The organism is Vibrio sp. A37 (assembly GCF_059777565.1).
Genome location: NZ_JBLNLI010000006.1, coordinates 230,687 through 288,357 on the forward strand (window position 1 = coordinate 230,687; position 57,671 = coordinate 288,357).

Genomic DNA, 57,671 nt, shown 5'->3' on the forward strand with positions numbered 1-57,671 from the left:
GAGCTGGCGGGTATTTTTGGATGGGATATCGACTTCGCACTCGATATTCGCAAAGATGATGCCTTTAAAATACTGTATGAAGAAAAAGTGGTGGAAGGCGAAGTGATTGGCCGAGGTAAGATAATCGCCGCCGTATTCACCAACCAAGGCGATACCTTTACCGCAATATTAGATGATGTAACTGGCCATTATTATGATGAGAATGGCCGTGCGATGCGTAAAGACTTCTTACGTTCACCGCTCGATTTTCGCCGTGTAAGTTCAAACTTCAACCCACGAAGGCTTCACCCTGTGACTGGGCGAGTTCGGCCACATAATGGCACCGATTACGTGGCGCCTGTCGGTACACCTATCTGGGCAGCTGGTGATGGTGTTGTCACTAAATCCAGTTACGGTCAATACAATGGCAATTACGTGTTTATCAAACATAGCAATACCTATGTGACCAAATACCTACACCTAAAAAGCCGTAAAGTAAAAACTGGCCAACGAGTAAAACAAGGGCAAGTCATCGGTACTCTAGGCGCAACAGGACGTGTAACAGGTGCTCACCTGCACTATGAGTTCTTGGTTCATGGCGTGCACAAAAACGCCCGAACAGTAAAGCTGCCGCAGTCTAAATCTCTAACTGGTAAAGCAAAAGCAACGTTTGTTGCCAGCGCGAAAGAACGCATTGCCAAGCTTGACCAATACAGTAACTTGCTATTTTCAAGCAATTGACCGCCAATATCATTGCTACTTAATGACAAAAGTAGCAGTGATTTTAGGCAAACCTTCGTAACTGCTCCCAAATCCAAATTAACAGTCAATTTGACTATAATTTGAGCCAAAAGCTCTTTGCAATACGAAGTACCATATTTGCTTCGACTCATTTTGGCCAAGAGCAAACGGACATGCCAGTTACGATCAATGCGAATGGATTGAGTGTCGTCCACCAAGATTCTGAAGGTGTCGCAAAATCCACTCAACCCGATGTGTGTTGGACAACCATCGGTCCAGTTGTCGTGCCACTCCCTTACGATAACGTCGCAAAATCAAAACACTTAGCTGATGGCAGCGCTACCGTCTTCGCTGACGGTGGCAATAGCATCGCTATTGATGGCTGTAAGTTTGCCAAAAGTAAAGGCGATGAAGACGGAGATTCTAAAGGCGTTGACTCCGATACCATAAAAGCAAAGGCCGAGTTTATTAGTTGGTCGCCTACCGTCCGCATTGAAGGACAAGGTGTGTGTCGTTTATCTGATCAAATGAAGATGAACAAAGGCAATACCATGTGTATGGGCGGAGTACAGAATCCATCCATTGACATTGAACTTCCACCGGAAGAGCTGTTTACTCTAGAAATCCGTTGCCGCTACCCTGATGGAGAGCCACTGGTCAGCGCTCCTTTTGAAATGAAATCAAATCGTGGTGAGTGGCTCGCATCAGGCGTACTCGACGCGCAAGGTTATGTCAAAGTCCGTCAGCTACCCGACAGCCAAGCTATCATCGAATTTAAAGAGGATGCACGATCCTATTCTGTAAACGTAGCCCCACAACAAAACCCTCATCAAGACCCCCTTGAGAACGACGCCTTTTTTAAACTATGCGCTAAGTCTAAACGACTGTTCTGGAAACCTAGTCGAATAAAAGAACCTCACAATAGCTGGGGGCAATTTACTTTACCCGCGAGTAAAGATGAACAATTTATTCATATGCTTGCCCTTGAATGGCAGTCAATGCTTCCTTTGCGAGTGAGTAAGCAAGACTGCGAAACACTAACCAACCGACTATTGGCCTTATTCGACATACAACAAGAGAAAAGTGAAACCACAGAAGAAAAGCGCTTACATTTAACCATGGGATTGATGCACCAGCTTGCCTCGTTGGTTAGTCCAGAAGGACTAATTTTAGCTATATATACCGAAGTCGATAGCGAAGAATCTTACAACACCTTGATGGCCGTTTTGCGAGATAAAGGCTATGGCAACCCCGTCGATTACACCGAACAATTTGATTGGCAAACTGAGCGTTTAAAAGTCACGCGCCACCTTGATACACTGCTTGAACAATTACAAACAAGGCTAGCAGATCTACAATCTCGCGCTTGCGCCATGAAATACAAAGTCTTAGAAGACAGATACCAGCAAATCGTTAATCAGCTGAAAGATTTAAAAATTCAACTTCCCGATTGGATCAAACAAGCCAGTGATGACATCGAGCAAAAAATTGACTCAATCAAACAAGCTGATCCCACAGTGCATGTCACAGCTCCCTTCTCTGCTGGTTTTGCCACACCGGCTGGTTCTACTCAACAAATCGTTTATACCGCCAAGCAATACAAAAAGATCACCTTTGATGATCCATCGGAAAAGATCTTACGTATCGGCGTGTTCTTCGATGGAACTGGGCATAATAACCGTAATGATGAATATAAGGAAAAGCGAGGGAATAAATCGCGCTCTAATATTGCGAGGTTGTTTGAGGCATATCCTGTGGAGGCTGGGAAAAGCGACAGAATTTACGTATCTGGCGTTGGTACTGTAGATGGTGCTTATCTTAATCCGAAAACCATTGACGACGGAGAAGACGAAATAAAGCTAGTACAAGGCTTTGGCGTCTCTTTGGAAGACATATTGATACCAGATCTAGATATGCTAGAGAAAACTGGGGCGTTTTATAAATGGCAATCTTTAATCAAACAGCTGAATATTATAGCAAAACGAGAAGAAACAAACTATGACATCATTACAAAAGTAGAATTCGATGTATTTGGTTTTAGTCGAGGAGCTGCATTAGCAAGACATTTTGTCAACGCGGCTTTAGTTGGACTACCAGACTATGACAAAATAAGAAAAGGTCCCGATGGTTTAGATATCACACCCAACTTACTCGGCACTAATACCTCTAAACGATTTAATTCAAGAGTTGGTTTTGAAATTGATACCAAGCGGAAAGTCAGCATTCGATTTGTGGGGCTATTTGATACCGTTGGCTCATTTTATTGGCCGGGAAATGATAATGAAGGGGATTTTCAGCTTGAGCTAAAAGAAGGCTGTGCGAAAACGGTTGTTCACCTCTGCGCTCATCATGAATATCGAAAAAACTTCCCTTTAACTTCACTCAAAATCAACGGCCAGTTACCCCAAAACTTTTTTGAAGAAGTCTTTCCTGGCTCTCACTCAGACGTTGGTGGTGGATATGCTTCAATAGAGCAATACAACCGAGAAGATCTTCCTGATAGATATAAAATACCAACTGTGGAAACCTACAATCGAGAGCTAGTAAGAACCACCTCTTACAAAGAAGAATATGAAGAAATACAAAGCAAAGAGCACAAAAAAGCGAATGGAAAATTAAGAGCCGATCGATTTATGCAGCATACCCGCAACGAAATGGAGCATCACTGGAATAAGGAATGTTTAAAACAACACGAACAATATGGCCAAGTAAAGTGTAAAGGGCACAATCTGCACTTCTACCGTTTACAACCTATCAGCAACGCACTTTCAGGTTTATCACAAGAAAGAATGAAACAGCAAGCTGCATTGAGTGGGGTTCGCTGGCAAGAAAAGTTTTATTTTCAATCTGTTGATTTTTCCAATGATAAAACGTTATTTCTTTTTTCTATCGAGTTAAACAAAAAAGCTTTGGGAGTAATCTCTGAAAAGCATTGGACGCCAATAATCAAGCCTCAAAAAAAATTACTCGTCCATCGTCCTCATGAAGCACTTATTAGCCCTGGATATGAATCTGTATTTGAGCTTATGGTTAATCGGCCCACCTACGGGGCGAATGAAGAATTAAGAAGGCAGGTATTTGATAATGCATAACTTTAAATCATACATCGCTTTTTCTACTGCTTTGCTTTTGACTTTTGGATGTTCTAGCTCGGATAAACAAGCAGATATTTTTCATAAAACAGTAGCGACTATAGGTAATTCAGGCAGCACTACTGGACCACATGGAGTGCTCAATATGTGGCTAGAGGACACCAGAGGTGGAGCTGCTGGTTTTGGTTATGGAGCCATCAATGGCTACCCAAGCGCCAGTGCTGGCATTAGTATTAGTGTGCCAAAACATATAGAGGGGTTTTGGGCCAAACTAGATCCAGAAAATAGAGAAATAGTTGGCTACTATAAAATCTCAGTGCCTATTGACAGCCAGCTTGCAGCAAAAAAAATTGAAGCTCTGAACCGATATTATAAAAACTTTAAACGCCAAGACGGCACTATGCAGGTAATAGTCGATAGCTCTAGAGTAAGAGTATATTTAACCAAAAATTGCTACCCAAGATGGGATGACTGCACTGCCAATGAAAACGCAGACCCAAATGGCTATGTTGAGCGCTCTCCAACCAATAGCACTGATGTCGTAAAACTGTTTGATGGCATTGGGGAATCATCCAAAATTCCATTTCCAAACTCCCCATTTGATCAAAGGATAATCAATAGAAAACTTGAACTAGGCCGATCTGCTGATCGGTTAATCATCCATGATGGTCAAGGTAACGCTGAAACCTACGGTTCAGGAATCGCGAATCCAACTCATATTACCGCCTTCTGGAGATCGTTTGGACGTGATAATGACTTTAAATTCAACGATATAGATACATATTATCGCCTCGATACTTCATTAGATGGCGACGAAACGGAAGCTATCATTCAAACCATGCGAAATTACTACCGTAATTTCAACGGTGCACAAGGCGGAATTTATGTGACCACTGATAAAGACACACTCTCAGTTATCTATTCAAATTTTTGCTTTGACGGTGTTAAAGACTGCACACCCAAAACTGGTGCAGATCCCAACCATCTCGTCAAATACTCAGACATCCTACAAACAAACTATGTGATTATTTATCAGGGAAAAGCAGAGATATCAGAAACCCCTTTCCCAGACGGACCTGATTACAGTGAAGCTAAGCTTTCTTATTAAGTAGGCTTCTATAATAAAAAACTCACCGCGCTTATTTTAAGAGTAGATCAAGTTGATCTACTCCTGCTCAACCACCTTCTTCTCCCTTCCCAACATCAATAAACATGGCGTTAAGACAAGAGTTAACAAGGTCGCAAAAGCCAAGCCACCAGCAACAGCCGTCGCGAGTTGCGACCACCACTGAGTGCTCGGTGCGCCAAATTCGACTTTTTGATTAATGAGATCGATATTCATCTCCAGCACCATTGGTAGCAAGCCTAAAATGGTGGTGATTGTGGTGAGCAATACTGGCCGTAAACGTTGCACTCCTGTTCGCAAAATTGCATCTCGCTTGGCTAGTCCTCGCTTAATTAGCTGGTTGTAGGTGTCTATCAATACGATATTGTTATTGACCACAATACCTGCCAGAGCGATGACCCCTATTCCAGACATGATAACGCCAAATGGCTTTTGGAAAATGAGCAACCCTGCAAATACCCCAACGGTAGAAAAAACTACCGCACTTAAAATCAAAAATGCTTGGTAGAAGCTGTTGAACTGAGTAATCAAGATTAGGCCCATTACGGCCAACGCAATAAGAAACGCTTTTTGTAAAAACTCGGACGAATTTTGTTGTTCTTCATTTTGGCCTCGAATATTAAATGCCACACCTGTTGGCAAGTCTAACTTCGACAAAGCCTGCTTAATTTTTGGCAGCTCTAGGGCTAAGTTGTAACCGTCTTTCATATCGGCAACAATTTTAAGAACTCTTTGCCCATCACGACGTTTAATCGTTTGTTGCTTAGGCTTGGGAACTATCTGAGCAAAGTTAGTTATAGGAACCATACCCGCAGGCGTTTTAATTCGTAGCTGATCAAATCGGCCAATATCCCGTTTGTGCTCTGGATAGCGCACAAGAATATCCACTTCTTCATTCGCATCATCAGGCAAATAGTCGCCAAGCCGTAAACCATTAGTCACAAACTGAACCGTATTGCCAACTAAAGTTGCATCAGCAGCAAATCTAGAGGCGTTGTCTCGGCGAATATCCACTTGCCAATCTATCCCACCTTTATTTGATGTATCACTAATGTTAGTAAATGCTGGATTCCCATCAGCCCATTGTCTAACCATCTTTGCCGCGCGATCTAAATTCTCAGGTACTGTTGAAGTCAGTTCGATTTCCAAATCGTTCTCAACCGGTGGACCCGCATCTGGGAACTTGTATTCTATTTCAACCCCAGCAAATGTATCAGTCGTCTGTTTTAGCTCTTCAATAATCTCTCGCACTTTGCGGCGATATTGCCAATCAACTGGCGTAATTTGGATTTGCCCGATACCATCATCACCACCTGTTTTTGTGTAGACACTCTCAAACTCTTTGTGGTGAAACATGACCTGCTCAATATCACGCATGATTTTGTCTTTCTCATTGATGGATAAATCTCCATGCGAACGCACTTTTACTGTGAAAAATGGAGGATCAACTTCTGGGAAAAACTCTGCGCCTAATCCAGCCTTTACGTAAGTGACTCCCACTCCAATAGCGAGCAAAATTGCTGCCAGTAATATTTTCCACGGATGATCAACTGCAATGGAGAGTATTCGATAGTATACGCGTGTGATACCTGTAGCCTGAGAAAAGTCGCCTTCGTGCAGAGCCACCATCTTAATTCGGTTAGCTTCTGTCACATTTTGCGGCCGGCCGATGATACTGCCGAGGACAGGAACAAACAGCAACGCCATCATCAAAGAAGCAGCCAAGGTTGCGATTAGGGTTATCGGCAAGTATTTCATAAACTCACCGGTAGTATCTGGCCAAAACATCAATGGCGCAAAGGCAGCTAACGTCGTAGCCGTTGAAGCGGTGATCGGCCAAGCCATTCGCTTCGCTGCATCAAGATAAGCTTGCTTCCTGTCTATGCCTTCTTGCATACGCCGATCAGCGAACTCTGTCACCACTATGGCCCCATCAACAAGCATACCGACAGCCATAATCAATGAAAACAATACGACAATATTGACAGTTAGCCCAAATATAGAGAGGACAAGTAGGCCCGTTAAAAAAGAGCCTGGAATAGAGATACCCACAAGTACGGCAGTGCGAACACCTAAGATAGCAATGATAACGATGACAACCAGAATAATGGCAGACAAAACATTATTTTGCAGATCATTGAGCATGGTTTTCACTTCTTTCGACTGATCCCAAGTGTATTTCACCTGCAAGTTACTTGGCCAATCTGGTCTTGTTTGTGCTGCAGCGAGAACCTGCTTCACTAAATCGACGGTTTCAATAATGTTCTCGCCTGCTCGCTTTTTCACATCAAGGACAATCGCTGAATTGCCATCCATTCGAGCATAGCTATCAGGATCGCGAAAAGAGCGGCGCACAGAAGCAACGTCAGAAAACTTGACCACTTGCTTGCCGTCAATTTTAACGGGTAAATCAAGCAAATCAGTGAGCGAGTCAAATACCGAAGGAACTTTTACGGAAAAACGGCCATAGCCAGTATCGACATACCCCGCTGGTACCACTCTGTTATTGAGTGAGATTAAATTGAAGATATCAGCTTGATCTAATCCGTAGCTTTCCATCAATAGTGGCTCGACCAACACTTCGAGAATATCTTCTCTATCCCCAGCAATATCTACTTCGAGAACCTGTCGGTAGCTTTCCAATTTATCTCGAAGCTTACGAGCGATTTGAACGATGGTTCGCTCAGGTACGGTTCCGTAAAGCACCACAGACAATACGGGTTCAGCGGACGCTAAAGTAATTTCGTTTACGGTGGGCTCATCTGTATCGTCTGGCAATTTAGGTTTCGCTAGATCGACTGCATCTTTCACATCTGACATCGCCTCAGCAAGGTCAACGCCAACGCTAAATTCTAACGTAATCGACGCGTGCCCTTCAGCAGCGCTGGCTGTCATCTCTTTTACGCCTTCAACCGAGCGCAACTCTTGCTCAATGGGACGAACTAACAGCCTTTCAGCATCTTCTGGTGATATACCTTGGTGAGTGACGGAAACATAAATAATCGGAATAGTAATATCTGGGCTAGATTCTTTTGGGATAGTGATATACGTAACGATACCAGCGATGAGAATCATGACTAACAAGGTAAGCATCGTTCGTGTGCGAGATAAAGCAGCTTCAATAAGTGAGTACATACTATCTCTCCTTGCTAGGGCTTAACGCTATCCGATTTAACCGCAATGACAGCGTCGCCATCACGTACAAAGCCCTGACCCACAGTGATAATGTCAGCACTATCGCCTAACCCTGCCAACCAAACCCCGTCTTGTTCCGCTTTGACGAGATCAATTGGCACAAACTGAACATGATTATTTTTTAGAGTTTTAACGCCTAGGTTGCCATCTTTATCGAGTGCGAGCATGGCTGGCGTAATTTTTATTGCCGGAGTTTGCGCTAAATTTAACTCGACTTCCGAACTCACGCCCGCTGGGATGTTTTGCGCTTGATTGTTTACTTCGATATCGATAGGAAATGTATTGGTGGACGTGGACGAAACTTTCGATACATATCGAACATGGCCAGTTATTTTGGTGCCATCGATAAACGTAACTTTCGCTTGCTGCTTGGGTTGAATAAACTGAATATAGCGTTCACTAACATCGGCTTCGATTACAAGTGGAGTGATATCAATCAAGTGCGCCACTGGATCCCCTATTGCAACGTAATCGCCTAACTCGATGGGCAAATTGTCCACAATACCTTCAAAAGGTGCACGAACTTCAGTATTGATTAAATTTCTTTTCGCACTTTCTACATCTGCTTTGGCATCCACCAGCTCGGCTTCAGCAGTAAAAAAAGCCACTTCTCCCTGCAGGCCTCTATTACGGAGAGACTTTGATGCATTGAACTCTTTTTCTCTTACTTTCAACATCGCCTGAGCTTTAGCGAGTTGTATCGCTAGATCTGCCTGATCGATTTTTGCGATTATTTGCCCCTTCTTAACCGAATCGCCTTTTTTAACTTTTAATTCAACGATGGTTCCGGGGTATTCTGCAGCTAGGTTCGCTTGTTTATTGGGAGCGGTTCGGCCATAGAGCTCAAGAACTTTGAAAGTAGGCTCGGCTTGAAAAGTTTGATAGGCCACTTTGGCAAGTGGTGCCTTGTTTGAAGCTGACTGAGATTGTGTGGGGATTTCTTCTGACTTCAGGCTTCCTAGACCTAACCACAAGCCAAGAAGCACGACAATAACAATGGATACGAGCCACGGTCGAGAAGAGAATAGGCCACCAATTCGTGACAAAAACATAAGCAATCCCTCGAGTTGCGTTGACAGCTGTGGCTCTCTCGTCAATGCACTCTGCATGACATCCTAATATGCAGGGTTTTGTCTTTTCTTCTTTTTTGGTTTAAATATTTTTAAACGCTAAAGGAAGCTCCACAGCCGCAAGTTGTGGTCGCATTAGGATTGTCTACAAAGAATCTTGCCCCTTCGAGGCCTTCAGTATAATCCACTTTACCACCGACTAAATATTGCAGGCTCATTGGATCTACGACCAATGTTACTCCGCTATTTTCAATCGTCGTGTCACCATCATTTACTTTTTCATCGAAGGTAAAACCGTACTGGAACCCACTACAGCCACCACCAGTAATGTACACACGTAACATCAATGCTGGGTTTTCTTCTTCTGCGATCAACGTTTTAACTCGTGATGCTGCAGCATCTGAAAAAGACAAAGGGATATTTACTTCGCTCACGACGACCTCTCTCATTCGTGCAATTCTACCACTTACTAATATTTATTCGTGGTTGTTCAGCTCAATTCTAGTTCTGAAGATTATCTTATATGTTACTAAATCGTTCAAGTATTCGGATTGTGTTCGCTGTTTTGTACAGGTATCAAGTATCAATTTTGCACCATTTATGAGGATAAATCGTTTTTCGAACAGCAATTGAAAGGTACAATGCTGGGCCTATTGGTCCGAACAATCAACAGAAGGATAATTCCATGACCAAATCATCAGAGCTATATCAAAAGGCCCAACAAAGAATTCCTGGTGGCGTTAACTCCCCAGTTCGTGCTTTCAATGGCGTGGGCGGCTCACCTATTTTTGTCGAGCGTGCAGATGGCCCTTTGATTTTTGATGCCGATGGTAAAGCATATATCGATTATGTAGGTTCTTGGGGGCCGATGATTTTAGGCCATAACCACGCAGCTATCCGTGATGCGGTCATCGCAGCAGCACAACGTGGATTAAGCTTTGGCGCACCGACGGAAGTAGAAATTCAAATGGCTGAGCTTGTATCTGAGCTTGTCCCTTCTATGGAACAACTCCGTATGGTAAGTTCTGGTACAGAAGCCACCATGAGTGCAATTCGTCTGGCTCGTGGCTACACTGGCCGAGACAAAATTCTTAAGTTTGAAGGTTGTTACCACGGACACGCAGACAGCTTGCTGGTTAAAGCTGGCTCTGGTGCTCTAACACTTGGTCAGCCAAGTTCTCCCGGCGTTCCTGCTGACTTTGCTAAACACACGTTAACCGCGACATTTAACGACTTGGAATCTGTGCGCGAATTGTTTGAAGCAAATAAAGATCAAATCGCTTGTATTATCGTCGAGCCTGTTGCTGGCAACATGAACTGTATTCCTCCAGTTGAAGGCTTCTTGCAAGGGCTACGTTCGATCTGTGACGAGCAAGGTGCCCTACTAATTTTCGATGAAGTAATGACAGGTTTTCGTGTTGCATTAGGTGGTGCTCAAGCACATTACGATGTTCACCCAGATCTGACTACTTTAGGCAAAGTTATTGGCGGCGGCATGCCTGTCGGCGCTTTTGGCGGCCGTAAAGAAGTAATGCAACATATCGCTCCAACTGGGCCAGTCTACCAAGCGGGAACCCTATCAGGTAACCCAGTAGCAATGGCAGCTGGCTTAGCGTGCTTAAACGTCTTGAAAGACGAAGGCAACCACAAGCGCCTAGCAAGCAAGACAAAGCAACTTGCTGATGGCTTTAAATCACTTGCCGACAAACACGGTGTGCCGATGACAGTAAGTCAAGTTGGTGGAATGTTTGGCTTTTTCTTCACTGAGCAAGAAAAAGTGACATGCTATGAAGAAGTGGCTAAGTGCGATGTTGAGCGCTTCAAACGTTTCTTCCACTTAATGCTTGACCATGGTGTTTATCTAGCGCCGTCTGCGTTTGAAGCGAGTTTTACTTCTCTAGCTCACAGTTCAAAAGAGATTGAAGCGACGCTAGAAGCCGCGGATCAATGTTTAGCGATTATCGCTTCTGAAGCTTAATTTTAAATACCTTGACTCTAAGGGCTGAGTTCTCAGCCCTTCTTCCCGCCAACAGACCTTTTAGGTCGTTGTGAGCCTCAGGTCAGTTTTTCACACCATTTTTCCTGTTTTGACATTTTTTTGTTATTCACATAGCTCATCAATAGCTTGTGCATTGATATATCGCGAGTTACCAGCCATGATACATCTGGTCACTAAGACTTCACGATGGACTGCCTAATGCCAAAAAAGGTCATTATTTCTCCTAGCCAATGGGTGATTATCATTGGCTTGCTTGCTGCTGCATTTGCTTGTTATTTGCTAGTCAAGCCCTATATCAACGCAATTGTGATGGCGTTTATCATTTCATTACTGATATCGCCTATCCATGCTTGGCTGGAAGGCAAATTGCCTACTCATAAAAACTTATCTGCATTTCTGAGCTGCACTATTTTAACGTTTATTATTGTGCTGCCACTGACTTTGGTATTCGTCTCTATCGTCAATCAAGGAGCCGTTTTTTCACAAAACGTCTATAAATGGGGAACGCACGGCGGGATTGAATCCGTAATCAATCATCCGCTGGTATTAAAAGTGGTATCGCTAATCAATAGCTACTTGCCATTCGACAAAATAAACCCACAGAATATCGCTCAAAAGCTGGGGCAGTTAGCGACAACGCTTGGAACCGATCTCGTTGGTATCAGCGCAAAAGTGCTTGGTGATGCGACCAACTTCTTAGTGAACTTTTTCTTAATGCTGTTTGTCTTGTTCTTCTTGCTAAGAGATCACGATAAGATCATTTATGCGCTTCGCCACGTTGTACCACTCTCTCGCTCTCAAGAAGACAAACTGCTTGATGAAATTGAAGAGGTTTCAAAGTCTGCTGTAATGGGTTCGTTCTTGACGGCTCTAGCTCAAGGTGTCGCTGGAGGCCTTGGAATGTGGGCAGCTGGATTCCCTGGGCTATTTTGGGGAACAATGCTCGCGTTTGCCTCATTTATTCCCGTTGTTGGTACTGCACTAATCTGGATCCCTGCATCGATATATCTTTATTTCACTGGTGATACTGGCTGGGCAATTTTCTTGGTGATATGGAGTGTTGCTGTTGTGGGTTCCATTGATAACTTGCTACGGCCATTCCTAATGCAAGGTAATTCTGGAATGAATACCTTACTGATGTTCTTCTCTCTTCTTGGAGGGCTGCAGTTTTTTGGTTTGATCGGGCTGATTTATGGGCCAATCATTTTTGCTGTCACTATGGTGATGTTTAAGATTTATGAAGAAACCTTTCAAAATTTCTTGGACGATCAAGACAATAGTTAGCCTCCGAAATAATGACTTCAAGCAATGCGTGGTTTGTGCGAGAATCACGCCTCTTTCATTGAACCACTCCTGATTACGAGAACGGCCATCACTTATGTCTGCTTATACTGCTCCTAGCCAAATAGCCCAACGTCAACTTGAATACTTTAACGGTAAGCACGTGCTTGTGGCTGGCGAAGCTGAAGATATGTTTCCAATCGAGCTATCACAGCATTGTGAGTCCGTGTCTATTTTTACTACCCATTACGGTTATTACCGCAAACTTCAGTCCCACTCTTCTGTTCAATGCTATTTTGGTGCCGACTTTACTGAGCAAACCAAGAACGAGCGAACTCAAGCTGATATGGTTCTGCTTTACTGGCCAAAAGCCAAAGCCGAGGCAGAGTTTTTACTGGCAATGTTAATGGATAAGTTGGGCAAAGAGACCGAAATCGTCGTCGTAGGAGAAAACCGATCTGGCATTAAAAGTATCGAAAAGATGTTTAAGCCTTATGGGATAATTAAAAAGTACGACTCTGCGCGTCGCTGCTCATTCTACTGGGGTGTTTGTTCTGAGAAAGCGGCACCTTTTGATCTAAGCAAGTGGTTTAAAAGCTATCAAGTCCAATATAAGAACACTGAAATTGAGATTAAAAGTTTACCTGGGGTGTTCAGCCACGGTGAGTTTGATATAGGCAGTCGCCTACTTCTAGACAATTTACAAGAGCTGCAGGGAAAAGTGCTCGACTTCGGCTGTGGCGCAGGGGTGATAGGCTCAGTAATTGCTAAGCTAAACCCAAGTGTTGAGATAAACATGTGTGATATTAGCGCTCTCGCCATTGAATCCAGTAAAGCGACGCTGGCAGCGAATGGCTTAACTGGCAATGTCTTTGCGTCTGATGTTTATTCCGATACAGATGATGATTACCAATTCATTATCAGCAACCCACCATTCCACTCAGGGCTCGAGACCAGCTACCAAGCAACAGAGACCTTACTTGCCCAAGCACCTAAACACTTAGCTACGGCAGGTGAGCTTTATATCGTTGCCAATAGTTTTCTAAAATATCCACCGATTATTGAGCAAGCTTTTGGGCACTGTGAAACAACAGATAAAACCTCTAAATTTGCAATTTACTACGCCAAGAAATAGTGATTTAAAAAGCTAACGCTCCGGTGGCATCAACATGAATCGAAACGCCTTGCCCGATACTTAATACTTCGGCTGAATTAGCTAATAACTTACTACTTTTAGTCTCAATCACATAGCGGCAGTGATCGCCCATGAACTGTTGCTCAATGACTTTACTTTCGACCGGATTTCCGTTCAATTTAGCCACTGGCTGTACTTGGATATGCTGCGGCCGAATTAATAATTCACACTGACTGTCTATCGCAATATCACGCTGTGCTTGAGCCTGAATTAGCCCCAGCTCTGTTTCAAACCCTTGTTCTGAAATTCGCTTCGCTAATAAATAGTTTCCACCACCAAGAAAATTGGCAACAAATCGGCTAGAAGGTCGATAATAAAGCTCTGCTGCTTTACCAAATTGCTCTATCACACCGTTATTCATTACGGCCAACTTATCAGAAAAAGCGAACGCCTCTTCGCGGCTGTGAGTAACGAAAATCGCGGTAATGCCTTGTTGTTTAAATAGCCTGCGGATCTCTATGATCAGTTGGTGACGAACCTGAGTATCAATATTTGAGAAAGGCTCATCTAACAGGAGCAAATCTGGCTTATATGCCATAGAACGAGCAATTGCGACTCTTTGTTGCTGTCCACCCGACAATTGGTGAGGATAACGCCTTCGATATTCGGACAGATGCACCAGCTTTAGCATTTCATCAACACGAATTTGTTTTTCCGTAGAAGAAAAATCACGCAAACCAAACGCAATATTCTGTTCAACGGTTAAGTGCGGAAATAGAGCATAATCTTGAAAAATCATACCGATATTACGTTTTTCAGGAACTAGGCAGGTCGCACCATCGTCTACGACACTGCCCTTCAGAGACATTGAACCTGAGTGCAAAGGCAGCAAACCTGCAATCGCCTTAAGTAGAGTGGTTTTACCGCAGCCACTCGCACCCAACAAACAAATAATTTCTCCCGGCTCAACAGACAAGGATAACGACTTCAAAATATCGATTTTGTCATACTGACAACGAACATCATTAATGGTGAGTAACTGCTGCATTAGTGAGTTTGCTCCAAAGTTCGATTAACGATTATCAAGGGCAATAAACCCACTAAAACCAATAGTACTGCGGGCATCGCTGCAAGCTCCAGTTGTTCATCAGAAGCAAAGTTAAATACATAAGTTGCGAGAGTTTCAAAATTAAATGGCCTGAGTAAAAGCGACGCATTCAGCTCTTTCATTGATTCAATAAAGACTAATAAACCGGCAATCAATATCCCTCTTTTTATCAAAGGTAAATGGATCTGTCTGAGCATTTGATTCGAGCTACACCCAAGAGTTCGAGAAGCCATATCTAGTGAAGGAGGTATTTTTTTCATGCTACTTTCAACGCTCCCAATAGCAACGGCAGAAAAACGTACAACCATCGCGAATACCAGTGCAAAGATAGTCCCAGAGAAAAGTAAACCGGGTCGTGCCCAATTCATACTTGCGGCCAAGTCATTCAGCCAATGATCCAACGTTAGCACAAATATCATCACACCAATGGCTAAAACGGTACCGGGGACCGCATACCCCATTGAGGCTGTTTTCTTGGTAACTTCACCTGAAGTTCCCGGCAACAACCGATAACGAAAATTCACTACCAACGCGACCACAACAGCAATCACGGCAGCAGAAAAAGACACTTTTAAGCTATTCATCGAATAGATTGCAAATTGTTCAGTCCAGCTTTGCTCTATGTACAAATAGGCATAATAAAGTAATTGCGCTAACGGAAAAATAAAGCCAGCACTGACTAGTCCCCAACACCAAATAATAGCGATCCACTTTTTACCACCACTCAACGAAATTTTATGTGCTTCTTCTTGAACCATCTTAGTTTGAAACAGCTTTTGCTTTCTTCGGCTGTACCCTTCTAGTCCAATAAAGAAAACAATAAAAAACAGCATAATCATGGAGATCTTCGCTGCAGCGTTGAGGCTCGAATAGCCAAGCCACGTATCATAAACCGCGGTTGTGAGCGTGTTCACTGCAAAGTAACTCACTGTGCCATAATCGCCAATGGCCTCCATCGCAACAAGGGATAGGCTGACCGCGATGGCAGGGCGAGCAAGAGGAAGGCTTATACTAAGAAAGCTCTGCCAAGCATTACACTTAAGTAATCTAGCAGACTGAAGAAGTGAACTGCTTTGCTCGATAAAAGCTGCGCGGCACAACAGATAAACGTACGGATAAAGAACCAAAGCTAAAACAATGATAGCCCCGTAGATGGAGCGTATATCGGGAAACCAGTACTCTCTTGCTCCCCATCCTGTTAGATCTCGAAATGCTGTTTGTATTGGCCCAGCAAAATCAAACCAATCAGTAAATATATAGGCAACAATATAACCAGGCATCGCCAGCGGCAAAACCAATAGCCATTGCAATATTTTATCTGAAGGAAAATGGCACCTTGCCATCAGCCAAGCACTTGGTAAACCAAAAGCAAAAGACAGCGCCATAACCCCGAGGGCTAAAACCACTGTGTTCCATACATAGGTTGGCATAACGGTAGACAATAAATGTGAAAATATGTCGTCAGTGCTTCCAATTGAGGTGTAGGCTATCGCAACAATTGGCAAAAAAAGAGCAGCGGCGACCGCCGTACTGCTCAATTTCCAAGAAAGGGTATTTCCTATTAGCTTCATACTACTTAGACCAACGGAAGATTTAGCGAAGTGCTATTCAGCGTTATAGGTCAAATTTCACTTCATCAAGCAATTTAACGGCTTGCTGATGATGAGCTGCGATTTCACTCAACGAAATTTTATCTGCCTTGAAATCTCCCCAAGAGGCGACAAGCTCAGAGCGCTCTACTCCCGGTTTTACTGGATATTCATAATTAATTTCGGCATACATTTTTTGTGCTTTGTCGCCAGACAAGTATTCCATTAACCTGAGAGCATTCGCTTGATTTGGCGAGTACTTAGCCATAGCCATGCCACTGACATTGACGTGCGTACCATCAGCATTCTGCCCAGGGAAGTTAATGTAGACTGATTCTGCCCACGCTTTTTGGTTGTCATCATTCACCATTTTACCAAGATAATAGCTATTCCCTAGTGACACATCACATAGACCTTCTTTGATTGCTTTAACTTGAGCACGATCGTTGCCTTGAGGCTTACGAGCTAAATTTGCTTTCACACCTTCAAGCCACTCTTTCGTTGCTCGCTCTCCTTTGTGAGCAATCATGGCTGAAACGAGTGATACGTTGTATGGATGCTTACCACTTCGCGTACAGATCTTACCGTTGAACTCTGGGCGAGCAAGATCTTCATAGGTGAATTCTTGACCTAGCTTACCCACACGCTCACGAGACGAGTAAACAGAACGAGTGCGAGTCGTTAGAGCAAACCATTGGTTTTCTGAGTCTTGATATTGGCTAGGGATATTTTCTTCTAGAACTTTACTGTTAACTGATTGAACTAAACCTCTATTGGTTAGCTCGCTTAACCGGCTAATATCTACGGTTAACACCACATCTGCAGGGCTATATTGGCCTTCTTGGCTCAGCTTTTCCGCAATACCAGTTTTAGCAAAAATGACGTTTACTTTAATTCCTGTATCTTTTGTAAACTCATTGAGCATAGGCTCAACTAAGAAAGGTTGACGGTAGCTATATACGTTCACTTCTTCGGCTGCAAATGTTGGAAGAATAAAAGAGTTGGCAGCCAAAAGGCCCAAAATCCATTTTTTCATGGTTACAATCCTAAACATTAATGATAATACTTATCAGTTAGATTTATTATAATCATGATGAATGATTTATCAATAACACGTATAAAAAAACCTGCTGTGTTCAGCAGGTTTTTTTCAGGTTATTTGTAAAGATTTGCTACTTGAGAGAAACAAACTCTGGGTATGCACCAACACCACAGTCGTGCATATCCATACCTTCTAACTCCTCATCTTCAGAAACTCGAATTCCGACAGTTGCTTTCAGAATTGCCCAAACCACTAAGCTCGCACCGAATACCCAAGCGAAGATAACTGCAGCACCTAACAACTGAGCACCAAAGGTTGCGTCAGGGTTGGTCAGCGGTACAACCATCAATCCAAACAAGCCACACACACCGTGCACTGAAATCGCACCAACCGGATCATCAATCTTAATTTTATCTAGACCGATGATGCTAAATACCACGATGACACCCGATACTGCCCCAATCGCGACCGAGTATAAAGGAGATGGAGAAAGAGGATCAGCGGTGATTGCAACTAAGCCAGCTAAAGCGCCATTTAAAATCATGGTTAAGTCAGCTTTACCCCAAGTGGTTTTACACACAAACAGAGCGGCAATGGCACCTGCGGCGGCGGCGGCATTAGTATTTAAGAAGATTTCACCTACAGCCGTCGCATTTTCAAAGTCTGAAATCATTAGCTGAGAGCCGCCATTGAAACCAAACCAACCGAACCAAAGAATGAACGTACCTAAAGTGGCTAAAGGCATATTTGAGCCAGGAATCGGATGCACTTCTCCGTTAGGGCCATATTTACCCTTGCGAGCACCAAGCAAAAGTACACCAGCAAGTGCAGCTGAAGCGCCAGCCATATGTACAATACCCGAGCCAGCAAAATCACTAAAGCCCGCTTCAGATAGGAAACCACCACCCCAAGTCCAATAACCTTCCATTGGGTAGATGAACGCCGTCAACACTGCTGAAAAGATAAGGAAAGACCAAAGTTTCATACGCTCAGCAACAGCACCAGATACCACTGACATTGCGGTTGCAACGAACACAACTTGGAAGAAGAAATCAGAAGCTAAGGAATGATCTGCACCTTCCGCTTGAGTGCCAATTAAAGTACCAAATGAAGGCAACCAACCACCTTCACCGTTGCCAACATACATAATGTTGTAGCCAACAATTAGGTACATGGTGCAAGCAATACAATATAAGCAGAAGTTTTTAGTCAGTATTTCTGTTGTATTTTTCGACCGAACTAGACCGGCCTCTAACATTGCAAACCCTGCCGCCATCCACATTACCAATGCGCCAGAAATAAGAAAGAAAAACGTATCTAGTGCGTAACGTAAATCTATTACTGTTTTCGTTAATTCCAATTCCATATATTTACTCCCCCCAATCCTTTCAACAACCGTTACAGTGCTTCAGCATCCATTTCGCCAGTGCGAATTCTCACTGCTTGGTTCAAATCATAAACAAAAATTTTACCGTCACCGATTTTTCCAGTATGAGCAGCTTTACTCACTGCCTCGATTACACGGTCCACATTTTCCGCCTGCGTTGCTATTTCTAATTTTACTTTTGGTAGAAAATCCACCTGATATTCGGCACCGCGATAAAGTTCTGTGTGCCCTTTCTGACGGCCGAACCCTTTCACTTCTGAGACCGTCATCCCTTCGATACCAACGTCCGCAAGCGCTTCACGCACATCGTCTAATTTGAAGGGTTTAATAATCGCATTAATTAATTTCATTGCTTCCTCTCTGCAGCCAATTCCCGCATAGAGAGTAATCCAAGGGACATGCCAAGTTTTTATCTGTTTGAGTAAAAAGGATTTTTCTATTATTGAGAGGAGATTTATAAGGTTGAGGCACAAATTTAGTGCATTACATTCACTAAAATAATGCAAAGAATACATAAATTCACCGTATCAGTGCACCATGCAATACATTCACTTAACTAATAAATTCACACCAACTATTGAGGAAGTTTTCGAAATCGACTAAACCACAATTGGATTCACTTTCACTTTCATATACGCTGAAGTCTTGTTCGAGATCCTCATTGTAGCCAACTCCATTTTCTTGAATGAGGACTTCACTATTTTCAAACGTTACACTAATTTCCTGTCCAATATATTGAAAGGACTGGTTCGGTCTTTTCTTAGATTGCTGAATCAGCTGCTTAACATGTTCAATTTTGTCTGATGATGTCCCAATTTCTTCCTGTAACCAACGTGCAACAACTTCATAGCCCATTTCACAGCGGACGTAATATTCACCGAGGAAAATATTGCGGGTAAATTCATATTCCATCTACGTCGTACCTAAAAATAAAAGACGGGCAAGTATATCCCTTAGTTGATAAAAGAAAAACACCCAACCAAAAGGTCGGGTGTTTTACTACTAATAGCTTCTAAGTTCAAGCTTATGCTGGTTCTTGGAAGATGACTGTGTCCGCTTTACTTGTGTAATCCGCCATACGGTGGAAGTTCAGATAACGATAAGTATCTGCAGCAGTTGCATCGATTTGCTTGGCGTATTCCATGTACTCTTCCTTAGTTGGAATGCGACCTAAAATAGCACCTACTGCTGAAAGCTCCGCTGAAGCCAAGTACACGTTCGCACCTGTACCTAAACGGTTCGGGAAGTTACGTGTTGAGGTCGACATGACCGTCGCTTTATCGGCTACACGAGCTTGGTTACCCATACATAGAGAGCACCCCGGAGTTTCAATTCGAACCCCAGCTCTACCAAAGATGCCGTAATAACCTTCTTCTGTTAGTTGGTCTTTATCCATCTTAGTTGGTGGTGCAACCCACAGACGCGTATCCAGCTGACCTGAATGTTTGTCTAACAACTTGCCGGCTGCGCGGAAGTGACCAATGTTAGTCATGCACGAACCGATAAACACTTCATCGATTTGAGTACCTTGAACATCAGAAAGCAGCCTTGCATCATCTGGATCGTTTGGCGCGCAAAGGATTGGCTGATCAATTTCTGCCAGATCAATCTCGATCACATGAGCGTACTCAGCATCTTTATCGGCTTCCATCAGTTCAGGGTTCGCTAGCCACTCTTCCATTGATTTGATGCGGCGCTCAATCGTACGACGATCGCCGTAACCTTCTGAAATCATCCACTTCAACATAGTAACATTTGAGTTCAAGTACTCTTCAATCGACTCTTGAGAAAGCTTAACGGTACAACCTGCCGCAGAACGCTCTGCCGACGCATCAGAAAGCTCAAATGCCTGCTCAACAGTTAAATGTTCAACACCTTCAATTTCTAAGACGCGCCCAGAGAATTCGTTGATCTTACCTGCTTTTTCAACAGTAAGTAGCCCTTGCTTGATGCCGTAGTAAGGAATTGCATGGACCAAATCACGTAGAGTGATACCTGGCTTCATTTCCCCTTTGAAGCGAACCAAAATAGATTCAGGCATATCCAGTGGCATGACGCCTGTTGCCGCTGCGAACGCAACCAGACCTGAACCAGCAGGGAAAGAAATACCAAGCGGAAAACGAGTATGAGAGTCACCACCCGTACCTACGGTATCAGGCAATAGCATGCGGTTTAACCAAGAGTGGATAACACCATCACCTGGGCGAAGAGACACACCAGCGCGATTCATAATGAAATCTGGCAAGGTGTGGTGCGTATTAACGTCGACAGGCTTAGGATACGCAGACGTGTGACAGAAAGACTGCATCACAAGATCGGCAGAGAAACCAAGACACGCTAAATCTTTTAGCTCATCGCGAGTCATTGGGCCTGTAGTATCTTGCGAACCTACAGTAGTCATTTTCGGCTCACAGTATGTGCCCGGGCGAATGCCGTTCACGCCACACGCTTTTCCAACCATTTTTTGCGCAAGCGTATAGCCTTTACCAGAATCAGCAACCTCTGCAGGGCGGCGGAAAATATCTGTTGCGCCAAGACCTAAGGATTGACGGGCTTTATCAGTTAATCCACGACCAATAATAAGTGGAATACGGCCACCAGCTCTTACTTCGTCAATCAGAACATCGGTTTTTAGACCAAATTCAGCTAGCACATCGCCAGAATCGTGATTACACACTTTACCTTCATATGGGTAGATATCGATAACATCGCCCATATTCAGCTTAGAGACATCAACTTCGATAGGCAGTGCGCCCGCATCTTCCATTGTGTTGAAGAAAATCGGTGCGATTTTACCACCTAGAACATAGCCACCCGCACGTTTATTTGGCACATTAGGGATGTCATCTCCCATAAACCAAAGAACTGAGTTTGTTGCAGATTTACGTGAAGAACCTGTACCAACAACATCACCAACATAAACTAGCTGATGACCTTTTTCTTTCAATGCATCGATCTGTTTAATTGGGCCAACCGTTCCTGCTTGGTCTGGTTCAATGCCCTCTCTCGCGTTTTTAAGCATAGCAAGAGCGTGAACTGGAATATCAGGGCGAGACCAAGCATCTGGCGCTGGAGATAAGTCATCGGTGTTGGTTTCGCCAGTAACTTTAAATACGGTTAGCGTAATCTTTTCTTGTAACTCAGGCTTAGATAGGAACCACTCGGCTTCAGCCCAAGACTTCATTACTTGCTGTGCGTAACTATTGCCAGCTTTTGATTTTTCTTCGACGTCATAGAAAGCGTCAAACATAAGAAGAGTATGAGAAAGCGCTTTAACAACGATTGGCGCAAGTTCACTGTCATCCAGTAAAGAGATCAGCGGTTCAATATTGTATCCGCCTTGCATGGTACCTAGTAGCTCTGCTGCTTTCGCACGACTAACAAGCGGAGACGAAACTTCACCTTTCGTAATTGCAGTTAAAAATCCAGCTTTTACATATGCCGCTTCATCAACACCAGGAGGAATACGATTTTCAAGAAGATCTAAGATAAATTCTTCTTCACCTTGTGGGGGATTTTTAAGGAGCTCGACAAGTCCAGCAACTTGCTCTGCATCTAATGGTTTTGGAACAACCCCTTCTGCTGCACGCTCGGCAACGTGTTTACGGTAGGCTTCTAGCACGACTTTTTCCTCTCATTGCGGTTCCTCCTGTTCTTATTAAAATTAGGAGTGAACATCTGTGGAAACTTGGCTCTCATTTTGTAGCCCTAGGCGTAACATTTAGAGTAAAGCTGTGACGGAAGGACTACGAAATAGAGGCCAAACTGTGCTAAGCAGCATAGCAAAGATAATGCTAAAGTGAAATCAGCCCACTATGACGGACGTATCAAGTTAGCACTAAAGTTGCCCCTATCTTAACTCGTCGCTTCAAGGCATTACCAATCAAATAGATTTTTGATCCAATTACCAATGCCTTTTTCGCATTCACGTTTAATGTGTCCATCAGAATCCCAAACTGGCAACTTGAACTTCGCTGAACAATCCACCTGAAGTGCACCTTGCGAGGTTTGATCATAACCTAAGGTTGTCATACCTTTTGGCCAAGGTAGAACCAGTTTCTCAGGAATACGATGCTTCAAATATTCCGAGTAAACCCTCAGAGCACCGCTCGCGCCAGTTAAATGGGTTGGTTTATTGTCATCTCTTCCAACCCAAACCGTTGCCACTTCTCGCCCGTCAATTCCAACAAACCAACTATCGCGCGTGTCATTGCTCGTACCCGTTTTTCCAGCCAATGCTGCCCAAGGGAATTGACGGTTTAAGTATTGCCCTGTTCCTTCCAATACCCCTTTTTTCATCGCATAGGTTGTTAGCCACGCAGCTTGTTGATTAACCGCTTGTGAAACACTTGGAATTGATTCGTAGAGCACATTACCATTCAAATCGAGCACAGATCTCAGCGCTGATAACTGCGCCTTCTTACCAGAGTTGGACAACGTCTGATACATCTGAGCAACTTGAATAGGTGTTAATGTAAAAGAACCTAAGAACATTGAAGGCACTGGGCGGATTTCTTGTTTATCAACTCCCAGTTTTTCAAAAGTTTTGACAACATTGTCTATTCCTAACTTCATTCCAAGTTCAACCGTTGGCACATTGAGTGAACGTGCAAGAGCAAGATATAGCGGTACATCGCCTCGGAATTTTCTATCGAAGTTTCGCGGACTCCAAAGGCTTCCTTTGCTGCCTTTTAACGTGATAGGTTCATCGTGTAGTGTGGTTGCGAGCGTGTATTTATCTGGGTCTTCAAGCGCTGTTAAGTAGACTGCAGGTTTGGCGAGCGAGCCGATTTGTCTGCTCGCATTCAGAGCTCGGTTAAAACCTTCATAACCGGTTCTCTTACCACCGACCATTGCGCGAATTTCACCACTATGCCTGTCAACAATCACTCCAGCAGCTTCTAAGCTTTTCCCTGCTCTCTTGGCAAGCCTAGGAACCACTTTACTAACCGCATTTTCTAAGTCATGTTGCGATACAGGATCGAGTGAGGTGAAGACCCGAACGCCAGATTCGGCTTTAAATCGATTGCCTACCTTCTCTCTCAGTTCCAACTTTAACTGCTGAAAATAAGCCGGTTGACGACTGGCTATTCTTGGGTTTTTCTGAATGTCGAGCGGGCGGTTGACTGCCGATTCATATTGACGAACTGAAAGAATATTTTGCTCCATCATCAAACGAAGCACCAGATCACGGCGAGTTCTTGCTCGTTCAGGGAAGCGTATCGGGTTATAGTATGAAGGCCCTTTTACCATTCCCACTAACAAAGCGAGTTGATCAATTCGAAGCTCCTGAATCGGCTGACCAAAATAATAACGAGAAGCTAACGCAAAGCCATGAATAGCTTCTGCACCACTTTGCCCAAGATAGACTTCGTTTAAGTAAGCTTGCAGTATGCGATCTTTACTGTATCGGTAGTCTAGAATTAGTGCGATGTAGGCCTCGCGCAACTTGCGCCATAACGTTCGGTGACTGGATAAAAACAGGTTCTTTGCCAACTGTTGAGTTAACGTACTTCCTCCTTGAACAGTATGACCGGCTTTAATATTGGCCAGCATCGCTCTGGCAATGGCTAATGGCGCTATGCCGTCATGTTTGTAGAAGTTACGATCTTCTGTAACAAGCAGAGCATCGACCAATACTTCAGGGTATTGTGCTCTGCGCAAAAACAAACGCTGCTCGTCAGTATCTTTTTCAAGCATGCCCATCATTTTGGGATCCAAGCGTAGATAACCTAAGTCACCGACCTGATCCAAAGACTTAATTTTTGTGATCCCATTTGCATCAAAGTAGAGCATCACATGCCTTTCTGGCTCTGGCCCGTCAGAGAACTCGAATGGACGACGAATCAGCTCTATCTTGCTTGATGAGGAAGAGTATTCTCCCGGATAACGAGGGTGTTGCACCTTACGATAATTGAGAACATTTAGCTCATTACGCAGCTCTTTAATCGTGATTTGATCACCGGGTGTCAGATATAAAATACGAGCGTAAACCACCGTTGGTAAAGCAAATAGCTGTCCCTCAAATTTCTGCTTTACCAAGCTATCTAAGTACACGCCTGCAAAAACGATGATAACAACGGAAACCAGTGATACTTTCCAGCCGATACTCCAGAGTCTCTTTAACAAGCTTTTCTTTGGTTTTGGTGATTTGCTTGGTCGTTTACTGCTTGTTTTCTTTCTTGCGCGAGGTTGTTTCGCTTCCTTGTCCGCTTTGGACGTCGCTTTTTTTGCCATTATTTTAACTGTCGTTTGGTTTTCGTTGTCGCAACATGCTGAGCTGGGTTGTCAGGCCATATATGCTTGGGATATCGCCCTTTCATCTCTTTTTGAACTTCTTTGTATGCTCCGTCCCAGAAGCCTGCTAAGTCTTGTGTGACTTGTAATGGTCTTTGCGCTGGAGAAAGTAATTCCAAAACAAGCTTTTTACGCCCCTGGGCAATAGTAGGTGACTGTTTCTCACCAAACATTTCTTGCATTCTTACCGATAAAATAGCTTCCGCACCCTGCTGGTATCGAACTTTCTTCGAGTTGCCTGTTGGCAACGTGTAGCGAACAGGCAACCACTCATTTATTTGTTGGTTCAAAGGCCATCCTAAACGAGCTAGCAAGGCTTCTTCTAGTGATACTTTGTTAAGCTGTTGTAAACTAGTGACACCAGTCAAATAAGGCTCAAGCCACAAATGCAATTCGTCGAGTAGTTGTGCGTTTTCCATCGCCGGCCAATCATGTTCGGGTAACCAATCTATTGCGCAGCGAATTCTCTCCAGCAGTTCTGTCGCCTCTTGGGTCCAATTTAATACGCTCAGACCTTGCTGGCGCACATAATTGAGCAGAGCATTTAACACTTGCTCTTGAGTTGGCCGTTTTAGTTCTCTGCGCTGTACAATCAGTTTCCCTAACAACAAGCGCTCTTCCGCGACAAGTTTACCTTTCACCTCATTTAGCTCCATGACCTCAGAACGATGTGCACTATTAGGAAAAGCGGCAAGTAACTCATCAACCTCTAACTCAGCGGCAAAAAATATTTGGCTTGAATCCGAACTTGAACGCATTAAATCGACGACGACCAAATACTCTTTTTGTGCTAATGGGCCTTCTTGTGCAATCACCACTCCATGGCCATTAGAGAGAACAAAACTCCCTGATTTTCCGGCTCGCTTCTGAGCAATCCTATCTGGAAAAGCGAGGCACAAAGCAACGGCTATTTTCGACTCGTCAATTTCATTTTTAATAAACTCACAACCTAACCGCTGCGCTAGCTGGTTTGCTCGATTGGTCACTGAACTTGAGAAGCGCTTATCGCGGCCACTTTCATATAAATGGAGTGCAAACATAATATCGTTGGTTTGCTTTGGCGGCTCTTCTACAATCGCAGCAGCAACTAACGCACTTTGAAACAATGCTTCTGAGTGAGCCTGAGATTTAACTAACATCGCAGCGAGTCTTGGCTCCACACCTAACGTGTAAGCTTGCAGACCAAAGCTAGTGAGGTGGCAGCCACTATCAAGCAGATCTAAGGACTGCAACAGGTCTCTGGCTTGGTTCAAGGCACTCGTAGGAGGGCTATTCAGCCATTTCAAACTTGAAGGGTCAGCAACTCCCCACTGGGCTAGCTCAACGGCTAAATTGGATAGATCGGAACGTAATACTTCTGCTGTCGGGACTAGAGGCTGCTGCTGCAACTGACTTTCACTATATAAACGAATACACGTTCCCGGCTCAGTTCTCCCCGCTCGCCCTGCTCTTTGCTTAGCCGAAGACTGCGCGATTTTCACTTGTTCTAACTTCGTCACTCCGGTTTTTAAATCGAATTTAGCCGAGCGTTCCAAACCAGAATCAATCACCACTCGAATACCTTCTATGGTCAAAGAGGTTTCGGCAATATTCGTTGCGAGCACAATTTTTCGATCACCATTTCTCATTGGTGCGATCGCTTTTTGTTGCTCACTTAAACTAAGCTGGCCATATAGCGGCCGCACTTCCACAGAATCAGGCAAATCAACCAGCCTTTCCGCTAGCGCTTTTATCAAGCCGACGCCGGGCAAAAACACCAATATTGAACCTTTTTCCAATTTGAGTGCATTGTGAATTTGCTCAATCAACAAAGTGACAAGGCTTTCATTCGTTCTAGGGGCTCGGTATCGAATATCAATGGGAAAAGAGCGCCCTTCCGAACAAACATATCGAGCGCTAGGAAGTAAGGCTTGTAGTGCTTGATCATCTAAAGTTGCTGACATCACTACAATTTGCAGGTCATCACGCAAGTTTTGTTGAATGTCTAGACTAAACGCTAATGCAGTATCTGCGTGGATACTTCGCTCATGGTATTCATCAAATATCAGCATTCCTACACCTTCGAGGGTAGGATCAGATTGCAACATTCGTGTCAATATACCTTCGGTGACAATTTCCAGCTTCGTATTGCTACTCACTCGACTGTCACCACGCACTCTATAACCTACCGAATCACCAACCTTTTCATTTAACTGGGCCGCCAAATAATAAGCGATAGATCTCGCAGCTAATCGCCTAGGCTCCAGCATGACTATTTTGTCGTCAATTACGCCTTGCTTTATCAAGGTTAAAGGAAAGTATGTGGACTTACCTGCACCCGGTGCAGCTTTAAGGATCACTTGGTTTGTATCTTCAATAGCGGCAAGCAACTCAGGGAGTACTGATTCAATTGGGAGCTGTGACAATGTATCGACCTTGTGATTAAATGAATGAATTGTACATAAATTCCATAACAAAATGCACTTTGATCCCTCTCTTGAAAGCGCGATATTACAAAAGCGCTATAAACGCTTTTTAGCTGACATTACCTTACCCGATGGCTCTACTCGAACAATACACTGTGCTAACACAGGTGCAATGACAGGTTGTGCTGAATCTGGCAATCGAGTGTGGTACTCCACTTCCAGTAACCCTAAGCGGAAATACCCAAATAGTTGGGAGTTAACTGAAACTAAAGCAGGCCATCGAATATGTGTAAATACTGCTCGTGCAAACCAGCTAGCCGTCGAATCAATTAAAAATAACGTAATTGAAGAACTTAGAGGCTATACTCAAATTCGAACCGAAGTGAAATATGGCGACGAAAATAGTCGCATCGATATTTTACTTCAGTCAGAAAATAGGCCAAAGTGCTATATTGAAGTGAAGAGTGTCACTCTTTTGGGTGATGAAAATAGTGGACAGGGCTACTTCCCTGATGCGGTGACTTTGAGAGGTCAGAAGCATCTGAGAGAGCTCACAAAAATGGCAAACAATGGACATAGGGCTGTACTTTTATTCACAGTTTTGCATTCAGGCATTGAAAAAGTCTCTGCAGCACACCATATAGACGCCAGCTATTCAGAATTATTGAATCGAGCACATGAACAAGGTGTAGAAATTTTGTGTTATAAAGCGCAACTTTCGAATTCCGAAATGAAGCTGGTCAATAGTGTTGATTTTGTCACTAACTAAAGAAAAGTGTCGCTTTCTTCACAATGACAATAAGTTTACGTTTTTGGAATTGCCTCTATAACCTCTTTTTGTTATAGATACCCGCCTTAAATTAGCTGCTTATAGGCAGTTGACTAGGTGTTAGTAGGAGATGCTGTATGCCAGAATCAAAGAAAAAAGCGCTAGGCATCCTAGCCATAGCAGGTGTTGAGCCGTACGCAGAGAAGCCAGGTGAAGAGTATATGTCACCTGAGCAAATGGCTCATTTTACAAAGATCTTAGAAGCTTGGCGTAACCAGCTTAGGGAAGAAGTTGATCGTACTGTTCACCACATGCAGGATGAAGCTGCCAACTTCCCAGATCCCGTTGATAGAGCTTCTCAAGAAGAAGAGTTCAGTTTAGAGCTGCGCAACCGTGATCGTGAGCGTCGCCTAATCAAAAAAATCGAGAAGACACTGAACAAAATTGAAGAAGATGATTTTGGCTTCTGTGAATCATGCGGTGTTGAAATTGGCATCCGCCGTCTTGAAGCTCGCCCTACTGCTGACCTTTGTATTGACTGCAAAACGTTGGCTGAAATAAAAGAGAAGCAACTACAAGGCTAAACATACTTTTTGAGTATTTTATTTAAGGGAGCTAATGCTCCCTTTTTACTTTAAATCTCCGTGAGATAGTTATGAGTTATATTGGCCGTTTCGCCCCTTCTCCTTCGGGTCCTCTTCACCTTGGTTCTTTGGTTGCAGCTCTCGGCAGCTACTTTCAAGCCAAGTCAAATGGAGGAAAATGGCTAGTCAGAATAGAAGACCTAGATCCTCCAAGAGAAATGGCGGGAGCAGACAGTCTAATTTTGAAAGCGCTAGAAGCTTATGGCTTACACTGGGACGGAAGCGTTCTATATCAAAGTCAGCGTCACAACGTTTACCAAAAGCAAATAAATCATTGGTTAGAAACTGGACACGCCTACTACTGCCAATGTACTCGTAAACAAATTAAAACATCTGGCGGTTATTATTTGGGTACATGTCGTGATAAAGCGATCAAAGACGGTCACAATTGCTCCGTACGCTTAAAGGTTACGCACTGCGTAAACTCATTTTTCGATTTAAAGCATGGTGATGTCACGATTCCTGAGCCACTTGTAAAAGAAGACTTCATTATCAAACGTCGTGATGGGTTATTCGCTTACAACTTGGCCGTGGTGTTAGATGACATTGAGCAAGGCATCACTGAAGTTGTACGAGGCGCTGATTTAATAGAACCGACAGGACGACAGATTAGCTTATACAAGACTTTAAACCAGAGACCTGTCAGCTATTTACATCTGCCCCTAGTGGTCGATAACACAGGTAACAAGCTGTCAAAACAGAATCACGCAAAAGCGATAGATGTAAAAGAGCCAAAGCCAGACTTGATCAATGCAATGCAGGTATTAGGCTTTACACTAGAACGTGATTTACAAAATGCTGGAGTAGAAGAATTAATCGCGTGGGGATGCGAACATTGGAGCTTAAAACAGCTTCCATCATCGATCAAAGTCACATCGTGATTCTCAAATGACTTCTCGTAAGTTATTATTAGCCAAATTTTGGCCTGAATTGCCGCCTAGCGACAACCAAAGCTAGCTCAACCAACAACTTTAGAGCACATGAACAGAAACGACTATACCTCATATGAGTCTAATGCGTATCCAGATCTTGCGTTAAACATCATCACCCGCCAAGAGCATAGTATTTCACGAAAGAAGATCAGTGATAATGCATTGAAAGTGTTATACCGCCTAGTTGGGGCTGGGTATAACGCATACCTTGTTGGTGGTGGAGTACGCGACTTACTATTAGGTCAAACCCCGAAAGATTTTGACATCGCGACTAATGCAACTCCTGAGCAGATCAAGCAACTATTTCGCAACTGTCGTTTGATTGGTAGAAGATTTCGTCTTGCTCATATCATGTTTGGCAGAGACATAATTGAAGTCGCAACGTTTCGCGGCCACCATCAAGCTCCAACCAAAAACGTTTCTGCTCAGTCAAAAGAAGGGATGTTATTGAGAGACAATGTATATGGCACCATTGATGAAGATGCAGAGCGCAGAGACTTCACCATCAATGCTATGTACTACAACATCAGTGACTACAACATTCATGACTATGCGGGTGGTATAGAAGATCTGGAAGACCGATTGATTAGGCTGATCGGTGATCCTGAAGTTCGCTACCGTGAAGATCCAGTGCGTATGTTACGTGCTATTCGCTTTGCCTGTAAGCTCGATTTTGATATCGAAGAAGATACTGCAGAGCCCATCGAGCGCTTATCCCCTTTATTGCAAGATATTCCATCGGCTCGATTGTATGAAGAGTCACTCAAGCTGCTTCAATCAGGAAACGGCCTCGAGACCTATCATTTGATGAGGGAATACAACCTGTTTCAGCAACTTTTCCCTCTATTAGCTGAGCACTTTACTGACGATTACAGTTCAAAAACCGAGCAAATGCTGGATATTGTGCTGGATTCGACCGACTTAAGAATGGAAGAAGGGAAACGTATAAACCCAGCTTTCATGTTTGCAGCTATGCTTTGGTACCCTATGCTCGCTTTTGCGGACAAATTGGTTGAAGAGCGTAACCTCTCTTATTATGATGCGGTGATGGAAGCGAGTAATATCGTTTTAGACCAACAGGTTAAGACAATTTCCATTCCAAGACGCCACACAGCCACTATTCGTGAAATTTGGCAGCTCCAACTCCGTTTGCCAAGACGAAATGGTAAACGAGCGTCGCGCCTGATGGAGCTAAATAAGTTTAGAGCCGGATACGACTTCTTGGAAATGCGCGGCGAAATAGAAGGCGGAGAAACTGAAGAACTTGCTAACTGGTGGGAAACATTCCAAAATGCAAGCCGCGAGAAAAAGCAAGAAATGGTCTCTGAAGTTGATGGAGGCAATAAACCGAATTACCGTCGCCGTAAAACTTATCGGAATAAGAAAAAAAGTAAGTCCGCAGAATGATCACTTCATATATCGCTATAGGGAGTAATTTAGCTGACCCTGTTGCGCAAGCAACACATGCAATCGAAGCGCTAAAAAGATTACCTAGATCAGAGTTTGTAAGAGCCTCCTTGTTGTACAGTAGCACACCTATGGGTCCTCAAGATCAACCTGATTACATCAATGCTGTTGTTGAAATAGCAACAGAATTAAATCCGTTCGAGCTTCTCGACCAAACTCAAAAGATTGAGAATCAACACGGGCGAGTCCGAAAGAATGAGAGATGGGGGCCAAGAACACTCGATCTCGATATCATTCTTTATGGAAATCAGGTAGTGAATTCGGAGCGTTTAACCATACCGCATTATGGAATGAAAGAGCGCGAGTTTGTGCTCTACCCGCTTGCAGAGATCGCACCTGATCTGACACTCCCTGATGGGACGCCTCTTCGACAGTTATTAAATGAAGTAGAGCGCAACGGACTCATCGAGTGGCAACAATAGCCACATCCTAGTAAGGAATATAAATGAAAAAAGTTACAATCAACGATCTTGTTAAGTGGAAACAAGAAGGTCGTAAATTCGCGACGTCAACGGCTTATGATGCAAGTTTTGCCCAATTATTTGAAAGCCAAGGTATCCCTCTCATTTTAGTTGGAGATTCATTAGGGATGGTTCTGCAAGGTCATTCTGACACTTTACCCGTCACTATTGATGACATCGCTTACCATACTCGCTGCGTTCGCGCTGGCAGCCCCAACACACTGCTTATTGGTGATATGCCGTTTATGAGTTTTGCAACGGTTGAACAAGCTTGTGACAATGCTGCCAAGCTTATGCAGGCAGGTGCGAACATGATTAAACTTGAAGGCGGTTCTTGGTTAGTAGACACCGTAAAAGCGTTAACTCAAAGAGCAGTACCAGTCTGTGCTCACCTAGGTTTAACCCCACAATCAGTCAATATTTTTGGTGGCTTCAAAGTTCAAGGTCGTGAAGAAGACAAAGCAGAAAAAATGGTTCAAGAAGCCTTAGCTCTTCAAGAAGCAGGGGCGCAATTGCTGGTTCTTGAATGTATTCCTAAAAAATTAGCTGCTCGCATCAGTGAAACTTTACATATCCCAGTGATCGGTATTGGAGCTGGAAATGGCACTGATGGACAAATTCTCGTTATGCACGATATGTTTGGCATTTCAGCTAACTACATGCCAAAATTCTCCAAAAACTTCCTCGCTGAGACCGGCGATATGCGTAGTGCAGTAAAACTTTATATGGAAGAAGTTGAAAACTCTACGTTCCCCGGCGACGCTCATACCATCGCTTAGAGGATTGAATTATGCAAACTTTTACTGATATCTCTTCTCTCAGAGAACAGATAAAACAGTATAAACGTGAAGGTCGTACGATCGGTTTTGTTCCGACTATGGGTAACCTTCATGAAGGCCATTTGACGCTTATGCGTGAAGCACGCAAGCACGCCGATATTGTCGTTGTCAGTATATTTGTAAATCCAATGCAGTTTGATAGAGCAGAAGACTTAGACAACTATCCGCGCACGCTTGAAGACGATTCCCAAAAACTTGTTGCGGAAGCTGTAGAAGTGCTTTTTACTCCAACTCCGGAAATCATGTATCCAAAAGGGTTGGATAAGCAGACATCGGTAGAAGTACCCGAAATTTCAACCATCCTCGAAGGCTATTCTCGCCCCGGACATTTTCGTGGTGTTGCGACGGTGGTAAACAAACTTTTTAATATTGTCCAGCCAGATGTGGCTTGTTTTGGCGAGAAAGACTTCCAACAGCTAGCCGTCATAAAGCAAATGACGCAAGACCTTGCACTGGATATTCAAGTGATTGGTGTTCCGACAGTTCGCGAAATGGATGGCTTGGCAATGAGTTCAAGAAATAACTTGCTTACCATCGATGAAAGGCAGCGAGCTCCAGTCTTAGCACGTACCATGCGTTGGATTAGCAGTAGCATTCGCGGTGGTCGCGATGATTATGCCTCCATTGTTGAGGATGCCAGTGATCAGCTGCGTGCCGCTGGTCTTCAGCCAGATGAGATCTACATACGTGATGCAAATACACTACAAGCAATCACGTCAGACTCAGAGCAAGCAGTGATTTTAGTCTCTGCCTTCTTAGGGCAAGCTCGTTTGATTGACAATCAAGTTGTCGAGCTACAAAGCGAAAGTAAAGAAGACGCTGACGAAGCCTCTTCCACTGCAGAAAGTTCTGAATAAAACCAATTGGGATAGCTGGAACTCAAGTTAGATAGCAAAAAGGTCGACTCAATGTCGACCTTTTTTCATTTATGGTATTGGTATAAAAACTAAGTTCTCAAACCAACGCCCCTTGTTACTAACTGATGAGCAACGGCATATAGCAGAACCACAAATACAAGCAGCATGCTAAATGAAGTGCCAATTGCCACATCTGATACGCCTAAAAAGCCGTAGCGAAAAGCATTCACCATGTACACTATCGGATTGAATTTAGACACGGTCTGCCAAACTTCAGGTAACAAGCTTATTGAGTAAAAAACACCACCTAAGTAGGTTAAAGGCGTCAAAATAAACGTGGGAACAATGGAAACATCATCAAACGTCTTGGCAAATACACCATTGATTAACCCTCCAAGGGCAAACACAACGGAAGTTAAAAATACCGTCGCAATTATCACGCCCCAATGGTGGACCTGCAATTTAACGAAAAATAACGAAACACATGTCACTATCGTTCCAACCAAAAGCCCTCGAGCAACTCCGCCCATGACAAAGCCAAAAATAATGACATAATTTGGAACTGGAGCAACTAGTAACTCTTCGATACTTTTATTGAACTTAGAACCGAAAAATGAAGAGGAAACATTGGCATACGAGTTAGTTATAACAGACATCATGATAAGGCCAGGCACGATATACTGCATGTAACTAAAGCCATTCATTTGCCCAATACGCGAGCCAATAAGGTTGCCAAAAATAACAAAGTACAAACTCATGGTAATCGCAGGTGGGACTAACGTTTGCCCCCAAATCCGCATAAAGCGATGAATTTCTTTGCCTAGTAAACTACAAAATGCAGTCCAGTAAATCTTATACATTATCTAGGCAACCTCACTCTCTTGTCTCACAATATCAACGAATAGCTCTTCTAAACGGTTGGCTTTGTTTCTCATTGAAAGCACTTTAATGCCCTGTTGGCTAAGCTGCGTAAACACATGATTTAAACCTTCTGATTTCTCGACTTCAATTTCCAAAGAGCCCATAGAGAATTGCTGAGAGTTAACACCATCAAGTTGACTCTCGAAAACTTGTACGTCCAAATCGAGAATAAAGGTCTCTACATGAAGCTTGTTCAGAAGCGATTTCATTGTGGTATTTTCGATAAGCTCGCCGCGATTAATGATGCCTATGTTACGGCAAAGCATTTCTGCTTCTTCCAAATAGTGAGTGGTCAAGATAATGGTGATGCCTTGTTCTTGATTAATTCTTTGCAAGAACTCCCACATAGAACGGCGCAGCTCGATATCAACGCCTGCGGTTGGTTCGTCCAAGATCAGTAGCTTTGGCTCGTGCATTAAGGCTCTAACAATCATTAGCCTTCTCTTCATACCACCAGACAAATGCCGAGCTCTTTCTTGGCGTTTGTCCCATAAATCAAGCTGAGTGAGATATTTTTTTGCCCGCTCTTTGGCAAGAGATCGCTCAATTCCGTAATAGCCCGCTTGTTGGATTACGATCTGTTCGACCGTTTCAAAAGGGTTGAAGTTAAACTCTTGTGGTACAAGCCCAAGGTTATGCTTCGCGCGCTCAAGATCTTCATCGATATCATATCCAAAGACTTTTACGTCCCCAGACGTTTTGTTGACTAAAGAAGAGATGATTCCAATAGTGGTGGATTTTCCAGCCCCATTCGGCCCTAACAAGGCATAAAAATCACCTTTTTCAACTGATAGTGTTATCCCTTTCAAGGCTTGAAATCCACCTTCATAGATTTTAATCAGTTGATTAATTTCCAATGCATGCATGTTATTAATATTCGTTGCTTAAATTCATATTATAAATGTTACATCACCTCGCTGCTGCACTAAACAGTTATTTATATTATTAGTAGTCATATGTTGGCACGAAACCTTATAGTCAAACGGATATAACCCTACTAACTGTATGATTTATGTACACACCTCTGATCAGCTTACCCTAGGCCAACTTTTACAAGCCTCAACTAATAAGATTGTGTATAGTGTTGCAAATTCGTGAGGAAAAGTGACATGCCAGAAATTAAGAAGCTATTTGACAACAACTCTGAATGGTCAAACTCAATCAAATCTGAACGCCCTGAATATTTCACCAAGCTAGCTGAAGGCCAAAGCCCAGACTTTCTTTGGATTGGATGTTCAGACAGCCGCGTTCCTGCTGAGCGACTAACTGGATTGTATTCTGGAGAACTTTTTGTACACCGAAATGTTGCTAACCAAGTTATCCATACTGATCTCAACTGTCTTTCTGTCGTTCAATATGCCGTAGACGTGCTAAAAGTGAAGCATGTTATTGTTTGCGGTCACTACGGTTGCGGCGGCGTGAAAGCATCCATTGATAACCCGAAACTCGGCCTAATCAACAACTGGTTACTACACATCAGAGATTTGTTCCTTAAGCATAAAGCGAGCCTTGAGCAGTTCCCAGAGGACAAATGGGCGGATAAGCTATGTGAAATTAACGTTGCTGAACAAGTGTATAACTTAGGAAACTCAACCATCATGCAAAACGCTTGGGATAGAGGCCAAGAAGTGGAAATTCACGGCGTGATTTATGGCATTGGAGATGGCAAATTAGAAGATCTCGGCGTTCGCTGTGCTAGTTCAGAGTCCTTGAGTGATTCTTACCAAACCGCGATGGAAAAAATTCTCAATCCATAATCGTTTCGGCAAAAACAATAGACAAAAAAGCCTGCTAAATGCAGGCTTTCTCCATTCTGTTTTCCTAGGGCATTATTCCTGAGGAACAACCTTTCCGATATACGGTAAGTGGCGATAGTTTTGCGCGTAGTCGATACCAACACCAACAACAAACTCGTCAGGGATTTCAAAACCAATCCACTTAACATCCACTTCAACTTCACGACGAGAAGGCTTGTCCAATAAAGTACAGATCTCAACTGAATTTGGCTCGCGAAGAGTGAGGATCTCTTTTACTTTATTTAATGTGTTACCTGTATCGATGATGTCTTCCACCAACAATACGTCTTTCCCTTTGATATCGTCATCTAAGTCCTTCAAGATACGAACATCTCGAGAGCTCTCCATCGTATTTCCATAACTCGATGCCGTCATAAAATCGACTTGGTGGATAACTTCAATAGCGCGAGCTAAATCTGCCATAAAGACAAATGAACCACGTAGCAGGCCAACAAGTACTAAATTTTCACTATCTTTATAGTGCTCAGTGATGGCCTTTCCTAGCTCTCGAACTCTTTTCTGAACGTCTTGTTCAGAGATCATAACTTCAACTGTATGTTTCATTGCATTTCTTCAATTGAGTGGCCACTACTGATGCGCGATAAGCTTAGATACTCTTAAATCTTGCTGATTAACACGAGTCGTCACTTATCTGGGCATTTAATAGCCAAAAATGTGCGGCGTATTCTAACACCACTACAAATGATAGTTAAATTATTTAGCTTCAACTTTAAGCAATTTAAGTATTGCCAAAAGTGTAATGCCAATGGATTAGCCATGGACAAGATAGTTTACTCGCATAAGTTTGTACAATATCGAGATAACACATTGACCTATAAGATATGCACCATTACACTCATAGAGCAATATGTAAGTAATATAATAATTAATAGGGCATCAATAGCCTTTATAACAACTCAATTGGCAAGGAAATTAATCTATGGATTCTATTACAAAGAGACCGCGTACGCGCTTGTCCCCGCAAAAACGCAAACTTCAGTTGATGGAAATTGCTTTAGAGGTTTTTGCTCGAAGAGGTATTGGCCGTGGTGGCCACGCAGATATTGCAGAAATTGCTCAAGTCTCCGTGGCAACTGTGTTTAACTACTTCCCCACTCGGGAAGATTTGGTTGACGATGTTCTTACTCACGTCGTTCGCCAGTTTTCAAACTTCCTTTCTGACAACATCGACTTAGACCTCCATATTAAAGACAACCTAACCAACATTAACAATGAAATGGTGAAACTTGTTATCAATGACTGCCATTGGTTAAAAGTTTGGTTCGAATGGAGCGCCTCGACGAGAGACGAAGTTTGGCCGCTATTTATGACGACTAACCGAACCAATCAATTGTTAGTACAAAATATGTTTAACAATGCGATTGAACGCGGAGAAATTAGTAATCATCATAACTCTGAGCATTTAGCAACGATGTTCCACGGAGTGTTCTACTCCCTATTTGTTCAAGCAAATAGACTGCAAGACGAACAGGAAACGAGTAAGCTCATTGACAGCTATCTCAGCATTATGTGTATCTATAAATAGCCGGAACTCAATAAGAGCTAAGATTGATGAGCCTGACTTAATTCATGCCATTTGGCGCAATCAAACATCAATTAGAGCCTTAGTGACTTCCATAAAAAACCGCTGAATTATCAGCGGTTTTTTTACACTTATATTAGCGAAGCGATTATGTTACTTCTTCTTCGCTTTTGCATTTGGCAGGTCAGTAATCGTACCTTCAAATACTTCTGAAGCTAGACCAACAGACTCATGCAACGTTGGGTGAGCGTGGATTGTTAGCGCGATGTCTTCAGCATCGCAGCCCATTTCGATTGCTAAGCCGATTTCACCAAGTAGTTCACCACCGTTAGTACCAACGATAGCACCACCAATTACGCGGTGAGTATCTTTATCAAAGATAAGCTTAGTCATACCATCAGAGCAGTCAGATGCGATTGCACGACCAGAAGCAGCCCATGGGAATGTTGCTGTTTCGTAGTTAATGCCTTCTTCTTTTGCTTCTTTCTCAGTCTTACCAACCCAAGCCACTTCTGGCTCAGTGTAGGCAATAGAAGGTATAACTTTAGGGTCGAAGTAATGCTTCTTACCAGCAATAACTTCCGCCGCAACGTGGCCTTCATGCACACCTTTGTGAGCAAGCATAGGTTGGCCAACGATATCGCCGATAGCAAAGATGTGTGGAACGTTTGTACGCATTTGCTTATCAACATTAATGAAGCCGCGCTCATCCACTTCTAGGCCCGCTTTCTCAGCATCAAGCATTAGACCATTAGGCACACGACCAATAGCAACAAGAACAGCATCGTAACGCTCAGCTTCAGCTGGCGCTTTTTTGCCTTCCATTGAAACGTAGATACCGTCTTCTTTCGCTTCAACTGCTGTTACTTTTGTTTCCAGCATTAGGTTGAATTTCTTCTTAATGCGCTTAGTAAAGACCTTAACCACGTCTTTATCTGCAGCTGGGATCACTTGGTCGAACATCTCAACGACGTCAATCTTAGAACCTAGCGAGTGATATACCGTACCCATTTCAAGGCCGATGATACCACCGCCCATGATAAGTAGTTTTTCTGGCACTTCTTTCAGTTCAAGCGCATCCGTTGAATCCCAGATACGTGGATCTTCATGCGGAATAAATGGCAGTTTGATAGGACGAGAACCCGCAGCAACAATAGCGTTGTCGAAGTTCACAACCGTTTTACCGTCTTCACCTTCCACTTCGATAGTGTTCGCGCCAGTGAATTTACCGAAACCGTTAACCACATTAACTTTACGCATCTTAGCCATACCGCTAAGGCCGCCAGTTAACTGATTGATTACTTTATCTTTCCACAAACGGATCTTGTCGATGTCAGTTTGTGGTTCACCAAAGACAACGCCATGCTCAGCGAGTGCTTTGGCTTCTTCAATAACTTTAGAAACGTGTAGTAGGGCTTTAGAAGGAATACAACCCACGTTAAGACAAACACCGCCAAGAGTGCTGTAACGTTCAATAATTACAGTTTCTAGACCTAAATCTGCACAACGAAACGCAGCGGAGTAACCAGCAGGACCTGCACCAAGTACAACAACTTGGGCTTTAATTTCTTTGCTCATTTTGACCTCTTGTAGTCATTATCCCTAACAGGCTAAGGTGGGTGACATAATGTATTTATAATCAGTTTGTTTTCAAACCACTTTTTGACCGCAACAGTCTACAGAGATGTCAATGGTGTGAAAAGTAAATCCATTTAGCCTGTGAGCTAGACAACAATTCAATTACGAATAACTAATGTTTTAGTTGCTCAATCAGCAGAGGCGACCTTTCGTCGCCTCTTATTCAACTTATAAAACTAGGCGACGGATATCGCTTAGGCAACCATTTAGGTGAGTAATGAAACGTGCACCTTCTGCGCCATCAATCACACGGTGATCGTAAGACAGAGATAGTGGAAGCTGTAGACGCGGCTTGAATTCTTTGCCGTTCCATACAGGTTTCATTTCAGACTTAGAAACACCTAGGATACCTACTTCTGGCGCATTTACGATTGGAGTAAACGCTGTACCACCGATGCCACCTAGACTAGAGATAGTGAAACAACCACCTTGCATGTCAGCTGCAGTTAGCTTGCCTGCGCGTGCTTTCTTAGACACTGCCATTAGCTCTTCAGATAGCTCGTAGATGCCTTTCTTATTCACATCTTTGAATACTGGAACAACTAGGCCGTTTGGCGTATCTACTGCGATACCGATGTTCACGTATTTCTTCAGAATTAGGCTCTCACCGTCTTCAGATAGAGAAGAGTTGAACGCTGGGAAAGCTTCTAGTGCTTTCGCTGCTGCTTTCATAATGAACACAAGTGGAGTGATCTTGATACCAGAGTCTTTCTTCGCTTCGATAGCGTTCTGCTCTTTACGGAATTGCTCAACTTCTGTGATATCCGCGTTATCCCACTGAGTAACGTGAGGGATCATTACCCAGTTACGGTGTAGGTTAGCACCAGAGATCTTCTTAATGCGAGATAGTGGCTTAAGCTCAGTTTCACCGAACTTGCTAAAGTCAACTTTTGGCCAAGGTAGAAGACCAAGAGCTGCACCGTCGCCTTTGCCAGATGCTGCTGCACCAGACTCTAGACGCTTAAGCGCTTCTTTCACGTAGTTTTGTACGTCTTCTTTTAGGATACGGCTCTTACGACCAGTACCTTTAACCTTCGCAAGGTTAACACCGAACTCACGAGCTAGGCGACGAACAACTGGAGACGCATGTGCGTACTCGTTGTTTTCTTGGAAGTCACCCGCTGCTGGAGCGCTTGCTGCTGGGGCAGAAGATGGAGCTTTTGCCGGAGCAGCTGCTGGCGCACTCGCTGCAGGAGCGGCCGCTGGTGCAGCACCTGCGACTTCGAAGACCATGATTAGAGATCCAGTCGATACTTTATCGCCTGCTGCTACTTTGATTTCTTTTACTGTACCTGCAAATGGCGCTGGTACTTCCATTGAAGCTTTGTCGCCTTCAACAGTGATTAGTGATTGCTCTTCTTCAATGCTATCACCAACCGCAACCATGATTTCAGTAACTTCTACTTCATCGCCACCGATATCTGGTACGTTTACTTCTTTTGCTGCAGATGCTGCTGGAGCCGCTGCTGCTGGTGCTTCTGCAGCAGGAGCTGCTGCGCCTGAACCACCTACTTCGAAAATCATGATAAGTGAGCCAGTAGAAACTTTGTCGCCTGCTGCTACCTTGATCTCTTTTAGAGTACCAGCAAATGGAGCTGGAACTTCCATTGAAGCCTTGTCACCTTCAACAGTAATTAGAGATTGCTCTTCTTCGATGCTGTCGCCTACCGCTACCATGATTTCGGTAACTTCAACTTCATCACCACCGATATCTGGTACGTGAACTTCTTTTAGCTCAGACGCTGCTGCTGGAGCAGGTGCAGCAGCTGGAGCTGCTTCTGCAGCAGGAGCTGGCGCTGCCGCCGCTCCTTCTGCTTCAAATACCATAATTAAAGAACCAGTAGAGACTTTGTCGCCTTCTGCAATTTTGATCTCTTTAACCACACCTGCTTGAGGAGCAGGTACTTCCATTGAAGCTTTGTCGCCTTCTACTGTGATTAGAGACTGTTCTTCTTCAACCTTGTCACCAACGCTGACAAGAATCTCAGTAACTTCAACTTCATCCGCACCGATATCTGGCACATTAATTTCGATTGACATTGACTTTTCCTATTTCTAAATCAAGCGCTTACGCGTAAAGTGGGTTTGTTTTTTCAGTATCGATATCGAATTTCTTGATTGCTTCTGCAACCACAGACTTCTCAACATCGCCACGTTTCGCTAGCTCTGTAAGCGCTGCTACAACGACATAACCTGCATTCACTTCAAAGTGACGACGTAGGTTCTCACGGCTGTCAGAACGACCAAAGCCATCAGTACCAAGTACTTTGTAAGATTCAGCTGGAATGAAGGCACGTACTTGTTCTGCGTAGTTCTTCATGTAATCTGTCGCTGCAATAGCTGGTTCATTACCCATTACTTGAGCAATGTATGGGATTTGCTGTTCCGCTTCAGGGTGAAGCATGTTGAAACGCTCTGCCGCTTGGCCATCACGAGTCACTTCGTTGAATGAAGTCACTGAGAATACATCAGACGCGACGCCGTAATCTTCACTTAGGATTTGTGCCGCTTTACGAACTTCGTTCATGATAGTGCCAGAGCTCATAAGCTGAACTTTGCCTTTCTTACCAGCGTGAGTTTCAAGCTTATAGATACCTTTACGAATGCCTTCTTCAGCGCCTTCTGGCATTGCTGGCATTGCGTAGTTTTCGTTCATCAATGTTAGGTAGTAGAACACGTTCTCGCATTCACCATACATGCGACGGATACCATCTTGGATGATAACAGCAACTTCGTAAGCGAATGTTGGGTCATAAGAGATACAGTTTGGAACTGTGCCTGCCATGATGTGTGAGTGACCATCTTCGTGCTGTAGGCCTTCGCCGTTTAGCGTTGTACGACCTGCAGTTGCACCTAATAGGAAACCACGAGCTTGTTGGTCACCTGCCATCCACGCCATATCACCAACACGTTGGAAACCAAACATTGAGTAGTAGATGTAGAATGGGATCATTGGAAGGTCGTTAGTGCTGTATGAAGTTGCCGCTGCAACCCAAGATGACATTGCACCTAACTCGTTAATACCTTCTTGAAGTACCTGACCTGAAGTTGCTTCTTTGTAGTAAGAAACTACGCCGCGATCTTCTGGAGTATATTCTTGACCGTGTGGGTTGTAGATACCAACTTGACGGAATAGACCTTCCATACCGAACGTACGTGCTTCGTCAGCAATGATAGGAACGATGTTCTTACCAATGTTTTTGTTTTTCAGAAGTACGTTTAGAGTACGAACGAAAGACATAGTAGAAGAAATATCACGCTTTTGCTCTTCTAGTAGAGCTTTGAATTCGTCTAATTCTGGAGTAACAAACTCACCAGTGAAGTTAGTTAGACGCTGAGGCGTGTAACCGTGTAGAGCGTTACGACGAGCGTGTAGATATTCGTACTCTTTAGAGCCTTCTTCTAGCTTCAAGTAAGGTAGAGCTTTTACATCGTCGTCAGAAATAAGATCTTGTAGGCCTAGACGATCACGTAAGTGAAGTACGTGTGTCATGTCCATTTTCTTAACTTGGTGAGCGATGTTCTTACCTTCAGCTGCATCACCCATGCCGTAACCTTTAACAGTCTTAGCAAGAATAACTGTTGGACGACCTTTAGTGTCTTGTGCGTTTTTGAATGCAGCGTAAAGCTTAGATGACTCATGACCACCACGCTTAAGTGCGAAGATTTCGTCGTCAGTCATGTCTGCAACTAGTGCAGCTGTCTCTGGGTATTTACCAAAGAAGTGTTCACGAACGTAAGCACCATCTTTAGATTTAAATGTTTGGTAGTCACCGTCGATAGTTTCGTTCATTAGCTGAAGAAGCTTACCAGTGGTGTCTTTTGCAAGTAGAGAATCCCAGTTGTTACCCCAGATAACTTTAACAACGTTCCAGCCAGCACCTTTGAATAGGCCTTCTAGCTCTTGAATGATTTTGCCGTTACCCATAACTGGGCCGTCAAGACGCTGTAGGTTACAGTTGATTAGGAAACATAGGTTGTCCAGTTTCTCACGAGCAGCAAACGAGATTGCACCACGTGATTCTGGCTCATCCATCTCACCGTCACCTAGGAACGCATATACGCGTTGGTCAGTCGTATCTTTCATACCACGACCGTCTAGGTACTTAAGGAAACGTGCTTGGTAGATAGCTGAGATTGGGCCAAGACCCATAGATACTGTTGGGAACTGCCAGAATTCAGGCATCAATTTAGGGTGTGGGTATGAAGGGATGCCTTTACCATCAACTTCTTGACGGAAGTTATCAAGCTGCTCTTCAGTCAAACGACCTTCAACAAATGCACGAGAGTAGATACCTGGAGAGATATGACCTTGATAGTAAACTAAGTCACCACCGTCTTTCTCGTTTGGAGCACGGAAGAAGTGGTTGAAACATGTTTCGTAGAAAGCCGCTGAAGACTGGAAAGACGCCATGTGTCCGCCTAGCTCCAAATCTTTCTTAGAAGCACGTAGAACAATCATGATTGCGTTCCAACGGATGATAGAACGAATACGACGCTCAAGAGTGGTATCACCTGGGTAAGCTGGCTCTTGATCTGCTGGAATAGTGTTGATGTAGTTAGTGGTGATACCAGTAGGCATATCAACACCATCTAAACGCGCTTTATCTAGTACCTGCTCTAACAAGTACTGAGCACGCTCAACACCTTCTTCGCGCACTACGGACTCGAGCGCTTCGAGCCATTCTTGAGTTTCAAGTGAGTCTACGTCATGCTTCATATCAGACATGGAGAACTATCCTTCTGTTGGTTGGATCTACTTTAAACAAGTAATTGGTCGATTTTTACGACTCATCACTGCGTTGAATTCGTCGTAAAGAACGCTCTCTACGCGACTCTTCTCGGGTCAAATCCAACAATGTTTCTTCTATATAAGCTAAATGTGAATGAGACATTTCACGCGCCTTTTCAGGCTGACCAGAAACAATAGCGTCCACAATATTAGCTCTGTGTTTACTGACTTTCTCAACTACTTCCTCGCGACGATGAAGTAGTTTTAAATTTTGTAATACGTTTTGCTCAAGAAGAGGAAGCAAGCTACGGACGATATGCAGCAACACAACATTGTGAGCAGCCTCAGTTAAAGTTACGAGAAAGTTCATAACTGCTGATGCTTCAGCTTCCACATCTTGCTTACTTTCTGCTTCAGTAATTCGGTCTAAACAGCCTTGAATACGAGCAAAATCTTCTTCGGTTCCTCGCAATGCTGCGAAATAGGCTGAAATACCTTCCATCGCATGACGAGATTCCAATAGATCTAATTGAGTTTCAGAATGGCTGGCGAGCAAGTTAAGCAATGGATCGGAGAACCCTTTCCAAATGCCATCATTAACAAACGTACCCCCACCTTGACGGCGTGTAAGTAAACGCTTGGCTTCCAGACGTTGAATGGCCTCTCGGATAGAAGGACGAGAGACATCGAACTGCTTTGCAAGTTCACGCTCTGGCGGCAGTTGCTCCCCAGGAGAGAGAGTACCTTCAACAATTAAGCGTTCTATCTCTTGTTCTATAACGTCAGAGAGCTTCGGCTGACGAATCCTTTGATAAGCCATAGTAATTATTCTTCTACTCTTAAAGGCAATTGGTAATACCAATTTTAAGTGGGGTAGAAATTAACATAACTAATTTTCAACTTCCAGATAAATATTGACCAAAATCAATGAACCTAGTGTTGAGAAACTAACCATTAACATACAGAAACATTTATGAATAGGTAAATGGTATTACCAATTACAATATTGACAAAAGAAAGGGAGTGTTAAAGTGGAGTAAAAAAGATGAAATGCATTCTATTTTATGACCTTACAAAATTAAATGCTATTTTTGTCAAAGTAGCGTTAGTTTAGCGTGCTTCAAGCTGCATAGGCCACAGCTGGGTAAACTTAAGTTCCAACAATGGTAGGAAATGCCAAACTTGTGAGGAAAATCAAATTTACTATTTAAGTTTTAAACCACCATTTCAAAAAAAAGGCGCTCAATCTAACACCTTTTATACTGAGTACATGCGATCAATTAGGTTCTATATGATCAATCATCATTTGCAAAGACTGACTACCACGAAATTCGTTGATATCTAATTTAAACACCACTCTCGCTGTTTTCGTCGCATGGTCTGGCCAACGCCTTAAATCAACATTGAAAGCAATTCCATCAATGGTCACGTTGGTTGGATGCCCTTTGTACAGAGGCTCCAACATTAACTTGAGATGCTTCTCCCCAACCAACTTTTGATGCAGTATTTTAAATTCACCATCAAATAAAGGCTCAGGAAATGCCTGCCCCCAAGGCCCAGCTGAACGAAGTAACTCAGCAGTGTGCATAGAGTACTCTTCTGGTTTCAATTCACCATCGGTAAGTACTACCCCCTTTAGAGCACCTTCATCAATTTCTTCACGAACTTTTTGATCAAAGAGTGTTGAGAAATGCTCCAAATTATCCTCTTTTATTGATAACCCAGCCGCCATAGCGTGTCCACCGAACTTGAGGATCAAACCTGGATTTTGGGTATCGAGACGATCCAAAGCATCTCTCATATGGAACCCTACGATAGAACGACACGAACCTTTTAGCACCCCTTCCCCGCCATCAGCAAATGCAATCACGGGTCGATGAAATTGCTCTTTGATTCGAGAAGCGAGAATACCAATCACACCTTGATGCCAATCTCTTTGGAATAACACTAAACCAGAAGGTAACTTAGCATCTTTGCTCAGCTGTAACCTTTCACAAAAGGCCATCGCCTCTTGTTTCATTCCCTCTTCAATTTCCTTTCGAGTTTGGTTTAAACCATCTAGCTCACAAGCCATTCGTCTAGCAGCATGGATGTTATTGCTCATCAATAGTTCAACACCGAAAGACATATCATCTAGCCTGCCCGCTGCATTAATCCTAGGGCCAAGAGCAAACCCAAAATCTGACGCGACTAATCTTTTGGCATCACGTTTCGCGACTTCAATCAAAGCTTGAATCCCCGGACGAGCTTGACCTGCTCGAATCCTTTGTAATCCTTGATGTACTAGAATGCGATTGTTCTCATCCAGAGGCACCACGTCGGCAACCGTACCTAAGGCCACTAAATCCACCAGCTCCATTAACTTTGGCTCTGGCATGTTTTGTTTTTCAAACCATCCGCGCTTGCGCATTGATACGCACAGGGCCATCATCAAGTAGAACACTACGCCTACGCCCGCTAGAGATTTAGATGGAAATTCGCATTCATGCAGGTTTGGATTAACCATAGCGTCTGCAATTGGCAAAGTCTCTCCTGGCAAGTGGTGATCAGTGACAATAACGGTGATGTCATTGTCCTTAGCGTATTTCACACCTTCAATAGATGAGACGCCGTTATCAACCGTCATAATCAGCTCAGCTTGCATAGCAATCGCTTGATCGACAACCTCCGGGCTTAGGCCATATCCATCTTCAAAACGGTTCGGCACTAAGTAATCCACATTGTGACTACCCAACATGCGCAATGCTAATACCGATAACGCAGAGCTCGTTGCGCCATCTGCGTCAAAATCACCGACAACAATAATGCGTTTATTCGACTCAATTGCTTCAAAGAGTAACTCGACTGCTCGATCAATCCCAAAAAGCGCTTGGTAGGAATGTAACGATTTCGCGGTTTTTTCTAGCTGTTTCTCAGACGTTATACCGCGATTTAAGTAAATACGTTTAAGTAATGGAGGAAAGCTGTCTGGGAGATGAGATAAATCTGGATCTGGTCTACGTTGAATTTCTATCATTATTTGAGTTGAACAGGTGGTTTATTTAAACCACCTGTTTCCTTTTATTACTTTTAGTTATTGATTTTGCAATCGCTTGAGCAAATCTTGAGGTGGCAAATATCCACCAACCATTTCACCATTTGGTAAGAAAATCGCAGGAGTACCTTTCACGCCCAGTTCTACACCAAGCGCGTATTGCTCTGCAACGCTCGCCTGGCACTGCGCAAACTTACTGCTTTTTTCATCTGGTAATTTACGCTCTAGTTTAGCATCGTGCATCGCTTCTTTTGGATCTTTCGCACACCAAATCGCTGCCATCTGGTCAGCTACAGGGCTTTGTGGGCCTTGTCGCGGAAACGCTAAGTAGTCCACAGTAATACCTAAGTCGTTGTACTCTTTGATTTGCTTGTGTAAGCGTACGCAGTAACCACAAGTAATATCGGTAAATATAGTAACGACATACTTTTCATTCTTTGCTTTAAATACAATCGCTTTGTCTTTAAATTTAGCAATTTTTTCGGCGTTGATAGGCGCCTGCTTTTTAGCCAACACATCCTCATAAGCACCATCAGGCCCTAAACTGTAGAGCGTTCCAGCAATAACATGAGCGCCATCATACGAAGAGTAAATTACTCCTCCTGACGTATTCACTTGAAACAAGCCATTCATGTCCGTTGGTTCAACGCTCAACACTTTAACACCAAGCCTGTGAACATGTTTTTCAATCAGGTTCAGATTGTACTTTGGCTCCGCAGCATGGCTTGCGGCCATGATAAAAGGCAGAATACACAGGATAATAATTCGTAATACTTTCATGAAACTTCCCTATAAATAAATGAACCCTAGAGTCAAGCTCGAGGGTGATGCTCGTTGTGAATCTGCTTCAGTCTCTCTGTGGCAACGTGAGTATAAATTTGAGTGGTGGATAAGTCACTATGCCCAAGCAGCATTTGTACGACTCTGAGATCAGCGCCATAGTTCAACAAATGCGTCGCAAATGCGTGCCTTAAAACGTGCGGAGATAATTTTTCGGAATCGATACCTGCAATGGCGGCGTAATGCTTAATCCGGTGCCAAAAAGTCTGCCGAGTCATTTGCCTTGCTCTTTTACTTGGAAATACAACATCCGATGTATTTTGTCCAAGCAGCACGCCCCTACCTTGATTTATAAACATATCAATCCAATCTATGGCATTTTCTCCCATCGGGACTAGGCGTTCTTTACCGCCTTTACCAGTAATACGTACAACCCCCTGACGCAGGCTCATATTTTCCATCGTAAGGCTAACTAGTTCAGTGACTCGCAGCCCTGTCGCGTACAACAGCTCTAGCATCGCTTTATCTCGCAACTCCATAGGATCATTTGGATCAGGCGCTTCAAGCAACGCTTCTACCTGCTCCTCAGTCAGATCTTTTGGCAAACGCTGGGGAAGTTTTGGACTCACTAATAAAGCGGTCGGATCGTCGGCCCGAACTTTTTCGCGGTGCAAGTATTGGAACAAGCGACGAATGGCAGATAACATTCTTGCTCGGGAAGTTTGCTTATAGTCTTGGTCTGCAAGCCAAGTTTGGTACTCTTGCAAGCCAGATAAGCTAATAAAATCGAGACGGTAGTTGTTGCTCTCCATCCATTTCAATAGCTTAGTGATATCAGTACGATAAGACGCAACCGTGTTTTCTGACAGTCCTCGCTCCATCCACATGGTATCTAAAAACTGTTCGACTAACACTTGATCAGAAGACATCGTCGTTGTCACTTTAACCCTCGATATATTGCGTTGCTGAACCAAATTAAAAGCACACATTAACCCTGTTAGTGAATTGAAAAGCTTTGGTTGCAACTCCTTAAAATGAAGCTATCAGGTTAATGCACCTAAGCGCAGTAAGCTATAAAAATGTGTTTCTGTTCTCACAAAGGCTGCATCTATTAACAATAGTCGTTAGAATATGCCCCTCCTACAATTTTACATACGCGATAACCACAATGAAAATTGGCCTATTTTATGGTTCAACCACTTGCTACACAGAAATGACTGCTGAGAAAATTCGCGCTTTCATTGGTGAAGACTTGGTGGAGCTACACAATGTAAAAGAAACGCCTCTTGCATTAATGAACGACTATGATTTGCTGTTGGTTGGTATATCAACATGGGACTTTGGTGAAATCCAAGAAGACTGGAATGAGATCTGGGATACCATTAGCAAGGTTGATTTGTCGGGTAAAGTTGTTGCGTTGTTTGGTTTAGGTGACCAAGAAGGCTACGGAGAGTGGTATCTTGATGCTATGGGCCTTTTGCATGATGAGCTAGTGAAAGTTGGCGCGAAGCCAATCGGTTACTGGCCAAATCAAGGCTATGAATTTGACGACTCGAAGGCTCTTACCGAAGACAAAAGCCATTTCGTTGGCTTAGCTCTCGATGAAGATTCGCAATACGAACTTAGCGATGAGCGTATCGAAACGTGGTGCACTCAAGTTCTAACAGAGTACAACGACACGCTTTAAGCTCTGGCTTCTAGCTTCTAGCTTCTAGCTTCTAGCTTCTAGCTTCTAGCTAGTAATTCTCGATACTTCTGCCAATCAAACACCAGCCCCGGGTCTGACTTACGGCTTGGGGCAATGTATTGATGTCCCGCAATACGAGGTGGAGTGATATCAGGATAACGCTGCATAATTTTTTGACTCAACTCAGCAAGCGACTGATATTGCTCTTCGGTATAGGCAACGAAATCACTTCCTTCTAGCTCAATTCCAATCGAATAGTCATTGCACTTATCTCTTCCTGCAAAGCTCGACTGTCCTGCATGCCATGCTCTATCCATAAAAGAAACAAACTGCACCACTTCACCATTGCGTCGAATTAGACAGTGCGCAGACACTTTCATTTCATGAATAAAAGCAAAATAAGGATGTTCATTTGTATCGAGCTTGCCGGTAAAAAACTGCTCTATATAGTCGCCACTGAACTGGCCGGGCGGAAGGTTAATATTGTGAATCACAAGCAGTGAAACGTCTGCTATATCCTGACGTTTATCGAAGTGAGGAGAAGGTACCTTTTTGGCATCTTTAAGCCATCCGTCCTGATCGATCATATATGAACACTATTATTTCCAAACACTTAATGATATTAACCTCTTCTACGACAAAAGCGAATTTTACAGGTAAAGTTCATTGGCGTATGATTCGCAGCACAATTTCAACTAAACCAGCTAACTTGCGATGAAAAACCCACACAACAGCGCCGAACGCCTAGAATACTTAAAGCAGCAACTGCCATTAGAAATCTCTCGCTCTGTCTCTGATGCACTGAAAGAAGACCTAGGTGGAACATTGAATCCATCTGCTGACATCACCGCAAGTTTAATCCCTGCTGATAGCGTCAATGAAGCAACGATCATCACTCGTGAACATGGCGTATTTTGTGGCAAAGGTTGGGCTGATGAAGTGTTTAAGCAGCTAGGTGGTGAAGTCACTATTGAGTGGCAGGTAGAAGATGGCGACAAGGTAGAGCCAAACCAAACGCTATGTAAACTTAAAGGCCCATCAAGAGCACTGCTTACTGGCGAGCGCAATGCGATGAACTTCATCCAAACCCTGTCGGGCTGTGCTTCTCTAACGGCGACTTATGCTGAAAAGCTGGAAGACACTGACTGCCGGTTATTGGATACTCGCAAAACCATTCCTGGCCTGCGCAGTGCACTAAAATATGCCGTAGCGTGTGGTGGTGGCTTCAACCACCGTATTGGCGTATTTGATGCGTATCTAATCAAAGAAAATCACATCATCGCTTGTGGCGGAGTAGAAAAAGCAATTCAAACAGCAAAAGAGCTCAACCCTGGTAAGCCAGTTGAAGTTGAGACAGAAACGTTAGAGGAACTAAAACAAGCCATCGACGCTGGCGCAGATATCATCATGCTAGACAACTTTACCCTAGAGATGATGAAAGAAGCGGTAAAAATCAACGCAGGCAGATCAGCACTGGAAAATTCAGGCAATATCACGCTAGACACAATCCGAGAGTATGCACTGACTGGCGTAGATTACATTTCGGTTGGCGCACTCACTAAACATGTACGAGCAATGGATTTGTCAATGCGTTTGAAATAGCCCTCTTTCACCCAAGTAAGCTCAAGTTGCTTATTTGGGTGCCTTTCTCGACGTAATACCTAAAGGCTGTCGAAATAAACTGTAATGGCATTAAAATTAAGTATTAGCCTACCAGACTTGCCTCTTAAAATTACTGGGTTTCTCTCCACTTATCCAATGATAAAAATTTAAGCTTTCGTCAGTCCTAAATCGAATTTAGAAAGCGAAATGTACAATCCACTGTTTAAGTCCCAGCAAGGTTTCACCCTAATAGAATTAATGATCGTCGTAGCAATAATCGGCATCCTTTCATCAATCGCACTTCCGGCATACAAAGACTATGTAAAGAAAAGCGAAGTAGCCGCCGCAGTAGCGACAATGAGTGCCTTAATTGCCCCCGCAGAAATTTACTATCAAGAGGTGGGAGAAATCGGTGACTCAACGGACTTAGCAGATCTAGGTATATCATCAGACTCCAGTGCACTAGGCACTATTTCAGTCGCTAGCTCAAAACTGGTCTTCACTTTCAGTAAATACGAAAATAGTGCGATTACCTTAACACGTTCAGATAGTACTGGCTGGAGTTGCGCAGCATCAGGGGAAGCAGCAAACTTAGTCACTGGGTGCCTATAAACGTGAAAGATAATCCTTCTATATATTCAGCCAATAATAGTCACATTAAGAGTTCCATATCTGGGCCTTCGACAGCATTCTTCATCAATGAAGCTGATAACTCCCCTTCAGATGAGATGTTTAAAAAAACAATACTAGACGCACTTAGAGCCAAAACTTCAGATATTCATATTGAACCCTATGAGCACTTCTCTCGAATACGCTTTCGTTGTGATGGAATATTGGCTGAGTATCAAAGACCTAGTTTACCTTCTTACAAAAAGCTCATCGCGCATATAAAAGTACTCGCTGAGCTTGATATTTCAGAGCAAAGAAGACCCCAAGATGGCAGAGTTCAATTTCGAGAGGAAAGTACCCGTCAAGTCGACCTACGTGTCTCAACGTTACCCACTCAGTGGGGAGAAAAGCTCGTACTGAGAATACTTAAGAGCAGCAAAGAAAACCTAAAAGTTGAGCAACTTGGTATGAGTAAAAACCAACAAGCCCTATTCCTAAACACATTAAAAAAATCGCAAGGTCTTATCCTAATTACAGGGCCAACAGGAAGTGGAAAAACCATTTCTCTCTACGCTGCCTTGCAATACTTGAACAAACCAGAAGTCAATATTGCCAGCGCCGAAGATCCCATTGAAATCACCATTTCAGGAATCAACCAAGTTCAGGTTAAGCACAAGATTGATTTCACTTTTAGCCAAGCTCTCCGCGCCTTCCTTCGACAAGACCCTGATATCATTATGATAGGTGAAATTCGAGACAGCGAAACTGCGCGAATGACGGTGAAGGCTGCTCAAACTGGACACTTAGTTTTATCGACGCTACACACAAACTCAGCCGCTGAATCTCTTACCCGGCTTTTAAGTATGGGAGTTGAAGCGTACAATCTCGCCTCTTCAGTCTCTCTTATTGTTGCCCAGCGGTTAGTCAGAAAATTATGCCCGGCATGTAAGCTACCTCTACAAGATGCAACGCACATACCACTAAAATCAGATGTTAATGACGTCACCTTATATGAAGCCAATAGTTCGGGGTGCAAACATTGCAATAAAGGCTATTTGGGGCGATTAGCGATTTTTGAAGTCATATCAATGAGCGACAAGCTCACTGACATGATATTGAACGGCGCCTCTTCTCAGCAGATAGAACAGTATAGACAAGAACAAAATATACAATCTCTATACCAGTCGGCAGTTGAAGCCTTCTATATGGGAATAACCAGTTATCATGAAATAAAGCGAGTGCTTAGTATATAAACATTCACTTAATCCTATATGCTAAAACGTTACTACTGGACAGGGCTTGATAGAGAAGGAAAAGCGATATCAGGAGTGATAATGTCTTTGTCTGCAACTGAAGTTCGCTCGATACTACTTGAAGAAAAAATACGACTGCGTGATATGAAGTGTGGTCGAATATCTTTTGTTGACCGTAAAAAACACGCCCTCACCAGTAAAGATATCACCCTATTTACTCGGCAACTCGCAACCCTTCTATCGGCAGGACTTCCCATTATTAGCTGCTTAAAATTGGTAGCAAATCAATCGACAAAAGAAGAGTTAAGATCGTTAGCTTACTTGTTGAGATCGCAAATTGAATCAGGGGAAACCTTCACACAAGCACTATCCGTTCACCCTCACCATTTTGATCAACTGTATTTGTCACTAATAAGAGCTGGCGAAGAGTCTGGAAATTTGGAAAGCACTTTGCAAAAACTTGCTGAAAACCGAGAAAATATTGAGCAATTAAAAGGACAAATTCAGCAAGCGATGCTTTACCCACTTATTATGATCTGCTCCATTTTTGCCGTAAGCTACATCATGCTAACCATGGTAATCCCAGAGTTTGAGCTCATCTTTAATAGCATGAATACTGAACTGCCGTGGTTCACTCAAAAGGTAATTCAGCTTTCCAAGGTAGTACAGTCTGACGGAATCATTATCTTGGTATTGCTATCTGGTCTAATGATTTTACTCACCGCAGCAAAAAAACGTTCAGAGTTTTTGCAGTTAAAAGTGAGCCGCTGGATTTTGCGCTCCCCTGTAATGGGTCAAATTCTGATAAAAAATGCTCTTTCAAGGTTCGGACGCACTTTATCGACCAACTATAGAAGTGGGCTTCCCCTATTAGCCAATCTCACAATCTCAACCTCCACCATCAACAACCTATACTTGCAAAAAGCTGTTGAGCGAGCTCAGCGAAATATCCGACTTGGTATGCCTATTCATCAAGCACTAAGCAATGAGAAAGCTTTTCCAGAGCTAATGGTGCAAATGGTTATGATAGGAGAGCAATCAGGCAAACTTGATGAAATGCTTGAAAAGCTCGCCAACATATACGATGCAGAAGCGAGCAATAGCATCAATAGGTTAAGCACATTATTGGAACCGATACTTATTCTGTTATTAGGTATACTAATAGGTGGTTTAGTTATCGCAATGTATTTACCTATCTTTAACTTAACTAGTGTATTGGGCTAGTATAGTGCCTTCACTATACTCTGGTTATGGGACAATAGAGTTCTCTGTATGGACGCCATTTATTACTATCCTTGGATTTTTACAGCCTTTGCTACCGTTTTGGGGCTCATTATTGGTAGCTTTTTAAACGTCGTTATTGTTCGGCTACCTCAGATGATGGAACAAGAGTGGCGCGAGGAATGCGCAGAGTCTTTTCCTGAATACAAGATAGAACCAGTAAAAAAGCCAATCTCATTAAGTTCGCCTCGTTCATCTTGCCCTAAGTGTCATACTCAGATACGTATTATTGACAATATACCTGTACTAAGTTGGCTATGGTTAAGAGGTAAATGCCACCACTGTAAAGAGCCTATCAGTGTTCGATATCCATTTATTGAGCTTTTATCTGCGGCGCTTAGCTACGCAGTCGCATCGCATTTTGGCTTCAGCTATTACGCCATCGCGGTCATATTACTTACGTTTGCTCTAATCGCTGCCACTTTTATCGACTTCGATACATTACTCCTACCAGATCAAATTACGCTACCACTCATGTGGCTAGGCATTAGCTTGGCATTATTCCAAATTAGCCCCGTATCTCTTTATGACTCAGTATTAGGAGCTATTGCCGGTTATTTATCGCTATGGCTGCTGTATTGGGGATTTAAGCTGCTAACTGGTAAAGAAGGCATGGGCTATGGGGACTTTAAGCTTCTCGCAGCATTAGGGGCTTGGCTCGGCTGGCAATATCTTCCGATGGTAATTCTGCTCTCTTCATTAGTTGGATTAATTTTCGGACTTATACAAATTCGACTACAAAGCAAAGGTAAAAATAACGCTTTTCCATTTGGGCCATATCTGTCCATCGCAGGCTGGATTAGCATCATCTGGGGAGAACATATTGTTCGTTGGTATTTCGGTTTCGTTTTAGGGTGACAAAATGACCTTCGTAGTAGGATTAACAGGCGGTATCGCCAGCGGAAAAACCACAGTCGCCAACTTATTCAATGAACTCTACAACATTGATATCGTAGATGCTGATATTGTTGCACGTGAGGTTGTTGAGCGTGGCACCGAAGGCTTAAAAGCCATCGCGGAAAAGTTTGGCTCTGAAATATTGATGGCTGATGGTAGCTTAAACCGCAAGGCACTGCGAGAAAGGGTTTTCTCGAACTCAAGCGACAAAGAATGGCTAAACAACCTGTTGCATCCTATGATTCATCAGAGGATGTTAACAAATTTACATCAAGCTAAGTCAACCTATGTATTAATGGTTGCACCGCTACTGATTGAGAATAATTTGCAATCAATGGTAAGTCGTATCTTAGTAGTTGATACTGATAAGGAAATACAGATTAAGCGAACAATGGATAGAGATAAAGTATCTCGCACTCAAGCTGAAACCATTTTGGCAGCACAAGTGGATAGAGCAAATAGATTAAAGAATGCGGATGATGTGGTTATAAATAGTACAGATATAGATAAACTTTTGCCTCAAATCACAGAATTACATCAAAAGTATCTAGCAATTTGCGAGGAAAATCGGTGAGAATAAGATTTAAGGAACGAAAGGCTGATTAGATGAGCACGCACTATTTCGAACATCCATTAAACGAAAAAACTCGTATCTACCTGCGAGTGGAAGCTCTTCTTAGCCAATTAGACACCTCTTCTCAGTTTAAAGACGAGCTACAACATCTATTATTTTTTCGGTCACTATTTGATTTATTAGAAATTTTCGAGCAAATTCAGCTCAAAACAGAGCTAGCCAAAGACATTGAAAAGCAACGTATAACCTATAAAAGCTGGTTAGACGTTGACGGCGTCGATCAGGAGATGTTGCGAAGAATTTTAGACGAAGTAGCCACTGTACATAGTGAACTAATGTCCGCGGAGCGCTTTGGTCAATCACTAAAAGAGGATCGCTTCCTTAGCACCATTCGCCAAAGGTTTAACCTACCTGGTGGCGCCTGCTGTTTTGATTTGCCAGCTCTTCACCATTGGCTGCACCTTCCCAAGGATAAAATAAATCAAGACACCTCCGGTTGGGTCGGTACCTTGTTACCACTGTCCAATGCACTAAAACTGTGGTTGAAATTGGCACGGGAGACTGGGCGGTTTGAGGAGCAAGTGGCGGCTGCGGGCTTCTACCAAAGTGATGCCGAAGAGGCCAATATTTTACGTCTAAATATTCCTCTCAATTACGGTGTATATCCAATGATATCTGGACATAAAAATCGCTTTGCTATCAAATTCATCGAATTCCACTCTGGCCAAGCTTGTACGCAAGATATTCATTTTGAACTGGCCGTGTGTAGCTAATACCAGCAGCAGTGATTAAGTGTACAGAAAGTGATTGGGGCCGGTATAAGGTAAAATTCGATTTCCATAGCACCTCTGATATACTCTGGCATTATTTTCTGATTCGAATACATCATGAATAGCAAGTTAACAATAGTAAAATGCCCGCAATGCTCTACTGAAGTAGTTTGGGGTGAAGACAGCCCTTTTCGACCTTTTTGTAGCAAAAAATGCCAATTAATCGACTTTGGTGAATGGGCTGATGAAGAAAACTCTATTCCTGGTGCGCCAGATATGTCTGATGCAGACGGGTGGTCAGAAGAGCAGTATTGATACTCATTACTCTACTCAAAAAGTTAGTTACCAGATAAAACAAACGGAGCCGATTGGCTCCGTTTGTTTTTATGAGAACGCTAGTAATAGCATTACTTCTTAGCAAGCTTCTCTTTAATACGAGCAGACTTACCAGAACGCTCACGTAGGTAGTACAGCTTGGCACGACGTACTGCACCACGGCGTTTAACTTCAATGCTATCAACCATTGGAGAGTGAGTTTGGAACGTACGCTCAACACCTTCACCGTTAGAGATCTTACGAACGGTAAATGCAGAGTGTAGGCCACGGTTACGTACAGCGATTACAACGCCTTCAAAAGCCTGTAGACGCTCACGGTCACCTTCTTTTACCTTAACTTGCACAGCAACAGTGTCACCTGGTGCAAATTTTGGTAGGTCTTGTTTCATTTGCTCTTCTTCAAGAGCTTTGATGATGTTACTCATTTTCTAAATTCCTAGAATAAACTGATACTCAAATAAATTAGGTTACTTTGCGTTATGTTCTTTAATGAACTCAGCAAGTAATAGTTCCTGTTCGTCAGTCAGAGCTAGGTTTTCCAGGAGCTCTGGTCTTCTTAGCCAAGTTCGGCCCAGCGATTGCTTTAATCGCCAGTGACGAATGTCCTTGTGGTTTCCTGACTTCAGTACGCTGGGTACTTCCAATCCATCTAACACATCAGGACGCGTATAGTGAGGACAGTCTAATAAGCCATTAGCAAAAGAGTCTTCTTCTGCTGACGCCATATCACCAAGTACGCCCGGAACAAACCGTGATACTGTGTCGATTAACGTCATGGCAGGGATTTCTCCCCCTGTCATCAC

49 protein-coding genes (2 of these 49 running past the window's edge) are annotated in these 57,671 nt (G+C 43.3%); 24 read left to right on the forward strand and 25 right to left on the reverse strand.

The genetic code is table 11. The features are described 5' to 3' along the window. The 3 genes from shyC to ACM2FC_RS12880 form a co-directional block, all read left to right on the forward strand. On the forward strand, nt 1–720 hold the 3' portion of the coding sequence (gene shyC / locus ACM2FC_RS12870) for a peptidoglycan DD-endopeptidase ShyC (RefSeq protein ID WP_498481330.1). Its footprint begins 573 nt before the window's first position; the window shows 720 of its 1,293 coding nt (coding positions 574–1,293); its start codon lies beyond the left edge, outside the window; its stop codon occupies nt 718–720. Between the two features lie 101 nt (nt 721–821). Beyond that, nucleotides 822–3,812, forward strand: a complete 2,991-nt coding sequence (locus tag ACM2FC_RS12875) for a PAAR-like domain-containing protein (protein WP_498481331.1) — start codon at nt 822–824, stop codon at nt 3,810–3,812. Next, nucleotides 3,805–4,920: a hypothetical protein gene (locus ACM2FC_RS12880; RefSeq protein ID WP_498481332.1), complete on the forward strand. Its 1,116-nt coding sequence runs from the start codon at nt 3,805–3,807 to the stop codon at nt 4,918–4,920. The genes ACM2FC_RS12875 and ACM2FC_RS12880 overlap by 8 nt, the downstream gene beginning before the upstream one ends. A gap of 57 nt (nt 4,921–4,977) precedes the next feature. Here the strand turns inward: ACM2FC_RS12880 and ACM2FC_RS12885 are convergent, their stop codons facing one another. The 3 genes from ACM2FC_RS12885 to erpA form a co-directional block, all read right to left on the reverse strand. Next, on the reverse strand, nt 4,978–8,073 hold the full coding sequence (locus tag ACM2FC_RS12885; protein WP_498481333.1) for an efflux RND transporter permease subunit: 3,096 nt from the start codon (nt 8,071–8,073) through the stop codon (nt 4,978–4,980). Nucleotides 8,074–8,087: 14 nt separating this feature from the next. Beyond that, the gene (locus ACM2FC_RS12890; protein WP_498481334.1) at nt 8,088–9,185 is read right to left on the reverse strand and encodes an efflux RND transporter periplasmic adaptor subunit; all 1,098 of its coding nucleotides are present in this window, start codon (nt 9,183–9,185) and stop codon (nt 8,088–8,090) included. Between the two features lie 110 nt (nt 9,186–9,295). Beyond that, nucleotides 9,296–9,637: an iron-sulfur cluster insertion protein ErpA gene (gene erpA / locus ACM2FC_RS12895; protein ID WP_237360959.1), complete on the reverse strand. Its 342-nt coding sequence runs from the start codon at nt 9,635–9,637 to the stop codon at nt 9,296–9,298. A gap of 251 nt (nt 9,638–9,888) precedes the next feature. Here erpA and hemL point away from each other — a divergent pair, with 251 nt between their 5' ends. From hemL to rsmC, 3 genes are all read left to right on the forward strand, one after another. After that, nucleotides 9,889–11,181 (forward strand): glutamate-1-semialdehyde 2,1-aminomutase, encoded by a 1,293-nt coding sequence (gene hemL, locus ACM2FC_RS12900; RefSeq protein ID WP_498481335.1) that lies wholly within the window; start codon nt 9,889–9,891, stop codon nt 11,179–11,181. A 219-nt stretch (nt 11,182–11,400) separates the two neighbouring features. Continuing rightward, nucleotides 11,401–12,486 carry an AI-2E family transporter gene (locus ACM2FC_RS12905; RefSeq protein WP_498481336.1) on the forward strand — a complete coding sequence of 362 codons (1,086 nt, stop codon included), beginning with the start codon at nt 11,401–11,403 and terminating at the stop codon, nt 12,484–12,486. Nucleotides 12,487–12,580: 94 nt separating this feature from the next. Further along, a complete protein-coding gene (gene rsmC / locus ACM2FC_RS12910; RefSeq protein ID WP_498481337.1) occupies nt 12,581–13,618 on the forward strand; it encodes a 16S rRNA (guanine(1207)-N(2))-methyltransferase RsmC in 1,038 nt (345 codons plus the stop codon). Nucleotides 13,619–13,622: 4 nt separating this feature from the next. Here rsmC and ACM2FC_RS12915 read toward each other — a convergent pair whose 3' ends face one another. The 9 genes from ACM2FC_RS12915 to hrpB all read right to left on the reverse strand — a co-directional run bounded on the left by ACM2FC_RS12915 (nt 13,623) and on the right by hrpB (nt 27,446). Then, entirely contained in the window at nt 13,623–14,666 is a 1,044-nt protein-coding gene (locus ACM2FC_RS12915) for an ABC transporter ATP-binding protein (protein WP_498481338.1), read from the reverse strand. Further along, entirely contained in the window at nt 14,666–16,297 is a 1,632-nt protein-coding gene (locus tag ACM2FC_RS12920) for an ABC transporter permease (protein WP_498481339.1), read from the reverse strand. The genes ACM2FC_RS12915 and ACM2FC_RS12920 overlap by 1 nt, the downstream gene beginning before the upstream one ends. Nucleotides 16,298–16,340: 43 nt before the next feature. Continuing rightward, a complete protein-coding gene (locus ACM2FC_RS12925; protein ID WP_498481340.1) occupies nt 16,341–17,351 on the reverse strand; it encodes a Fe(3+) ABC transporter substrate-binding protein in 1,011 nt (336 codons plus the stop codon). Between the two features lie 136 nt (nt 17,352–17,487). After that, nucleotides 17,488–18,717 carry an ammonium transporter gene (locus ACM2FC_RS12930; protein ID WP_498481417.1) on the reverse strand — a complete coding sequence of 410 codons (1,230 nt, stop codon included), beginning with the start codon at nt 18,715–18,717 and terminating at the stop codon, nt 17,488–17,490. 38 nt (nt 18,718–18,755) lie between these two features. Beyond that, entirely contained in the window at nt 18,756–19,094 is a 339-nt protein-coding gene (gene glnK, locus ACM2FC_RS12935) for a P-II family nitrogen regulator (protein WP_498481418.1), read from the reverse strand. A 202-nt stretch (nt 19,095–19,296) separates the two neighbouring features. Further along, nucleotides 19,297–19,656, reverse strand: coding sequence for a YacL family protein (locus tag ACM2FC_RS12940; protein WP_498481341.1), 360 nt, complete (start codon nt 19,654–19,656; stop codon nt 19,297–19,299). A gap of 112 nt (nt 19,657–19,768) precedes the next feature. Beyond that, the gene (acnB, locus tag ACM2FC_RS12945) at nt 19,769–22,366 is read right to left on the reverse strand and encodes a bifunctional aconitate hydratase 2/2-methylisocitrate dehydratase (protein WP_498481343.1); all 2,598 of its coding nucleotides are present in this window, start codon (nt 22,364–22,366) and stop codon (nt 19,769–19,771) included. A 254-nt stretch (nt 22,367–22,620) separates the two neighbouring features. Continuing rightward, nucleotides 22,621–24,981, reverse strand: coding sequence for a penicillin-binding protein 1B (gene mrcB, locus ACM2FC_RS12950; RefSeq protein WP_498481344.1), 2,361 nt, complete (start codon nt 24,979–24,981; stop codon nt 22,621–22,623). Beyond that, on the reverse strand, nt 24,981–27,446 hold the full coding sequence (hrpB, locus tag ACM2FC_RS12955; RefSeq protein WP_498481345.1) for an ATP-dependent helicase HrpB: 2,466 nt from the start codon (nt 27,444–27,446) through the stop codon (nt 24,981–24,983). The genes mrcB and hrpB overlap by 1 nt, the downstream gene beginning before the upstream one ends. A 52-nt stretch (nt 27,447–27,498) precedes the next feature. Here hrpB and sfsA point away from each other — a divergent pair, with 52 nt between their 5' ends. The 7 genes from sfsA to panC all read left to right on the forward strand — a co-directional run bounded on the left by sfsA (nt 27,499) and on the right by panC (nt 33,415). Further along, nucleotides 27,499–28,215 carry a DNA/RNA nuclease SfsA gene (gene sfsA / locus ACM2FC_RS12960; protein ID WP_498481346.1) on the forward strand — a complete coding sequence of 239 codons (717 nt, stop codon included), beginning with the start codon at nt 27,499–27,501 and terminating at the stop codon, nt 28,213–28,215. 137 nt (nt 28,216–28,352) lie between these two features. Beyond that, nucleotides 28,353–28,799: an RNA polymerase-binding protein DksA gene (dksA, locus tag ACM2FC_RS12965; protein ID WP_498481347.1), complete on the forward strand. Its 447-nt coding sequence runs from the start codon at nt 28,353–28,355 to the stop codon at nt 28,797–28,799. A 71-nt stretch (nt 28,800–28,870) separates the two neighbouring features. Next, nucleotides 28,871–29,740, forward strand: coding sequence for a tRNA glutamyl-Q(34) synthetase GluQRS (gene gluQRS, locus ACM2FC_RS12970; RefSeq protein ID WP_498481348.1), 870 nt, complete (start codon nt 28,871–28,873; stop codon nt 29,738–29,740). A 99-nt stretch (nt 29,741–29,839) separates the two neighbouring features. Beyond that, nucleotides 29,840–31,198, forward strand: coding sequence for a polynucleotide adenylyltransferase PcnB (gene pcnB, locus ACM2FC_RS12975; protein ID WP_498481349.1), 1,359 nt, complete (start codon nt 29,840–29,842; stop codon nt 31,196–31,198). Next, nucleotides 31,195–31,680 (forward strand): 2-amino-4-hydroxy-6-hydroxymethyldihydropteridine diphosphokinase, encoded by a 486-nt coding sequence (gene folK / locus ACM2FC_RS12980; protein WP_498481350.1) that lies wholly within the window; start codon nt 31,195–31,197, stop codon nt 31,678–31,680. The genes pcnB and folK overlap by 4 nt, the downstream gene beginning before the upstream one ends. 23 nt (nt 31,681–31,703) lie before the next feature. After that, nucleotides 31,704–32,498, forward strand: coding sequence for a 3-methyl-2-oxobutanoate hydroxymethyltransferase (gene panB / locus ACM2FC_RS12985; protein ID WP_498481351.1), 795 nt, complete (start codon nt 31,704–31,706; stop codon nt 32,496–32,498). Between the two features lie 11 nt (nt 32,499–32,509). Continuing rightward, nucleotides 32,510–33,415 carry a pantoate--beta-alanine ligase gene (gene panC / locus ACM2FC_RS12990; protein ID WP_498481352.1) on the forward strand — a complete coding sequence of 302 codons (906 nt, stop codon included), beginning with the start codon at nt 32,510–32,512 and terminating at the stop codon, nt 33,413–33,415. Between the two features lie 89 nt (nt 33,416–33,504). On the opposite strand, the gene ACM2FC_RS12995 is transcribed toward panC, so the two are convergent. Beyond that, a complete protein-coding gene (locus ACM2FC_RS12995) occupies nt 33,505–34,275 on the reverse strand; it encodes an ABC transporter permease (protein ID WP_498481353.1) in 771 nt (256 codons plus the stop codon). Nucleotides 34,276–34,278: 3 nt separating this feature from the next. Next, a complete protein-coding gene (locus ACM2FC_RS13000; protein WP_498481354.1) occupies nt 34,279–35,202 on the reverse strand; it encodes an ABC transporter ATP-binding protein in 924 nt (307 codons plus the stop codon). 243 nt (nt 35,203–35,445) lie between these two features. Between ACM2FC_RS13000 and can the strand changes: the two genes are divergently transcribed. Further along, a complete protein-coding gene (gene can, locus ACM2FC_RS13005) occupies nt 35,446–36,093 on the forward strand; it encodes a carbonate dehydratase (protein WP_498481355.1) in 648 nt (215 codons plus the stop codon). Nucleotides 36,094–36,165: 72 nt separating this feature from the next. On the opposite strand, the gene hpt is transcribed toward can, so the two are convergent. Then, on the reverse strand, nt 36,166–36,696 hold the full coding sequence (hpt, locus tag ACM2FC_RS13010; RefSeq protein WP_498481356.1) for a hypoxanthine phosphoribosyltransferase: 531 nt from the start codon (nt 36,694–36,696) through the stop codon (nt 36,166–36,168). Nucleotides 36,697–37,072: 376 nt separating this feature from the next. Here hpt and ACM2FC_RS13015 point away from each other — a divergent pair, with 376 nt between their 5' ends. Further along, nucleotides 37,073–37,678, forward strand: coding sequence for a LuxR/HapR/OpaR family quorum-sensing transcriptional regulator (locus ACM2FC_RS13015; protein WP_498481357.1), 606 nt, complete (start codon nt 37,073–37,075; stop codon nt 37,676–37,678). Between the two features lie 150 nt (nt 37,679–37,828). On the opposite strand, the gene lpdA is transcribed toward ACM2FC_RS13015, so the two are convergent. The 7 genes from lpdA to xerD all read right to left on the reverse strand — a co-directional run bounded on the left by lpdA (nt 37,829) and on the right by xerD (nt 48,788). Beyond that, entirely contained in the window at nt 37,829–39,253 is a 1,425-nt protein-coding gene (lpdA, locus tag ACM2FC_RS13020) for a dihydrolipoyl dehydrogenase (protein ID WP_498481358.1), read from the reverse strand. Between the two features lie 228 nt (nt 39,254–39,481). Then, a complete protein-coding gene (gene aceF, locus ACM2FC_RS13025; RefSeq protein WP_498481359.1) occupies nt 39,482–41,353 on the reverse strand; it encodes a pyruvate dehydrogenase complex dihydrolipoyllysine-residue acetyltransferase in 1,872 nt (623 codons plus the stop codon). A 28-nt stretch (nt 41,354–41,381) separates the two neighbouring features. Next, entirely contained in the window at nt 41,382–44,042 is a 2,661-nt protein-coding gene (aceE, locus tag ACM2FC_RS13030; RefSeq protein ID WP_498481360.1) for a pyruvate dehydrogenase (acetyl-transferring), homodimeric type, read from the reverse strand. A 55-nt stretch (nt 44,043–44,097) separates the two neighbouring features. Continuing rightward, complete coding sequence (gene pdhR, locus ACM2FC_RS13035) at nt 44,098–44,865, reverse strand: pyruvate dehydrogenase complex transcriptional repressor PdhR (protein ID WP_498481361.1); 768 nt, start codon at nt 44,863–44,865, stop codon at nt 44,098–44,100. Between the two features lie 456 nt (nt 44,866–45,321). Next, a complete protein-coding gene (recJ, locus tag ACM2FC_RS13040; protein ID WP_498481362.1) occupies nt 45,322–47,061 on the reverse strand; it encodes a single-stranded-DNA-specific exonuclease RecJ in 1,740 nt (579 codons plus the stop codon). A gap of 57 nt (nt 47,062–47,118) precedes the next feature. Continuing rightward, nucleotides 47,119–47,859, reverse strand: a complete 741-nt coding sequence (gene dsbC, locus ACM2FC_RS13045; RefSeq protein WP_498481363.1) for a bifunctional protein-disulfide isomerase/oxidoreductase DsbC — start codon at nt 47,857–47,859, stop codon at nt 47,119–47,121. Between the two features lie 32 nt (nt 47,860–47,891). Further along, nucleotides 47,892–48,788, reverse strand: a complete 897-nt coding sequence (gene xerD, locus ACM2FC_RS13050; protein WP_498481364.1) for a site-specific tyrosine recombinase XerD — start codon at nt 48,786–48,788, stop codon at nt 47,892–47,894. Between the two features lie 239 nt (nt 48,789–49,027). Between xerD and fldB the strand changes: the two genes are divergently transcribed. After that, the gene (gene fldB, locus ACM2FC_RS13055) at nt 49,028–49,546 is read left to right on the forward strand and encodes a flavodoxin FldB (protein WP_498481365.1); all 519 of its coding nucleotides are present in this window, start codon (nt 49,028–49,030) and stop codon (nt 49,544–49,546) included. A 38-nt stretch (nt 49,547–49,584) separates the two neighbouring features. Here fldB and ampD read toward each other — a convergent pair whose 3' ends face one another. Further along, nucleotides 49,585–50,133: a 1,6-anhydro-N-acetylmuramyl-L-alanine amidase AmpD gene (ampD, locus tag ACM2FC_RS13060; protein ID WP_498481366.1), complete on the reverse strand. Its 549-nt coding sequence runs from the start codon at nt 50,131–50,133 to the stop codon at nt 49,585–49,587. Between the two features lie 127 nt (nt 50,134–50,260). On the opposite strand from ampD, the gene nadC reads away from it, so the two are divergent. The 8 genes from nadC (at nt 50,261) to yacG (ending at nt 56,847) form a co-directional block, all read left to right on the forward strand. Next, complete coding sequence (nadC, locus tag ACM2FC_RS13065) at nt 50,261–51,148, forward strand: carboxylating nicotinate-nucleotide diphosphorylase (protein WP_498481367.1); 888 nt, start codon at nt 50,261–50,263, stop codon at nt 51,146–51,148. A 207-nt stretch (nt 51,149–51,355) separates the two neighbouring features. Beyond that, on the forward strand, nt 51,356–51,760 hold the full coding sequence (locus ACM2FC_RS13070; protein ID WP_498481368.1) for a pilin: 405 nt from the start codon (nt 51,356–51,358) through the stop codon (nt 51,758–51,760). A 2-nt stretch (nt 51,761–51,762) separates the two neighbouring features. After that, nucleotides 51,763–53,010, forward strand: a complete 1,248-nt coding sequence (locus ACM2FC_RS13075) for a GspE/PulE family protein (RefSeq protein WP_498481369.1) — start codon at nt 51,763–51,765, stop codon at nt 53,008–53,010. A gap of 81 nt (nt 53,011–53,091) precedes the next feature. Then, a complete protein-coding gene (locus ACM2FC_RS13080) occupies nt 53,092–54,234 on the forward strand; it encodes a type II secretion system F family protein (RefSeq protein ID WP_498481370.1) in 1,143 nt (380 codons plus the stop codon). A gap of 48 nt (nt 54,235–54,282) precedes the next feature. Next, the gene (locus ACM2FC_RS13085; protein WP_498481371.1) at nt 54,283–55,149 is read left to right on the forward strand and encodes a prepilin peptidase; all 867 of its coding nucleotides are present in this window, start codon (nt 54,283–54,285) and stop codon (nt 55,147–55,149) included. 4 nt (nt 55,150–55,153) lie between these two features. After that, nucleotides 55,154–55,762 carry a dephospho-CoA kinase gene (coaE, locus tag ACM2FC_RS13090; protein WP_498481372.1) on the forward strand — a complete coding sequence of 203 codons (609 nt, stop codon included), beginning with the start codon at nt 55,154–55,156 and terminating at the stop codon, nt 55,760–55,762. A 32-nt stretch (nt 55,763–55,794) separates the two neighbouring features. Next, a complete protein-coding gene (gene zapD / locus ACM2FC_RS13095; RefSeq protein ID WP_498481373.1) occupies nt 55,795–56,535 on the forward strand; it encodes a cell division protein ZapD in 741 nt (246 codons plus the stop codon). Between the two features lie 114 nt (nt 56,536–56,649). Beyond that, a complete protein-coding gene (yacG, locus tag ACM2FC_RS13100; protein WP_498481374.1) occupies nt 56,650–56,847 on the forward strand; it encodes a DNA gyrase inhibitor YacG in 198 nt (65 codons plus the stop codon). A gap of 92 nt (nt 56,848–56,939) precedes the next feature. On the opposite strand, the gene rplS is transcribed toward yacG, so the two are convergent. Both rplS and trmD read right to left on the reverse strand, forming a co-directional pair. Further along, nucleotides 56,940–57,293, reverse strand: a complete 354-nt coding sequence (gene rplS, locus ACM2FC_RS13105) for a 50S ribosomal protein L19 (protein ID WP_237360921.1) — start codon at nt 57,291–57,293, stop codon at nt 56,940–56,942. Between the two features lie 42 nt (nt 57,294–57,335). Beyond that, nucleotides 57,336–57,671, reverse strand: partial view of a tRNA (guanosine(37)-N1)-methyltransferase TrmD gene (gene trmD, locus ACM2FC_RS13110; protein ID WP_498481375.1) — the 3' end only. It continues 408 nt past the right edge of the window; the window shows 336 of its 744 coding nt (coding positions 409–744); its start codon lies off the right edge, out of view; its stop codon occupies nt 57,336–57,338.

Coding starts and splice junctions, on each gene's coding strand:
- ACM2FC_RS12880 (WP_498481332.1), top strand. CDS start 3,805: ATGCATAACTTTAAATCATACATCGCTTTTTCTACTGCTTTGCTTTTG.
- ACM2FC_RS12885 (WP_498481333.1), bottom strand. CDS start 8,073: ATGTACTCACTTATTGAAGCTGCTTTATCTCGCACACGAACGATGCTT.
- ACM2FC_RS12890 (WP_498481334.1), bottom strand. CDS start 9,185: ATGTTTTTGTCACGAATTGGTGGCCTATTCTCTTCTCGACCGTGGCTC.
- hemL (WP_498481335.1), top strand. CDS start 9,889: ATGACCAAATCATCAGAGCTATATCAAAAGGCCCAACAAAGAATTCCT.
- ACM2FC_RS12905 (WP_498481336.1), top strand. CDS start 11,401: ATGCCAAAAAAGGTCATTATTTCTCCTAGCCAATGGGTGATTATCATT.
- rsmC (WP_498481337.1), top strand. CDS start 12,581: ATGTCTGCTTATACTGCTCCTAGCCAAATAGCCCAACGTCAACTTGAA.
- ACM2FC_RS12915 (WP_498481338.1), bottom strand. CDS start 14,666: ATGCAGCAGTTACTCACCATTAATGATGTTCGTTGTCAGTATGACAAA.
- ACM2FC_RS12920 (WP_498481339.1), bottom strand. CDS start 16,297: ATGAAGCTAATAGGAAATACCCTTTCTTGGAAATTGAGCAGTACGGCG.
- ACM2FC_RS12925 (WP_498481340.1), bottom strand. CDS start 17,351: ATGAAAAAATGGATTTTGGGCCTTTTGGCTGCCAACTCTTTTATTCTT.
- glnK (WP_498481418.1), bottom strand. CDS start 19,094: ATGAAATTAATTAATGCGATTATTAAACCCTTCAAATTAGACGATGTG.
- ACM2FC_RS12940 (WP_498481341.1), bottom strand. CDS start 19,656: ATGGAATATGAATTTACCCGCAATATTTTCCTCGGTGAATATTACGTC.
- mrcB (WP_498481344.1), bottom strand. CDS start 24,981: ATGGCAAAAAAAGCGACGTCCAAAGCGGACAAGGAAGCGAAACAACCT.
- sfsA (WP_498481346.1), top strand. CDS start 27,499: ATGCACTTTGATCCCTCTCTTGAAAGCGCGATATTACAAAAGCGCTAT.
- dksA (WP_498481347.1), top strand. CDS start 28,353: ATGCCAGAATCAAAGAAAAAAGCGCTAGGCATCCTAGCCATAGCAGGT.
- gluQRS (WP_498481348.1), top strand. CDS start 28,871: ATGAGTTATATTGGCCGTTTCGCCCCTTCTCCTTCGGGTCCTCTTCAC.
- pcnB (WP_498481349.1), top strand. CDS start 29,840: ATGAACAGAAACGACTATACCTCATATGAGTCTAATGCGTATCCAGAT.
- folK (WP_498481350.1), top strand. CDS start 31,195: ATGATCACTTCATATATCGCTATAGGGAGTAATTTAGCTGACCCTGTT.
- panB (WP_498481351.1), top strand. CDS start 31,704: ATGAAAAAAGTTACAATCAACGATCTTGTTAAGTGGAAACAAGAAGGT.
- panC (WP_498481352.1), top strand. CDS start 32,510: ATGCAAACTTTTACTGATATCTCTTCTCTCAGAGAACAGATAAAACAG.
- ACM2FC_RS12995 (WP_498481353.1), bottom strand. CDS start 34,275: ATGTATAAGATTTACTGGACTGCATTTTGTAGTTTACTAGGCAAAGAA.
- ACM2FC_RS13000 (WP_498481354.1), bottom strand. CDS start 35,202: ATGCATGCATTGGAAATTAATCAACTGATTAAAATCTATGAAGGTGGA.
- can (WP_498481355.1), top strand. CDS start 35,446: ATGCCAGAAATTAAGAAGCTATTTGACAACAACTCTGAATGGTCAAAC.
- hpt (WP_498481356.1), bottom strand. CDS start 36,696: ATGAAACATACAGTTGAAGTTATGATCTCTGAACAAGACGTTCAGAAA.
- ACM2FC_RS13015 (WP_498481357.1), top strand. CDS start 37,073: ATGGATTCTATTACAAAGAGACCGCGTACGCGCTTGTCCCCGCAAAAA.
- lpdA (WP_498481358.1), bottom strand. CDS start 39,253: ATGAGCAAAGAAATTAAAGCCCAAGTTGTTGTACTTGGTGCAGGTCCT.
- aceF (WP_498481359.1), bottom strand. CDS start 41,353: ATGTCAATCGAAATTAATGTGCCAGATATCGGTGCGGATGAAGTTGAA.
- aceE (WP_498481360.1), bottom strand. CDS start 44,042: ATGTCTGATATGAAGCATGACGTAGACTCACTTGAAACTCAAGAATGG.
- pdhR (WP_498481361.1), bottom strand. CDS start 44,865: ATGGCTTATCAAAGGATTCGTCAGCCGAAGCTCTCTGACGTTATAGAA.
- recJ (WP_498481362.1), bottom strand. CDS start 47,061: ATGATAGAAATTCAACGTAGACCAGATCCAGATTTATCTCATCTCCCA.
- dsbC (WP_498481363.1), bottom strand. CDS start 47,859: ATGAAAGTATTACGAATTATTATCCTGTGTATTCTGCCTTTTATCATG.
- xerD (WP_498481364.1), bottom strand. CDS start 48,788: ATGTCTTCTGATCAAGTGTTAGTCGAACAGTTTTTAGATACCATGTGG.
- fldB (WP_498481365.1), top strand. CDS start 49,028: ATGAAAATTGGCCTATTTTATGGTTCAACCACTTGCTACACAGAAATG.
- ampD (WP_498481366.1), bottom strand. CDS start 50,133: ATGATCGATCAGGACGGATGGCTTAAAGATGCCAAAAAGGTACCTTCT.
- nadC (WP_498481367.1), top strand. CDS start 50,261: ATGAAAAACCCACACAACAGCGCCGAACGCCTAGAATACTTAAAGCAG.
- ACM2FC_RS13070 (WP_498481368.1), top strand. CDS start 51,356: ATGTACAATCCACTGTTTAAGTCCCAGCAAGGTTTCACCCTAATAGAA.
- ACM2FC_RS13080 (WP_498481370.1), top strand. CDS start 53,092: ATGTCTTTGTCTGCAACTGAAGTTCGCTCGATACTACTTGAAGAAAAA.
- ACM2FC_RS13085 (WP_498481371.1), top strand. CDS start 54,283: ATGGACGCCATTTATTACTATCCTTGGATTTTTACAGCCTTTGCTACC.
- coaE (WP_498481372.1), top strand. CDS start 55,154: ATGACCTTCGTAGTAGGATTAACAGGCGGTATCGCCAGCGGAAAAACC.
- zapD (WP_498481373.1), top strand. CDS start 55,795: ATGAGCACGCACTATTTCGAACATCCATTAAACGAAAAAACTCGTATC.
- yacG (WP_498481374.1), top strand. CDS start 56,650: ATGAATAGCAAGTTAACAATAGTAAAATGCCCGCAATGCTCTACTGAA.
- rplS (WP_237360921.1), bottom strand. CDS start 57,293: ATGAGTAACATCATCAAAGCTCTTGAAGAAGAGCAAATGAAACAAGAC.